The organism is Chitinibacter sp. ZOR0017 (genome assembly GCF_000799095.1).
Lineage (GTDB): Bacteria > Pseudomonadota > Gammaproteobacteria > Burkholderiales > Chitinibacteraceae > Chitinibacter > Chitinibacter tainanensis.
On sequence record NZ_JTLG01000009.1, the window covers coordinates 1 to 56773 of the forward strand.

A 56773-nucleotide genomic window follows, 5' to 3' on the forward strand; every position below is an offset into this window, starting at 1 on the left:
CAGCCCAGCCCAGCCCAGCCCAGCCCAGCCCAGCCCAGTCCAGTCCAGTCCAGTCCAGTCCAGTCCAGTCCAGTTCAGGCTAGCGCTTGCGCCAAATCAGCCCGCAAATCGCGCGTATCCTCAATCCCTACCGATAAGCGCACCAAGTGATCGCCGACCCCCAGTGTTTGTCGCTCTGCCGGGCTCAGATTGGCGTGCGTTTGGAGCGCTGGTACGGTTATCAGGCTCTCCACCCCTCCCAGACTCTCGGCAAAACTGATCCACTGCAAACGTTCTATCAAGCGGCGAACAGCCGCTTCATCGGGCAAACTAAAACTGATCAGCACACCAAACCCGCTGGCGAACTGGGTAATGGCCCGATGGGCGGGGTCGCCGGCCAAACCCGGGTAGCGCAGCTGGCTTACCTGGGGCTGCTCGGCTAACCATTGCGCCAGAGCGAGCGCATTGCGCTCCTGCTGCGCCAGACGCAAAGCCAGGGTTTTGATGCCACGGACTACTAGCCAGGCATCTTGCGGCCCCAGCGTTGCGCCGATGGCATTTTGCAAATAGCCCAACTCAGCCGCCAAGGCGGCATCGCGCACGGCCACCACCCCGGCAATGGTGTCGTTATGCCCACTCAGGCTTTTGGATGCCGAGTGCAACACAATATCAGCCCCATGGCATAAGGGCTGAAACCAGAGCGGGCTCAGCAGCGTGTTATCCACGATCAACCGCAATTGCTGCTGTTGGGCCAGCGCGCTGATGGCGGCAAAATCGGGCGCATCCAGACAGGGATTCGATAAAGACTCCAGCAAAATCGCCTTGGTATTGGGCTGGATGGCCGCGGCGAATGCCGCCGCGTCATGCAGCGGCACATAGCTAATCTGTAAGCCAAAACGGGCAAACACCTGATCGAGCAAGCGATAGGTGCCGCCATAACAGCCCGCACTGACCACCAAATGATCGCCGGCCGAAAACAGCGCCAGCACGGTCGATAAGGCGGCCAAACCGCTGGCAAAAGCAAAGCCATGGCTCCCCCCTTCCAACTCAGCGATGGTGTGCTCCAGGGCCTGCCGGGTTGGATTGCCCGAGCGGCTGTAATCAAACCCTGTACTCTGGCCTAGGGCCGGATGCGCAAAGGTCGCGGTTTGATAGATGGGGGTACTGATCGAACCACTATGGGTATCGGTCTGCAAGCCAGCTCTGGCAAGCTGTGTAGCAATATACATAGGTTATCCCTTAATCACGCACAGCAATCCGCCCGTAGCGTTCGCCGCACCATTGCAAGCTGGCGCACAAAGCCCAATACACCAGACCAATAAATAGAAAAATCTCTAAAGCGTACACCTGCTCACGGCTATTGACCTGATTAGCCACAAAGGTAAAGTCAGCCACGCCGACGATATACGCCAGCGAGGTATCTTTAACTAAGGTGACCCATTGATTAAGCCACGAGGGGCGAATAATGCGCAGCGCCTGCGGCAGCACAATCCAGCGCAAGATTTGCCCGCGGCGCATCCCGCTCGCCTGCGCGGCTTCCCACTGCCCGCGTGGCACGGCATGCAAGCCCGCTTGGACGGCATAGGCCAGATAGGCGCCCGAGACCAAGCCCAGCGCCACGATCACGGTCCAGGTGCCGGGCACATCCAAGCCAAACACAATCGGCAACAAAAAATAGCACCAGAACATCAGCAACAACACCGGGATGGCGCGCAAAAATTCACAGCACCAGCGCAACAGCGCCCCACCCCAGCCGGCCCACAACGCCAAACCGCCGGCCAGCCCCAGAATGGTGGCCAGCGCCCCGCCCCCCAAGGCCAGCAAACAGGTTTGCACCAGCCCTCCCAAAGGGCCATGCGGCCAGGCGCCTATCAGGAAAAATAACCAATTATCGGTGATCACCGGCCAATTCATCGCTTCGCCTCCAGTCGGGGCTGGGCCCAGCGCTGTGTGAGTAAATTCAACAGCACATACAGCAGCGTGGCCACCGCAAAGGCCTGAAACGTGAGTAAAGTCTGGGCATCCACCTGACGGGAACGATAGGATAATTCCATCACCCCTATCGCCATGGTCAGTGAGGTATTTTTGATGGTGTTCAGGCCCTGCCCCAGAAGCGGGATGCGAGCAATCAGCCAGGCTTGCGGCAAAATGATCCAGCGTAAGACCTGCCAAGGTCGCAGGCCATGGGCTTGTGCCGCCTCCCACTGGCCACGGGGCACGGCATTGAGCCCCGAGCGCACGTCTTCGGCCATATAGGCCATGGCATATAGGCTTAATGACCACCACGCTGCCAAAAACTCAAATGAGGGCCAACCCAGACTTAAGTCCTGCCATTGCCAGAGCACATGGGGGGAATTAAGCCAGATTTTGGCGGCCTCCGGCAGCATCCCGCCCACCGCGAAATACCAAAACAGTACTTGTACCAAAAGCGGCGTATTTCGCAGCGCATTATGCGGCAGCGCCAGCCACGGCCAATGCCCTTGCTGCCGGGCAATACCCAGCAGCACCCCCAAGATTAATCCAGTCAGAATGATCGCTGCAGACAGCGTGATGGTCAGCACCAGCCCCTGCAAGAGCCAGCCTAGCTGCTCACTACCCAATAATCCTTGTCCAAGCCATGCTGGCATCACTTTCTCCCCAATACAGGCGGATCGCCCGTGGTGAAAATAAACCGGCCAGACTGATCGAGTCTGGCCGGTCGGCAAATCGCGGGGGCTGCAGGCATCCGCTCCCCGCTTCACCCGCCCTGCTACGCCTTATGCGCTGCACTTGGCGATGGGGCGGATGACAGGGTGCGGGCCTTGATTAGCCGCCCCAGCGCTGAGCTTGCAGGCTTAAGTTGGATCGCCGATTTTGAAGTCGCGTGGCAATGGCGCTTTGGTTTTGGGGCCAAACCAGCGGTCATAAATCTGTTTGGCCTGACCGGTTTTTTCCAGCTCTTGCAAAGTGGCATTCACAAATTGCGCCAACCGCTCTTCGCCGCGTGGCAGGCCAATACCTTGATATTCACGCGTGAGGGCGAAAGGGGAAATTTCGTATTTGGCTTTATCGGGGGCATTGGCTAGCAGCGCCAGCAGCTTGGCGTCATCCTGCGTAATCGCCTGCACATTGCCGTTGCGCAAGGCGGTAAATGCCAGCGGGGTGTCATCGTAGGCCACCACTGGTGTTTGCGGGTATTTCTCGCGCAGCAGCGCTTCCTGCGTCGTGCCCTTATCCACGCCGACACGCAAGGCTTTGATGTCATCGGGCTTTTTCAGCACCCCTTTTTTGGCAATGAATTTTTGGCCGGTGGCAAAGTACGGCACGCTAAATTCCACCTGTTTGCGCCGCTCTTCGGTGATGGTGAAATTTGCGGCCACCAGATCGACTTTATTCGCGGTCAACAGTGGAATACGATTGGCCGGATTAGTGGCTTGCAGCTCGAGCTTCACGCCAAGCTTTTTCGCCAAGGCTTGCGCCACATCGACATCCAAACCAGCCAGCTGGCGAGTTTGCGGGTCAACAAAGCCAAACGGCGGGTTGCTATCGAATGCGGCAACACGCAACACACCGGCTTTTTTAATCTCATCGAGCTTGTCGGCCCAGACTGCGCCAGAGAACAAGGCGAGGGATACAGCTAAAGCAATCGTTTTTTTCATCGTAGGGTCTCTCCCGAAGGTGTTCAGTCACGGCCTGAGATGTTTGCCCACTGCCGCGGCAGACGTGAATCGCTGCTGACTGCATCTTCCCCTAGTTTTGATATTCCAATAAATAATATTTTGTGATTTTTATATAACCAAAGATAAATATCCAATGCTCACGATGCTGCGAAGCACGCAGACTCTGGTGCAATCTGCTGCGCAGGCAACAGCGCGAACGAATATTCCAATTTGATCTATAAGAATATTTATTAATTATTTTTAGAAATATACAACCAGCCGTATAGTCGCTCTCAAGCCATACAGAACAACAACGCCTGGAGAGTATATGTCCACTGTAGTCTTGCTGGCAGGCAGCCCGAGCCAGCCCTCGAAATCCACCGCCTTACTGCAGCGCGCCGCCAAACTGCTGCGCAGTCAAGGGGTAAAGGTTATTCAGTACGGCGTGCATGACTTTCCAGCCGAAGATCTGATTAACGCCCGCTGGAATAGCCCGGCCATTAGCGAATTTAAAGCCGTCATTGCCGACAGCGATGGCTTGATTATCAGCACGCCCGTGTACAAAGCGGCGTACAGCGGCGTGATCAAAGCCATTCTTGATCTGCTGCCTGAGCGGGCACTCGAAGGCAAAGCGGCGCTGGCTTTGGCCACCGGGGGCAGCCCCGGGCATCTGTTGGCGGTGGAATACGCCTTGCAGCCGGTGCTATCGGCACTGAAAGCCCGCCATATTGTCGGCGGGGTTTATGCCACCGACAAGGATTTTACGAGCCAAGAGCCGACTGGTTACCAAATCGCTCCCGAAATCGACGAGCGCCTCGCCTTGGCCATCGGCCATTTCCTGGCGCACTTGAGTAATCCTGGTCGGGTCCAGCTCGATCCGGCCCAGCTGGCCGCCCGCATCCAGCAGGCCAGCATCAGTATCTGATTCATTAATGTTTCGCAGCCACTTTCTTTACCTTTCCTGAGGAGCAATACCATGAGCATCAAATCAATCAATGTACGTAACCAATTTCGCGGCACCATCAAAGAGATCATCGAAGGGCCAGTGTTATCAGAAGTGGATGTACTCACCCCATCAGGTGTGGTCACTTCGGTCATCACCACCCGCTCACTCAAAGAGCTGGATCTGAAACCGGGCCGTGAAGTGATTGCCTTTGTGAAATCCACCGAAGTGTCGATTGCCACATTGTAAGCACTTGCGCTGGGCATACCCGCCCAGCGTATATTCATCAAGCCATTATTCAATAGTGTCTTGATGAATATACCCATAAGCCACCACCAGGAGATCGCCATGCCCGATAACTCGACGACCGTGCTGACCTTTCCCGATCAGGAACAAAGTCCGCTCAGCATTCGGGCCAAAGCCTTGGTATTTGCCGACCCGGAATCCCAGCAATTGCTGCATGAAGTAGAGCGGGTCGCACCATCCGAAGCGCCAATTCTCATTCACGGTGAAACCGGTACGGGTAAAGAACTGGTCGCCCGCCATGTGCACCGGATCAGTGGCCGCAAAGGCCCATTTGTCGCGGTGAATTGCGGCGCAATTAGCGAAACCCTGGCTGAAGCCGAGCTATTCGGTCACGAGGCTGGCGCCTACACCGGTGCGGTAGGCAGCAAAACCGGCTGGTTCGAGGCGGCCAATGGGGGCACCCTGTTTCTGGATGAAATTGGCGATTTACCGCTGGCCTTGCAGGTAAAACTGTTGCGCGTGATTCAGGAACGCGAGGTGGTACGGGTTGGCGCCCGCAAACCGACCCCCATTAATGTACGATTGGTTGCGGCCACCAATGTGGACTTGGCACAGGCGGTGAATGCCGGGCATTTCCGTCAGGATTTACTCTATCGGCTTAATGTGGTGAGTATCAATATTCCAGCCTTACGCCAGCGCCGGGCCGATATTCAGCCGCTGGCCGAGCACTTTTTGGGTATTTATGCCCACAAGCTGGGTTATGGTGCACCCGCCCTCACCCCTGGCAGCGTGCAGGCGCTACAAAGCTACAGCTGGCCGGGCAATATTCGCGAGCTGGAAAATGTGATGCATTACGCGCTGCTGGTCTCCAGCGGCCGAGAAATCCGCCCCGAACACCTCAAACTCAACGCCATCACCAGCCATGGGCAAGAAACCGCAGGCAGTGGCGACCCGCTGCAAATTATTCGCCAGCAACTGCATAAATTATTTCAGGCTGAGCAGCCTGAGCTCTTTGAGCAAGTCGAAGATCTACTGGTTCGTTCTGCGTACGAATACACCCGCTACAACCAGGTGCGTACCGCCGAACTTCTCGGGCTCACCCGTAATGTGTTGCGCACCTTGCTCAAAAGGCATGGTTTGCTGAACGACCCGCACCATACCACCACCACCACCACGACTGGACGAGAAATAGCATGGAATATCGTAAATTAGGCCGTACCACACTGGATGTCAGCGTGATTGGCCTGGGCACCATGACCTGGGGCGAACAAAATACCGAAGCTCAGGCCCATGAACAGATTGATTTTGCACTGGCTGAAGGCGTTAATCTGCTCGACGCAGCCGAAATGTATCCGGTGCCGCCCAAGCCGGAAACCCAGGGCCGCACTGAAAGCTATATCGGTAGCTGGTTTAAAAAAACCGGCCGCCGGCATGAAGTAGTACTGGCCACCAAGGCCGCTGGGCCCGTTCGCCAGGCGCATCAGCCCAATCACCTGCGTAATGGCCAAACCCATTTCACCCGCGAAAGCCTGACCGCGGCACTGGATGCCAGCCTGACCCGCCTGCAAACCGATTACATCGATCTATACCAGCTGCATTGGCCCGACCGCAGCACTAACACTTTTGGCCGTTTGGCCTACCCATGGATCGACGATGAATACACGGTGAGCATTGAAGAAACGCTGTCGGTGCTAGCTGATTTTGTTAAAGCCGGTAAAGTGCGGCATATCGGGGTGTCGAATGAAACGCCGTGGGGTGTGTCGCGCTTTTTAGCGGCTCATGACCAACTGGGCTTGCCACGCATCGCCAGCATTCAGAACCCCTACAGCTTACTCAACCGCACCTTTGAAATCGGCCTAGCGGAATTTAGCCACCGTGAACAAGTCGGCCTGCTGGCGTATTCGCCACTCGGTTTTGGCGTGTTAAGTGGCAAATACCTGCATGGGGCGCGACCGGCAGGTTCCCGCTTGGCCCTGTATGAGCGCTTTAGCCGCTACAACAATCCGCAAGCGCAAGCAGCTACCGAGCAATACGTCGCCTTGGCACAAGCGCATGGCCTGAGCCCAGCTCAACTGGCACTGGCCTTCGTCAATAGCCGGCCTTTTGTCAGCAGTAATTTGATCGGGGCCACCAATCTTGAACAGCTAGCCGAAAACATCGCTAGTATTCGCGTGACCCTCAGCCCTGAGGTGATCGCTGCGATTGATGCTATTCAGGCGCAAATTAGCAACCCTGCGCCGTAATCCCTACCCCCTGGGCCACCAGGGGGGCTCACCGATACCTGCCATGCCCACTGAACTGCCTTCACTGCGCCACCATCGTCCTTTTCAAGCATTTTGGCTCTCCCGCACCTTAACTGCGGCGGCCTTTCAGATTCTGGCTGTGGCCACGGCCTGGCAGATGTATAGCCTGACCGGCAGCGCCCTCGATTTGGGGCTGGTTGGCTTACTGGAATTTGCCCCGCGAATTTTATTCCTGCTACAAATTGGCCAAGTGGCCGACCGTTATGATCGGCGGCTTATTGCGGCTACCACGAAAGCCGCACAAGCGCTGGCGGCCTTGCTGCTGTGTGTGCTGACGCTCCATGGCGGCTTAAGCCGCGAGCTTTTGTTCGGGCTGGCCTTCTGGCTGGGCACGGCAAGGGCTTTTGAAATGCCAGCCATGCAAGCCTTGCTACCGAATGTGGTACCGCAAGCCCTGTTACCTGCCGCAATCGCGGCTTCAGCATCGGCCATGCAAGCCGCCACCATTGTCGCACCGGCGGCAGGGGGCTTACTTTTCGCCGCCGATCCGGCCGCCACCTATGCACTGAGTGGACTCTGCATGGCTTTGGGCTGCGCCCTGATGTTTGTGATCAAGAAACCGCCACGCAGCGAGCGGCAAAGCGTCAAAGGCTGGGAAAATCTCCTCGCGGGACTGCATTACATTCGCGCCCGCCGCGATTTACTCGGGGCAATCTCGCTCGATTTGTTTGCGGTGCTACTGGGTGGTGCTACCGCCTTATTACCAGTGTTTGCCAGCGATATCTTGCACACCGGCCCCTGGGGCCTGGGCTTGCTGCGCTCGGCACCGGCAGTGGGGGCCATCGGCATGTCGATTGTGCTGGCGTATTACCCCTTACGTCGCCGCGTGGGCCAGCTGATGTTTGCCGCCGTGATCCTGTTTGGCCTGGCCACGATCGTGTTTGGGCTCTCCTCTTCGCTGTGGCTTTCCTTGCTGGCCCTGGTGGTCTTGGGCGCCGCCGATATGATCAGCATGGTGGTTCGCGGCGCGCTGGTGCAGCTAGAAACGCCGGATGACATGCGCGGGCGGGTCAGTGCCATTAATGGGCTCTTTATCGGTGCATCCAATCAGCTGGGCGAATTCGAATCCGGCCTCACCGCCCATTGGTTTGGCCCGCAAGCTGCAGTCGTGTTGGGCGGTCTGGGTACTTTGCTCGTGGCTGTACTGTGGATCCGCTGGTTTCCCGGCCTTTATCAGCGCCAAACTCTCAGCTCGCAGCCTGAATCACAAGGAAAAACATGAAAAAAACCATCGTGATTGTCGGTGGCGCCGGCGGTATCGGCAGTGCCACAGTACGGCTATTTGTGCGCCAGCATTATCAAGTGGTCATCGTAGATCGCGACCCTGAACAAGGCCGCTTGCTGCAGCAGCGCTACGCAGGGGCGGTCGAGTTTATCGCTTGCGACATTCAGAATCAGGCCAGCATTGCCAGTCTGGTGCTGGATTTAACGCGGCGTTACGGTGCAATCAGCCATCTAATCACCCTGGCGGGGCGGGCCCTGCCCGAGGAATTTCTGCCGCTTGCCGAGATTCCGGCCGATAAGCTACTCGATTCACTGGATCTGAATCTGGGTAGCCAGCTGTTATTGGTACAGCAGCTGCTGCCACTGCTGCGGGCTTCGACACACCCTAATCGCGCGATCACCTTTGTGTCCTCGATTAACGGGCTAAAAGCCTATGGCCGGGTGGCCTATAGCGCGGCCAAAGCGGGCTTAAGTGGCCTCACCCAGAGCCTGGCGCTTGAGCTCGGCCCGGAAGACATCCGCGTGAACTCGGTAGCCCCGGGCACGGTGCTCACGCCGTTGGCGCTGAGCGAGCCCAAAGATTTTAGCGCGTTAAAAGCGGGAAGCTTGCTGAACCGCCTGGCCACCGCGGATGAAATTGCCCAGGTTTTGTTTGCGCTGAGCGAGAGCCTAACTTGCCTCACCGCGCAGACGCTGATTGCCGACTGCGGGCAAAGCGCCAAAGGCTATCGCTAAAATACCCCCTTGCCGTATATCCTTCAAAATCATAATTATCAATAACCACAGGGCAATACCTTTCGGGATTGCCCTGCCAGGCTGCTGAAAAGTAGCTGACCAATAGGCTGCAAGTCTCGGCCAAGCCGAGCCTAGGAAATAAGGATTTCAATCTGCCGCCTTAATGTTCTATTCCCACCCCTCCCATCCCCTCCTTGAGGGGAGCCGCGCTTCGCGCGTGGGGTTTCTCATCAATCTGACGGGGCAATACCTTCGGTATTGCCCTGTTTATTTGAATAAAATCTAATCTAATTAAGCCGCTTGCTCACCCTCGTCCGCTTGGTATCGGCTACTAGGGATCGGTAGGCCTAGATTGCCACGCAGCGTCGATGCTTCATATTCAGTGCGGAACAGGCCACGTTTTTGCAGAATCGGGATCACCAAATCAGCAAAATCGACCAGGCCACCTGGATAAGTCGGCGCCAACAAGTTGAAACCGTCGGCTGCGCCGCCCACGAACCACTCTTCCAGCTGATCGGCAATACTCTCTGGCGTGCCATGAATCACGCGATGCCCACGGGCCCCGGCTACCCATTCATACAAGCCGCGGATGGTGAGATTTTCGCGTGCCGCCAAGTCCAGCAATAGCCGCTGGCGGCTCTTGTTGTTGTTGGTTTCTGGTAAATCTTGCGGTACGGGCCCATCCAGATCGTAATCGCGCAGCCCCTCCAGCCCGCCTAGGCTCGCCAGCAGACTCAGACCAATCTTGGGATCAATCAATTCACGCAATTGTTCTTTCTTGGCGAGGGCTTCGGCCTCGGTGCGGCCAATCACGGGGTATACCCCTGGCAAAATCTTGATGTGATCCGGGTTGCGGCCGTATTTATTGGCTGCGCGGGCTTTCACATCCCGATAAAAAGACTGCGCGTCTTCCAGCGTTTGCCAGGCAGCAAAGATGGCCTCGGCGGTTTGCGCCGCCAGCTCGCGGCCGGGTTCGGATGCCCCTGCCTGCACCAACACCGGGTGTCCTTGCGGCGAGCGCGGCACATTCAGCGGCCCCTTCACCTTAAAGTATTCGCCCTGATGATTCAGCAGATGCAGTTTGCTCGGGTCGTAATATACCCCTGAGGCTTTGTCGTAGAGATGCGAGCCTTCATCCCAGCTATCCCACAGCCCTTTCACTACATCGACAAACTCAGCGGCGCGGCGATAGCGTTCAGCGTGGTCCGGATGCGCCTCCAGGCCAAAGTTAAATGCCGCTTCGGCATTGCCTGACGTCACCACATTCCACGCGGCCCGCCCGCCACTAATCAGATCCAAAGACGCGTATTTACGGGCGATATGCCATGGCTCGTTGTAAGTGGTCGAAGCCGTGGCCACAAAGCCAATATTCTTGGTGACGGCGGCTAGCGCGGAGTAAAGGGTGATGGGCTCAAAACCTGTGCTCAGCTCCCGGCGGCTGCGCAAATCCTGATCGCCACCGCCGCCCCAGATGCCATCGCTATCGGCGGTAAAGATGGTATCGAATTTTGCAGCTTCGGCGATCTTGGCCAGCTTTTTGAAGTGTTCAAAATCCGTTGAGCCGGCCGGATTGGTATCCGGATGACGCCAGGCCGCCGCATGGTGGCCAGAAGGTGAGAGAAATACGCCCAGTTTCAGTTGTCGTTTGTTACTCATGCTCTGCTCCCTATGGGTTGGATATGGGCTGCACAGGCAGCCATAGCCCTACTAGAGCAATGGGTATGCCAACCACAGAACAAAGACACCAAGCAATTGATTTATTTGAATATTTAATTCAAATTGCACCCTTCCCTCAGACAAGGGGCGCTTACCGTGTTGCGCCATCAACACGCTACAGCGCAGCCTGCTGAAAAGTGCACAGCGCGCCCGAACCCTATCTGCTGACTTTTAAACAATATGCTGATTACTGAGCACAAAAATCACCACGCATGCCCTCAGCAAGTGACACACCGGGCGATCACGTCACACTGTCTCAGACAAAACAAAGACTTACTGCGCAAGACTTTTCTGCGCCGACTTGGCATGCCAATTGCATTAAAGGTGATTCAGTCAGGGATGCGACTGAACTGCAGTGCTCACAAGGCGCCGCAGTATTCACACCAGCATAAGGAACAATACAAAATGACAATTCATCAACCTCAACGAACATGGCGCACGCTACTTACCACCGCGTTGTTACTGCTCAGTACGGCAGCATTGGCTGATCCCGCCAAAATTATCCGGATAGGCGCCGCTGGCACGGGCACCGGTGGTCGCCCGGTGCAAGGCGGCGGCTCCATTGGCTCGGTCAATATTCAAGGTCTGCTGGAAGAAGAGTTCAAAAAAGACGGCATTAAAGTTGAATGGAGCTTTTTCAAAGGTGCAGGCCCAGCCGTCAACGAAGCCTTAGCCAATAAATTAATCGACTTTGCCTGGGTAGGCGATCTCCCTACCCTCATCGGGAAAGCCAGTGGGCTGAAAACCAAGATTATTCTGGCCAACGGCGTACTGAGCCATACCTATTTGCTAGTGCCGGCTGACTCGACCGCGACCTCGATTGAAGACTTGAAAGGCAAGAAAATCGCCGTCTTCAAAGGCACCAAAATGCAGCTGGCCGCGAACAAAATCCTGGAACAGCGCGGGCTATCCGAGCGGGATTTCAAGACCATCAATATGGATGTAGCGACGGCCCAGGCCGCGCTGGCGACCAAAGACATTGATGGCGCCTGGCTGACACAAGGCGGCTTTCAACTGATTGATCGAGGTATCGCCAAAATCATCTATTCCACCAAAGGCCAGCCATTAAGCCAGACCAGCCAGGCCAATCTGCTGGTGACCGAAGAATTCGAGCGCGATAACCCGCAACTGGTCCAACGTTTGGTGAAGGTAGCGGTGAAGTCGGCCCACGAAATCTCATTGGATGCCAATCGAGATAAAACACTGCAAGAATGGTCGAAAGACGGCGTGCCATTCTCGTCTTGGAAAAAAGAGTATGACGGCACCTCACTCAAGCAACGCTCAAGCCCATTACTGGATGAATTTTTTGTCGCGTTTTATAAAGATGCACTGCAATCAGCGCAGAAGTACCGAATGATTCGCGGCAATATCAATTTTGATCAATGGATAGAGCCAAAGTACGTGAATCAGGCCGTGAAAGAGCTGAAACTGGAAAGCTTCTGGGTGGAGCTGGATGCCAAGGGCAACCCGAAGGCAAAACGGGGTGGCTAACAGCCGCTCAAGCTGACTCACGCACGGGAGTGCCTTAGCCAAAACTAAAGGCACCCTCTTAGTTGGGTATTTGGGGGGATGGGCTGGCTCATGCCCTCATCCGCCCGCTTGATCACAGACGCTGCTGCTGGCACAGCAAAACGCCGACTTTCATTCTGTACCACAGTCCCGCCACGCCCGAGGCGAATCTCCCCCCGAAAGTGACCGTGCCATTCCGATGGCTTAGGCGTAAAATAGCGACCATCGCACACTAGTCCAATACGCACGCTTTTTTCTTTCAAAATCGCGCAGCAAATAGGACGAGTCTTAAAAATAGACCGTGCAAACGTAAACCAGACCGTAGACATGCCGCAGACTAATACACAAGCAGATCAAACCAATCCGTCATTTAATTCAGGGCTTACCCCTCCTCGCCGCTTTGCGATTGCCCCGATGCTCGACTGGACCGATCGCTTTTACCGGCGCTTTGCCCGCGAGCTATCGCAGCAATCCTGGCTGTATACCGAAATGGTGAATACCGGGGCGATTTTGCATGGAGACCAGAGCCGGCATTTGCGCTTTGATCCGTGCGAGCAGCCGATTGCCCTGCAGCTGGGGGGCAGCGAGCCGGCCGATCTGGCCCGGTGCGCCAAGATTGCGCAAGACTGGGGCTATGATGAGGTGAATTTGAATGTCGGCTGTCCGAGCGAGCGGGTGCAATCCGGCTCATTTGGCGCCTGCCTGATGCTGGAGCCCCAGCTGGTGGCCGATGGCGTGAAGGCGATGCGCGATGCCTGCAGCATTGATGTCACGATCAAGCACCGCATCGGCATTGATCAGATTGAAGACTACGCCTTTGTGCGGGATTTTATTGGTGAGATAGCGGCGGCTGGCTGCAGCACCTTTATCGTGCATGCACGCAATGCCATTTTAAAAGGCCTTAGCCCCAAGGAAAACCGTGAAATCCCGCCGCTGAAATACGATTATGTCTATCAGCTCAAACGGGATTTCCCGGCGCTGGAAATCCTGATTAATGGCGGCATTACCACCATGGCGGAGTGTCAGACACATCTACAGCATGTGGATGGCGTGATGGTGGGCCGCGAGGCGTATCACAATCCGTGGCTGCTGACCGAGGTGGATGTCCAATTGTACGGCGCGCCGGCCCGACAGGGTAGTCGTGCCGAAGCCATGCAAGCGCTGCGCCCATTTGTGGAGGCGGAGCTGGCCAGTGGCACCCCGCTGCGCTTTATTGCCCGGCATATTTTAGGGTTGTATCAGGGACAGTATGGCGCGCGGCAGTGGCGTCGCATGCTGTCTGATGCCACACTACTGAAAAATGCTGACTGGTCGCTGATTGAGCGTGCAATCCAGGAGATTGAGGCGAGCCAGGCCCGGCGCGAAACCACTGAATAAGGAAAAACCACCCATGCTACGTCGTTGTGCTGCTATTTTGTGTTGCGCCCTGGCCCTACCGGCGGTTGCGGATGACATTATGCTGATCGGCACCATGGGTAATAAAGGCGTGTTTCAAATCAATGGCCAGCGCAAAACCCTCAGTAGCGGGCAGGAAAGCGGGGCTTTTAAAGTGATCCGCATTGAAGGCGAATCTGCGGTCGTGGCCAGCAATGGCCAGCAACGCACTTTGCAGCTGGGCCAGGGCTATGTGGCCAGCAGCGCCAATCCCACCGACAATCAGGGCGGCACCTTGGTACTGCAACCCGATCAGCTCGGGCATTACAGTACCGAGCTCACCATCAATCGTGTGACTTTGCCCGGGGTGATTGATACCGGCGCCACGCATTTATCGCTGAGCCGCAATCAGGCTGCGCAAATGAAAATCAGCACCCAAGGCGCCCTAACCGGCCGCTCGCAAACCGCCAATGGCATTGTCGGGGCGTGGATGGTGCGGGTACCGCAACTGCAAATGGGTAAAATCACCGTTTATGACGTGCAACTGGTGGTGCGTGATGTAGACGATAATGGCCCGATCCTGATTGGCACCAGCCTGCTCAATCGCTTTCAGATGAAGCGTGAACAAGATCTGATGATACTGAGCAAAAAAGCCTACTAACCCCAGGTATATACTCCTAGCCCTTTACAGATTTAGCTTTACAAGCCATACCCCATGAAGAAAATTGTGCTCGCCAGCAATAACGCCGGCAAACTGAAAGAATTTGGCCACTTGCTTGCGCCACTTGCGCTGGAAATCGTGCCCCAAGGGGCGCTCAATGTACCGGAATGTGCCGAGCCTTTTGGCACATTTGTCGAGAACGCCCTCGCCAAAGCCCGCCATGCCGCGGCGCTCACCGGCTTGCCGGCGCTGGCGGATGACTCGGGCCTCTGTGTCGCCGCACTGGGCGGCGCGCCGGGCGTACTTTCCGCCCGTTACGCCGGCGAGCCCAAATCCGATAGCCGCAATAATGAAAAACTACTGACCGCCATGGCCGGCCAAGCCGATCGCCGTGCTTGGTATTACGCCGCACTGGTGCTGGTGCGCAGCGCCGATGACCCGCAACCGCTGATTGCCGATGGCGTGTGCCTTGGCGAAATTGGCCATGCGCTGGCTGGGGAGGGTGGGTTTGGGTATGATCCGCTGTTTGTCCTGCCGCAATGGGGCAAAACTGTGGCGCAAATCAGCGCCGAAGAAAAAAGCCAGATCTCGCATCGCGCCAAAGCCTTGCAGATATTACTGGCCAAACTGCAGGAAACCGGATTATGAGCCGCCCCGCCGACGATGAAAGCCGCTGGGCTCGCTGGTGTCGAGATGACGGCTCAGTGGTTTCGTGCACCGAAAAAGTCAAAGTGATGAATGAAAATCTCGACGAGCTGGCGCAAATGGCGCAAGACCTGTTCGAGGATGGCCTGCTGATGGAAGTCTCGGCCGAACAAATGAAAACTGTGCTGCACCAGCTGGTGGAAGCGCTGCACAACCCCTATCAATCCTGAGCTATCTCGCAAGGAATACCATGTTAAAACCCACCCTGCTCGCCCTCGCCCTGACTTTGCCTGCATTGAGCATGGCTGCTAGCAAACCGAGCAAAGCCGCTGCCTCAAAAGCTTCAGCCAGCGCGGAAGTCGACAACCCATTTACGGCCGAGCGCAATCAGGCGGCGGGCAACCTGAGCACAGCCATTGTGATCGTGCAAAAAATGGGCCTGGAATGCAAAGGCAAAGGCGGTTTGAGCGAAGAAAAAATCAAAACCGCCCAGCAAAAATGGCTGAAAACCAACCGCGACTATCTGATGATGCACGCCGACTATATGAATGGCTATTTGGGCAGCATCAAACAAATTCAGGGTGAAGAAGCCGCCCGCAGTGCCGTTGAAGACATGCGCAAGCTCTTCAACACGCAAGCCAATGAAGCCATCAAAGCATCGATGGAAAAAAATGGCCAAGACACTGCCTGCACGCGTTACTACGAGGCGATGGATGCCGGCAAAATGGACATCAAATCCAACCATCCCGACTACAAAGTGCTGAAAGGCATGCTCGAATACTCGCAGAAAAACGCGCCGAAAAAGTAAGCCATGCAGTCGATTTCCCTCAGCCAGCTGCGTAGCTCCGGCCTAACCGCGCTGCCGCCACTGGCCTTGTATATCCACTTTCCGTGGTGCATTAAAAAATGTCCGTACTGCGATTTCAATTCGCATGCGGTCAAAACCGGCCACAGTGAAAGCGGCCTGCCTGAGGCGCAGTATATCGCCGCGCTCTTGGCCGATCTGGAAAGCAATCTGCCTCAAATCTGGGGCCGCCCGGTCAGTAGTATTTTCATGGGCGGCGGCACGCCAAGCTTATTTTCAGCCGCCAGCATGGCCCAGCTACTGGATGGCATTCGCGCACGGGTCAAGCTGCACCCCGATGCCGAAATCACGCTCGAAGCCAATCCAGGCACCTTCGAGGCCGAGAAATTCGCCGGCTACGCGGCGGCCGGCATCAATCGCCTCTCGATCGGCATTCAGAGCTTTAATGATCAGCATCTGCAAGCGCTCGGTCGGGTACATAGCGCGGGTGAAGCACTGCGCGCCATCGACATCGCCCAGCGGCACTTTAGCAATTTCAACCTGGATATCATGTACGCGCTGCCGCAGCAGACGCTAGCGCAAGCGCAGGCCGATATCCGCCATGCGATTGCCTGTGGCTCCACACACTTGTCGGCCTATCACCTCACGCTGGAGCCCAACACGCTGTTTCATCGCTATCCACCCGCCCTGCCCGATGACGATCTAGCGGCCGATATGCAGGAAATGATCGAAGCCGAGCTGGCTGGCGCCGGCTTTGGCCACTACGAAACCAGCGCGTTTTTCAAACAATCGCCCCAGCATGACTATCGCAGCCGGCATAATCTCAATTACTGGCAATTTGGCGATTATCTGGGCATTGGCGCCGGTGCGCACGGCAAGATCAGTTTTCACGATAAAATCATTCGGCAAACCCGCTTTAAGCAGCCCAGCGAATATCTCACGGCCATGGCCAGTGGTAGCGCAATCCAAAGCGAAACCGAAGTCGATCCGGCCGAATTGCCGTTTGAATTCATGTTGAATCTGCTGCGTCTCACCGAAGGTTTTCCGCTGGCGCTGTTTACCGAGCGCACCGGGCTGCCGCAGCAGCGGATTATTTATCAAATCGAGCAAGCCTGTGCCGAAGGTCTACTCAGCCGCGATCTGCACTGGGTGAAGCCCACCGCGCAGGGGCAGCGGTTTTTGAATGTTTTGATTGAACGTTTTTTACCCGAAGCATAAATAGGTATATCGCTACAAGCCAACTATCAAAAGGCCTGTGGCCATATACCCATCAGGATAAAGTATGGAATGGCCTGTTGCGGCGCTCAGCGCTGCAGAAAAATACACCTTGCTCACCGATTGTGTGGTGCCCCGCCCGATTGCCTGGGTCACCACGCGCGCCAGCGCGGGCGAGATCAATATCGCCCCGTTTTCGTATTTCAATATCGTGAGCACCGAGCCGATGATTGTCTCGCTCAGTGTCAATCGGCGCCTCGGCCCCGATGGCCGCAGCGAGCAAAAAGACACCGCGCTACATTTAAGCCAAGGTGGCGATTGCGTGATTCATATCCCGTCGCACGATCACGCGCCAGCGGTGCACGCCACGGGCTCAAGCACACCGCCATCGCAAGAACAAATCGACAGTCTCGGCCTGCAATTTGCGCCCGCCCAAACCGTCAAAGCGCCGCGCATCGATGATTGCGCCGTGGCGCTGGAAGGTCGGCTATTGCAAGCCATTGCCGTGGCCGACCGGCAGCAAACGGTGGTCAGCGATCTGCTGCTGATCGAAATCAGCCACATCTACGCCGCCGATGATGTGCTGCACAATGGCCGCGTCCATCCCGAGCCCTATGCCATTAACGCCAACAAACGCCCGTAAACTTCATCACTAAGGAAGCACCATGAGCAAAGAAATCATCCATTCAGATCACGCCCCCAAAGCCGTTGGCACTTATTCGCAAGCGGTTAAAGTCGGCAACACCGTTTACCTGTCTGGCCAGATTGGTCTTGATCCAGTATCGGGCGAGCTGGCCGACGGTTTTGAAGCGCAAGCGCATCGCGTATTCCAAAATCTGCGCGCGGTGTGCCAGGCGGCCGGTGGCGACTTATCGGACATCGTGAAACTGGGCGTATTTGTGGTTGATCTGGCCAACTTTGCCAAGCTCAATGAAATTATGGGCGAATACTTCAGCCAGCCTTTCCCGGCTCGCGCCGCCGTGCAAGCCGCCGCCCTGCCTAAAGGCGCGCTGGTCGAAGCCGATGCGGTACTGGTGCTGGCTTAATATACCTGCCACCGTATCTATCGCTAGCGCATGTCTAGTTTGCGCTAGCAACTCATACCCCTAGCTGCGGAGTCGATCATGGCTTTTCAAAACCCCAGTGATAATGAAATTCGCCGTATTTTGCAAAACACTCGCCGCATTGCCGTGGTGGGTTTATCCGATAAGCCCACTCGCGCCAGCCATGGCGTGGCCCGCCTGATGCAGCAATGGGGTTTTCAGATTATTCCGGTCACACCCAAGCCGGCCGCCGAAATCCTCGGCGAGCCAGTGTATGCCGATCTGGCCAGCGTGCCGGGCGAGATTGATCTCGTGGATGTGTTTCGCCGCAGCGAAGAAGCCGGTGCAGTGGTCGATCAGGCGATTGCGCGCGGCGCAAAAGCCATCTGGCTGCAGCTGGATATCATCGATGAAGCTGCCGCGGCGCGCGCGCAAGCGGCTGGTATTCCCATCGTGATGGATCGCTGCTTGATGGTGGAATACGGCCGGCTGTTTGGCGAAAACAACTGATTGACCCCTTGCTAGCTCGCCAACATGGCCCAAATTGTCGCGACCAGCACGCATCGCCCAAGCGAAACTTGCCGTGCCTTAGCCAGCGCATTAGCCTAGTGCGATGACCTTGGCTTGCTGGGCTTTCGAGCCAGCCGCCAACAGTATTTCTGGGGCGGGCGAAAAATAATTCGTTTTACCCCGCCCGCCAGCCCTGCTGCAATAAGGGCTATTTTTATATTCGGATGACATCAATGCAGCTGCACTTCAGCAAAATGCACGGCCTGGGCAATGACTTTATGGTGATTGATGGCGTGCGCCAAAATGTTCAACTGAGCAGCGCGCAAATCGGTCAGCTAGGCCATCGCAATTTCGGGATTGGTTTTGACCAGCTCTTGCTGGTGGAGCGCAGCGCAACCCCTGGCATTGATTTTCGCTATCGGATCTTCAATTGCGATGGCTCGGAAGTGGAGCAATGCGGCAATGGCTCGCGCTGTTTTGCCCGTTTTGTCTACGACCAAGGCCTCACTGACAAAACCGAAATCGCCGTTGAAACCGCCAAGGGCGTGATATACCCGCAATTGGCCGCTGATGGCCAGGTCACCGTGAATATGGGCGTGCCCCGCTTTGCCCCGGCCGAGATTCCATTTCAAGCCCCCAATGAAGCCATTATCGACCCACTGATCGTGGCCGATGTGGTGCGCGATATTTCGGTGGTGTCGATGGGCAACCCGCATGCGGTGCAGGTGGTGGAAGATGTCGACACCGCGCCGGTGGCCGAGCATGGCCCGCTGATCGAAAACCATCCGCGTTTTCCGCAAAAAGTGAATGCCGGCTTTATGCAGATTCTGAGCCGCGACGAAATTCGCTTGCGGGTGTTTGAGCGCGCGGCCGGTGAAACCCTGGCCTGTGGCACTGGCGCTTGCGCCGCTGTGGTAGCAGGCATTCGCCGCGGCCTTTTGAATGACACTGTGCTGGTGCATACCCGGGGTGGCGATTTAAGCATCCGCTGGGCTGGCGCTGGCGAACCGGTCTGGATGACCGGCCCCGCTGTGACGGTATTTACCGGCACGATCGAGATTTAACCCCGCAGACAGGATACCGCAATGCAAGCTGCCGATATTGTTCAATGGTTAAAGCAGAATCCCGAATTTTTCGATGAATTCGCCGATGATCTGGCGCAAATTTATGTGCCCCACAATCACGGCGGGCATGCGGTATCGCTGGCCGAGCGCCAATTACTGACCCTGCGCGACCGCAATCGCCAGCTGGAAGGCCGTTTGAGCGAGCTCTTGCAATTTGGCGTGGAAAACGACCAGATTTCCGATAAATTGCACCAGCTCACCGTTGATTTGATGAAGGCTGCCGATCTGCGCGGCATTCTCGGCACGTTGGAATACCACTTAAAAGAGCGCTTCAACGTGCCCTGCATGGCGCTACGCCTGTGGCTGCCGGCCGACGGCCATCAGTTGATGGAGTTTTCACCCGTGGGCGAAGCGATCCACACACTGGCCAGCAATCTGGTCTCGCCCTATTGCGGCCCCTATGTCACCGATGAAGTGCTGGATTGGTTTGAGATCGGCGCGGGCGAATTAAAATCGTTTGCGCAGTTTGCACTCAAAACCGGCGAGCGCCCATTTGGCATCTTGGTTTTGGCCAGCCAAGATAGCGAGCGTTTCTACCCCGATATGGGCACGCTGTATTTGCAGCGCCTGTCCGAATTGGTGTCGGCGGCCATTCGCCGCGTTATTCCGGATCATGCGAGCGCCTGAGTTCCTCCCCGACCCGCAGCTGGCCGAGACCTTACCGGCCAGCAGTCGGGCAAGTTTTGAGCATTTCATCCGCTATCTGGTGGGTGAAAAAATGGCCAGCCCGCACACGCTGAGCGCTTATCAGCGCGATCTGAACACACTGGCACGGCTGGCGGGCGAGCGTGAACTCACAAGCCTGAATGCCCTCACCCTGCGCGGTTTTGTGCGCGCCTTAAGCCAGCAAGGCCTGTCTGGGCGCAGCATCGCCCGCACGCTGTCGGCCTGGCGAACGTTTTTTCAGCTGATGGTGCGGGATTTTCATTGGCCCACCAATCCACTCAGCGGGATCAAAGCCCCCAAAAGCGGCAAGAAACTGCCCGAAGTTTTGAATGTGGACGATGTGGTGGGGCTGCTCGATCACCTCCCCGACGACAATGCGCTGGATTCGCGCGATAAAGCGATGTTTGAGCTCGCCTATTCCGCAGGCCTGCGGGTCAGCGAAATTGTGGGCCTGCAACTGCCCTTGCTGGACTTGGCTCACGGCATGGCCACGATTCACGGTAAAGGCAATAAAACCCGGCTGGTGCCGATTGGGCAAGAGGCGCAGCAAGCCCTGCGGCAATGGTTATTGCGCCGACCTGAGTTGGTGCGCGGCAGCACGCAGGCGGTGTTTGTCAGCCAGAATGGCGCCGCGCTCACCACCCGCGCCGTGCAGCTACGGCTGCGCCACTGGCAGCAAACCCTCGGCATTGCCGAGCCCCTGTATCCGCATAAACTACGCCACAGCTGTGCCACGCATCTGCTGCAATCTTCGGGCGATTTGCGGGCGGTGCAGGAGTTGCTGGGTCACGCCAGCATCGCCACCACCCAGGTGTATACCCATCTCGACTTTCAGCATCTGGCGCAGGTGTATGACGCTGCGCACCCGCGGGCGCGCAAACGCGAATCAGACAAAGATGAAGCGGAGTCGCAACAAAATCAAGACATACATAGGCAGGTATAGGGCCATAAAGCTCAGCCAATAATGCCCCTATGGCAATACCCCGCCCATGCGTTCAACGCGCCGCGGCATAGCAACCATCAGATCGCCCCAAACCGCTACGCGCTCTGCCCCAGCTCACCAGTAAATTCGAACAGATCATAGCCGTTTTGCTGCTCCACCAGTTTGGCCGAGCGCACATGCTGCTCACCGGCCGGTAGGGCCACCGTGTAATCGCGCAGCGGGATATATTCCCCTTTCGGCGTAGCGATGCGCGGGCCTTGTTTTAAGGCCGGAATCGCCGGCAGCAGCAAGGCGGGGAAAAACGCCTGCGCGGCGGCGGTGCTCTGCCGCATCAACAGCGGCTGGGCCTTGGCACTCATCACTTGCAGCCCCATTTCCATCGCGCCGGTGGGGTGTTGCTGCAACCAGCGCACCGAGGCGATCATCCAGTTGCGCTCATCGCTGACCGACAGCGCCACCAGATCACCGGGCAATACATGCTCGCGCGGCAAATCATTGGCCAAAATGCCGTAACCGCCCGGGCTTTCATTCACCACCTGCCACTCGGTGAGTAATAAATCCTCATGCCCGAGCGCTGCGCTGCGCCCCGGTGGCATCAGTTGCTGCCCGCCATTGAGGCGAATCACCGCCCGCTGCAAGCCAAACGCCACCCGCACCTTGGCCGCGGTGGGGATACGCTGATACAAGCGGTGCGGCACGATGCTCCATTGCCGGATCACCCGGCGCAAGATTTCCAGCCACATCAGCACTTTGCTGCGATCTTTGGCCATCGGTGCTTTGGCTTCCACCGAATGCTCAGCCTTATGCAAGCGCTTGGCGAGCTCGATGGTATCAAACAACACCGCCTGGCCCAGATACGGCTCTAGCGAGCGATTGCCAACGTAATACGGCGCTTTATCGCTATTGAGCTCGATTAAAAAATAGCCTGCGCTGGAGCTAAGCTTACCCAGCGGCTGAAAGTGCGCATACGGCGCATAACTTTCGATAATCTCGATGACCTTATCAAACTCAGGCCCGGCAAAGCGGTGCGGATCGGCCAGCGCCAGCAGCACCAGCTGCTTATACAGCGTCGCCAGCGGGCGGCTGGTTTTGTCTTTAGGGTTGTCGTTTTTGGGCTCATCGAGGATTTTATGCTCGACCCCATAGCGAAACAGCTGATGCGCTTCTTGCCACAAGCCCGGTGGCAAAGGCTGATACAGCCGGGCCGACACCTGCGCCACCCGCCAAAAACTATACAAGGTGGCCTGAATCAGCGTGGGCGGGATTTTATTGTGGCTGGTAAAGAGACCCAGAATTTTCTCATCGAGCTTATCCTGCATGGCGATTTTCCAGCCGGTGGCCATCGCCAGCCAGACATTGCGCGCCAGCTGCGCCGCCGTGCGGGCGCTTTCGTGCATTGGCAGCGCGGGCGAGGCATAGGCCAGCTCAAAGCCACCGGTGAGCATTTCCAGCGAATTTTGATATTGATTTAAGAGCTGAATACGCGCTTCAGGCTCCAGCTTCACCTGATTGAGCACGGTGAGCGCATCCAGCAGCATGCGGCCGGCTTCGATCACATTGCCGGTGGGCAAGGCGATCAGCCACTCCTTCACTTGCTTCGGGTCGGTCTGCACCGTGGCAGCCAGGCTCGGATCAATGGCAGGCACCGCAAATTTCAAGATCGCATCCTCTAGCTGGCCAAACTCTCATCCAGGGCCCGCAAAGTAGCGCCCAGCAATAGGCGCGCGTCTTCCGGCTGGATAATGTAGGGTGGCATAAAATAAACGGTATTTCCAACCGGCCGCAGCAACACGCCGTGGGCCAGCGCACACTGGAAGAAGCGACTGGCAAAGCCGGCTGGCGCGTCCAGCACATCAAAGGCCCAAATCATGCCGCGCTGGCGCCAATGCCGTACGCGCGGATGCGCCGCCAGCGGTGCAAAGATTTGATTCAGCTCATGGCTTAGCGCCCGGTTGCGCGCAATCACCTGATCGGTGCGAAAAATCTCCAGCGTAGCCAGCGCCGCGGCGCAGGCCAGCGCATTGCCGGTGTAGGAATGCGAATGCAAAAAGCCGCGCGCGGCCTCATCGCTATAAAAAGCCTGATAAATCGCGTCCCGACACAGCACCACTGCCAGCGGCAAATAGCCACCGGTAATGCCTTTGGATAAACACATCAAATCCGGCTGGATACCGGCCTGCTCGCAGGCAAACATGCTGCCGGTGCGGCCAAAGCCCACCGCAATTTCGTCGGCGATCAGCAAGACTTGATACTGATCGCAGAGTATACGCGCCTGAGCTAGATATTCCGCGGCATACATGGCCATACCCACCGCACCTTGCACCAGCGGCTCGATAATCAGTGCGGCGATCTCATGGCTATGCTCCGCCAGCACACGGGCCAGATCGGCCAGTGCGCGCTGGGTGTAATCCGCAGCGCTTTCGCCTGGGGCAGCCAGCCGCGGATCCGGGCTTTGCACGCAGAAATTTTCCCGCACCAATGGGGCATAAGCGGTGCGGAAAATCGGCACATCGGTTACCGACAAGGCGCCCAGCGTTTCGCCGTGATAGCTGTCCGCCAGATACACAAAGCGGCTTTTTTGCGGCAGGCCTAAATTGCGCCAGTAATGCGCAGCCATTTTCAGCGCGATTTCGGTGGCCGAGGCGCCGTCCGAGCCATAAAACGCATGCCCCAAGCCGGTGAGCGCGCCCAGCTGCTCGGATAATTCCACCACGGGCGCGTGGGTAAAGCCGGCCAGCATCACATGCTCGAGCTGCTCCATTTGCGCGCTAATCGCGGCTTTAATGCGCGGTTCGTTATGGCCAAACAGATTCACCCACCAGCTCGACACGCCATCCAGCAGGCGATGGCCATCGTAATCGGTCAGCCACAAGCCATCGGCGCGGGCGATCGGCACCAGCGGCAGGCTTTCATGCCGTTTCATCTGGGTACATGGATGCCACACGGCGGCGAGGCTACGGGCTAATAAAGATTGATTGTTGTGCATTTTTTCCATATCAGCATTTTCGCATAAAGCGCTGTCAATCGGGCATTCTACGGGCTATCAGCTATAGTCACTGCCAACAGAAATACCGACAATTCGTCTTCAATTCTCATTATCGAGCCACCATGCCTGATTTTCGCAGCGATACCGTCACCGAACCGACGCCAGCCATGCGGCTGGCCATGAGCCAGGCGGCGGTGGGCGACGATGTGTATGGCGACGATGCCACGGTACAAATACTGGAACAAGCCGCGGCCGCCAAGCTGGGCAAGGCCGCGGTCCTGTTCGTGCCCACGGGTACATTTGGCAATCAGCTGGCCATCGCCACGCATTGCCAACGGGGCGACGAGCTGATCGCCGACGAAGGCAGCCATATTGTCTGGCACGAAGCCGGCGCCAGCGCCTATATCGCCGGCGTGCAGCTGCGGGCGATTGCAAGCAGCGATGGCGCCCCTAGCGCCGACGACATCGCGCGACGCATCCGTCATGGGCAAGATATCCATGAGCCCAAAACCGGGCTGATTTGCCTGGAGAACGCGCATTCCAATGGCCGGGTGATCCCGTTGGCGCGGATGCAGGAGATCTGGGCGTTGGCACAGGCTGAGGGCATTCCGCTTCACATTGATGGCGCGCGCATTTTTAATGCCGCCACCCATCTGGGCGTGCCGGTGACCGCACTAACCCAGTATTGCGACACGGTGATGTGTTGCCTCAGTAAAGGCCTCGCGGCCCCCATCGGCTCGATCTTGGCCGGCTCAAACGAATTCATCGCCCGCGCGCGGCGCCTGCGCAAATTGCTGGGCGGCGGCTGGCGCCAAGCCGGCGTGCTGGCGGCACCGGGGCTGATTGCCTTAAATGAGATGAGCGCCCGGCTGGATGAAGACCACCGTCGTGCGCAAGTGCTGGCCGTGGCCCTGCAAGGCATTGATGGCATCGAGATTGATCCTGCGCAGGTAGAAATCAATCTGGTCTGGTTTCGCATCACCCGCCCACTGGATGTCGCCGCGCTGATGCAAGCCCTGGCCGCGCACGGCATTAAGGCCAATCCACCCGAGCACGGGCTGATGCGGCTGGCTACCCACTGGCAAATCAGTGATGCCGACATTGCCGCCGTGGTGGCCGTGCTACGCGCGCAGCTGGCGGCGGCAAACTAATACCCTTGTAAGCAGCACTATGCCTGCTGAATAATCGAGACACTGGCAGCTAAAAAGGCAACCTTGTGATTGTTTTAGAAAATCTGAGTAAAGCGTACCGCGTTAATGGCCGTGAGATTCCGGCCTTAAAGCGCATCGACCTCACCATCGCCGCGGGCGAAATCTTTGGCATTATTGGTCATTCCGGCGCGGGTAAATCCACCCTGATCCGCCTGATCAATCAGCTGGAGCGCCCTAGCGGTGGCCGCGTGCTGATTGATGAAGTGGATATGACCGAGCTTTCCAGCGATGGGCTGCGCAAAGCCCGGCAGAAAATCGGCATGATTTTCCAGCATTTCAATCTGCTGATGAGCAAAACGGTGGCGCAGAATATCGCCTTCCCGCTCGAAGTGGCCGGCGCCGAGCCCGCCAGCATCGCGCCGCGGGTAAATGAGCTCTTGGCGCTGGTGGGGCTCACCGAGCACGCCAACAAGTACCCATCGCAACTTTCTGGCGGGCAAAAGCAACGCGTGGGCATCGCCCGTGCGCTGGCCAACAACCCCAAGCTGCTGCTGTGCGATGAGGCCACCAGCGCGCTCGACCCGCAAACCACCGCCTCGGTGCTGCAGCTTTTGCTGGAAATCAATCAAAAGCTGCAGCTCACCATTGTGCTGATCACCCACGAAATGAACGTGATCCGCACGATTTGCGATCGGGTGGCGGTGATTGATGGTGGCGAGATCGTCGAAATGGGCCCGGTGAGCCGCGTCTTTTTACACCCGCAGCACCCCACCACCCGCCGCTTTGTCTACGAGAGCGAGCACATCGACGAAAACCACGAAGCCGATGATTTTGCTCACGTGCCCGGTAAAATTGTGCGCCTCACCTATCTGGGCGAAGCCACCTACCAGTCGCACCTGAGCAGCCTAGCGCGTGAATACGAGGTGGATTTCTCGATTCTGGCCGGCCGTATCGAGCGGATCAAGCACACGCCCTGCGGGCAGCTCACCCTGGCCCTGCAGGGCCCTAAAGTGGCTCTGATGCTGCAACAGCTAGCCCACGAAGGGATTGAAATCGAGGAATTACGCGCATGATCAACGAACTCTTTGCCAATATCGACTGGGCCGACATCGGCACCGCCACGCTCGATACGCTTAGCATGCTGGGTGGCTCGCTGCTATTTACCCTGGTGCTAGGTCTGCCACTGGGTATTTTGCTGTTTCTGACCGGTAAACGGCAGCTGCTGGAGCAGCCGCTGGTGTACAACCTGCTGTCGCTTCTGGTGAATGTACTGCGCTCGGTACCTTTTGTGATTTTGCTGATCATCATGATCCCGTTTACGGTGCTGATTACCGGCACGTCGCTCGGGGTGGCCGGGGCGATTCCACCGCTGGTGGTGGGTGCTACGCCATTTTTTGCCCGCTTGGTAGAAACCGCGCTGCGCGAAGTGGATCGCGGCATTATCGAAGCCACCCAAGCCATGGGCGCCACGACCGGGCAGATTGTGATGAAAGCACTGCTGCCCGAAGCCATGCCCGGCATTCTGGCCGCGATTACCGTTACCGCGATTACCTTGGTGTCGTATGCCGCGATGTCGGGCGTGATTGGCGGCGGCGGTTTGGGCGATCTGGCGATTCGCTTTGGCTATCAGCGCTTCCAGACCGATGTCATGGTCGTGACCGTGGTGCTGCTGCTGATTCTGGTGCAGATTTTGCAAATGGTGGGCGATAAACTGGTCCAGCATTTCAGCCGCCGCTAAGGCGCGGGCGCTGAGTACAAAAGCATATATTTATAACCAAACAGTATTTTCGGCCACACCAGCGGACTGATAAGCTAAACGCCATGTACCCATCTGGGTATCTGCTGCAAAGCTATCACTCCAAAAGAGTTGAACCCTATACCCCTCCCAAAAGGAATCGACATGAAAAAGCTGCTCACCCTGGTTACCGTTGCCGCCGCCTTTGCTGGCACCACAGCCCTGGCCGGTGAAAAACTGAGCATCGGCGCCACGGCCGTACCGCACGCCGAGTTGCTGGAATTCGTAAAACCCACCTTGGCCAAACAAGGCGTGGATCTGGATATCAAGGTCTTCACCGACTACGTACAACCAAACGTACAAGTGGCAGAGAAAAAACTGGATGCCAATTTCTTCCAGCATCAGCCTTACCTGACCGAATTTAACAAAGGCAAAGGCACCAGCCTCGTGAGCGTAGCCGGCGTGCATGTCGAGCCATTTGGCGCGTATTCAAGCAAAGTGAAAAAACTGGCCGATCTGAAAGAAGGCGCCACCGTGGCGATTCCCAACGACGCCACCAATGGCGGCCGCGCCCTCTTGCTGCTGGATAAAGCCGGCGTGATCAAACTGAAAGACAACAAAAACATCCTGGCTACCAGCAAAGACATCGTGGGCAACCCGAAAAAACTGAAATTCAAAGAGCTGGAAGCCGCCACACTGCCACGCATTCTGAATCAAGTTGATCTGGCGCTGATCAATACCAACTATGCGCTGGAAGCCAAGCTGAACCCAAGCAAAGACGCACTGGTAATCGAAGGTAAAGAATCGCCATACGTGAATATCCTGGTGACTCGCACTGATAACAAAGACGCCGCTGCCGTGAAAAAACTGGCCGCCGCTTTGAAATCACCAGAAGTGAAGAAGTTCATCGAAGAAAAGTATAAAGGCGCGGTAGTATCTGCGTTCTAACACTCTGTGTTAACCGCCTCGCCTCGCGCGAGGCGGCGCCTAAATTCACTGGACATGAGTACAGGCAAACCCCATGAAAACCCCGCTGTAATGGCGGGGTTTTCTTTTTGCCGCTTTGAATAATCGGGATTGTGCCGACAGTGGCGAGCGCCAACCCCCAGCATGAATCACTCGCAGGTAAAAGCTGGGCGAATTAGCCACCAACAAACTCGGATTAATGCTCACGCGCAACTACTAGATTAAACTAGAGGGCTGGTTGGTTTCGGCCATGAGCCGCCATCAAGCATGTTTGGTGAACAAGGCCAAGAATGGGATGGCGACTGCACAACTAGCGAACTTCAAACGAGGATAAAAGCATGAAACGACTCCTGATTGTTTTAGGCTGCTTCTTTTTGCTGCTCGGCCTATTTCATGAATCATTACCTATTGATTTAGCTAGGGGAATTTGGAGTATTTTCAGCTCCAACTCTCGACCAATCTATTTCAGAATCATACCAACCGAACAAGTTGATTACACGCAAGTTTTATTACTAAGTATTGGTGCGCTATTGGTGTTGGCCGGACTACTTCGCCGTTCATTCAAATAAATGAAAATCTCTGGATTAGGCTTAACGAGAGGCTGCAGTCGGCCAGAAGCGGACTTTTGAGATAATTTGTAAAGACTCAATGCGAAGACAAGCTTATATCCGGACTTTATTTAGATTTTAATTTTCAGAGAAGGCAATGAAATTGAAGGCAAGCAATGAAATAAAGACGGTTATGCTATCCATGATGCTGTTGTTGACAAGTACAACAGCTCTAGCAGAGAAGTGGTTTCTATTTCAAGAAACTCAAGTTTCTAAGATTTACTTGGATTCTGATTCAATTCGACGTTCTAACAATAAAGCCACCGTCAAGCAGCGCCAAGATTTTTTTGAGGTTAAAAAATCTTTAGTATCTCAGCCCCCATATAAATATGTCGCAGCTATTTCCACAATTGAATTTGACTGTGACAAGGAGTTAAAACGAACTCTCGATGAGGTAATCATAACAACAAAGGGTGAGAAAAAAACACCCGAGTTTGAAGTATCCGGCAGCATGCCAATTATTGGGCCATTCATGCAGGCAACAATGGAACACGTGTGTCAAAAGTCAACCACCCCAAAACCTTAAATAATCAATCACGCTGTATCATCGGCGTAGCTATTTAACTTCTGTGCATGCATGACTTATCGTTGTTATATTTGAATTGGAATTTCAGAATGTCTGCATTGGGTCGATTTCTGCCACTCCAGCTTTCACAGAGCGCGCTAATATCAACCAGTCAACCCAAACAACAAGATGGCCCACGGACCAACTGCAACCCGGGGTGGCATCCCCGCCGGGGCTTAATGCGGTGGATGCGCGGGTAATTTGAACTGGCGGCGTAGCCAGCGGATGGGGGCGCCCACCACCGGCAATTTTTGCAGCAGCTCTTCGGCCGCATCCCAGTAATCACGATGCAGGCGCAATAAACCATCAGCGCCAAAAACCAGATGCGAGCTGCCGCTTACCGCATACAGCTGCCCTTTCAGGCTAAATTCGAATACCCACGTCACAAAGGCCTGACGGCCATCCACCAATTGCTCGCCGATGATAAAGCGCGGCCCTTCAGTGGTGGCAAACATATGCTGGAAAATCGCCTCAATGCCCGCATGCCCCACCACTTCGTTAAATGGATCTTTAAACCGCGCCTGCGGCTGATAAAACTCGGCCACGCGTGCGAGCGTGGCAGGGGTCAGGCTGGCATACCACGCCAGCACCGCGGCCAACTGGGCGCGGGTTTGCTCGGTGCTGCAGGCTGGGGCGAGCTCGGTCTGGATTAGCATCGCTTAGCGTGCTCCTTCATCGTGGCGCAAAACGGATTGACTGGGGGCCTTATGCGGGGGCTGATAAGGCATACCCGGCAGGGCATTGCCCACAAAGCGTTGCAAAATATAAAACCGCAGCCGATACGGCAGGATACGTGCGAATTTTAGCCACCAGGTAAAGCGCTGCGGAAAATGAATTTCAAACGCCCCGCGCGCCACCCCGCGCCAAATCGCGCTGGCCGCCTGCGCCGGGGTTTGCAGCGCGGGCATCACAAACTGATTTTTGGCCGTTAGCCCGGTTTGCACAAAGCCGGGATTGATTAAATACACATTCAGCCCGTGCGGCGCCAAATCACAGTACAGGATTTCGGCCAGATTGATCAAGGCGGCTTTGCTGGGGCCATACACGCTGGCGTTCGGCAGCCCGATCAGGCCAGCCACGCTGGCGATCAGCCCGATACCGCCCTGCCGGCGCGCCAGCATGTCGGGCAACACAGTCTGCAGCGCGTGATAGACGCTAGCCAGATTTAGCTGCAAGGTGGCCTCGGCGCGCGCGGCATCCACTTCCCACACCCGCTCGGGGCGATAATCTGCGGCGCAAAACAGCACCAAATCGGGCGGGCCAAACTGCGCCAACAGTTGCGCATAGGCGGGCGCCCAAGCCGCCGCATCTGTCACATCCAGCGGCAACACCAGCGCGGCCGGGTGCTGGGCGGCCACTTGCTGCAGCGCGCTTTCGCGCCGGGCGCTGAGCGCCACCCGCGCCCCAGCGGCCAGCGCTTGCTCGGCCAGCGCCGCGCCAATGCCGCTGGACGCCCCGATCAGCCAGATGACTTGCCCAGCCAGGCTGGGCAGCGGTCGGTTTAATGGTCGCCACATGGTCTACTCCTTCTTGCGAAAGAACAGCGTGACCTCCCCAAGCTCAATGCCAAACTTGGACATGCTGGCCCGGTTGATCATGGTTTTCTCGTCAATCAGAAACATCCAGTCATCAAATTGCATGTGATAGGTTTTGCCATCGACCGGCAGGCGCAGCGTGTAGCGCCAATTGAGGGCATTGCCGGCCACCTCGCCCAGCGCTTCGCCTTCGACATCGGCGGCGGTGCCGCGCCAACGGCCATCGCTGCCTTGGCGCAAAGTCCACACCCGCTGCTGTGTGCTGCCATCGTCGTACACAAAGCGCTCATCCAGCACCAGCGCGCCTTGCTGATACGTGCCGGTAATGTCGACTTTAAAGCGCTTCACCACTTTGCCGCCGCGTTGTTGGAACATGCCCCAGGCCTCGGTCTGGCCACTGAAATAGCGCACCAGATCCAGCTCAGGCTTAGCCGCCTGATATTCGTGCACCTTGGGTGCCGCGCAGGCCGTCAGCAGGCCACATACACCCGCCAATAGCGTGGCGGTAATCGATTTACGCATGATGAGACTCCAGACGTTCAGGCGCAGGATAGCGCCGCAATAAGCACAGGGCTGCCAGCTTGAATAGGCATGGCAAACCGGCGTAAACCCAAGCCAGCGCTGGCCCAGCAGGCTGGCCGGGCTGATAATCGAGCAGCGCCAGCAGCGGCAGCGCCAAGCCTGAAACCGCCAGCGCCAGCTTGCCGAGCAAAGTCCACAGCCCAAAGTAGCCGGCGGCCGCCTCGCCGGGCCGAATGCAGCCGGCCAGCAATACCGGTGGCAAAGCCAGATCGGCGCCCAGCGCCAAACCAGCCAAAATGCAGATCAGTAAATACGCTTGGCTATCCCCGGCGCCCAACAGGCTGGCACCGCAAAACGCCAGCAAAGCCAGCAACATGCCCAAGCGCCAAGTGCACAGCGTGCCCAGCCGGGCCGCGAGGCGCACCCACAGCGGCAGGCCAATTGCCGCCGCCAGAAAATACGCACCCAGAAACAGCCCGATCTGCGTGCCAGCCTGCAACCGGTCTTGAATGAAAAACGGCGCCAAAGTGGCGGGTATGGCCACCGATACGGCGTTAATCCAATACGGCCAGCACAGCCGCACAAAAGGGCGATTACCGCGCCATTGCTGCCAGCTTTCACGCCAGCTGGGCTGAGTGACCGCCGCCCGCTGCCACGCCGGCGCCCAGCGCTGCAATAGCCCCACCCCAAGTAGCAGGGCCAGCACAAAAAAACCGCAATACCACCACAGGCCATTGCTGCGTTCCGCCGCGGGCTGTGCCAGCCAATAGGCCGGTACCACGCTGGCCACCACCACGCCAGCCAGCCCTAACCCTTCGCGCCAACCTGCCGCCCCGAGCAAGAGCCCACCGGCCGCTGGCGCGGCTGTGCCAACATTCTGTGACTTGTCATCATTTTTAGCCGCGCTTGCTGCCGTAGGCTGGGCCTCGGGCATGGGCGAATGAACACTGCCCGCAAGCCGCGCCCCCCAGGCCAGGTAGGCAATATTGAGCATACTGTGGGCGGTATAGGCCAGCACGAGCATCACTCCAAGCCATAGCAGCAGATACCCCCCCTTCACTGGCGGCAACCACAAACCACTAAAACCCAGCGCCAGCAAAATGGCACCCAGCCAAAACCAGCGCCGCAAACCCGCACCCTGCAAGCGATCAATCCAGCGCCCCAACCACGGGTCTTGCACGGTATCGACCAGCCGCGCTAAAAACAGCACCCAGCCCGTACCGGCCAAAGCCAAGCCCAGCTGCGTGCTGTAATAGGCCGGAATCTGCACATACACCGGCAAAGCCGCCATCGCCAATGGCAGGCCCAGCGCCCCATACGCGGCTAAAGCCAGCTGGGATTGGCTGCCCGCCGGGCTAGCGGCCTGCGCTGGCGCGGTGCGCTCGGTAGTCATGGCGCCGCCCCCAGCAGTTTGGCGCGCAAACCCTGATCTTTGGTACGCGGATCGAGCCAGATGGCAAAGAAAGCCTCGGCAAATTGCGGATCGCGAATCTCGGCTAGCTGGCGCTCGGCACTGTAAAACGTGCAGCCCACACCGGGGCGGAACACCCCGATCAGCTGCTGGCCGGGCTCGACATCGGTAAATGCCCGCTGCATCAGCCCTTCCCAGCGCTGGCGAGTGGCCTCGTCATAGCGCGGGCCCAGCAAGCGGGCGATTTCATCGCTGCTGGTGCTGACAAACTGCGCGCGACTGATGCTGCGGTGATAGGTGAGCTCGAGCGCGAACGGCACGCCGCTGGCCCAGGCCGCCGGCAAACGCGGGCTTTCGCTCCACAGCCGCGCGGTGTAAATGCGCAGCCCCAGCCAGTGCAAATCGCCACTACCCACCACTTTGGCCTGCGGCAAATCGGCGCGCCAGACATTCGCCAAGGCAGGTATCGGCTGCCAGCCAAATCCCCAGAAGGCCATGATGGCAATACCCCGGGCGAGTTTACTTTTGCAAACAGAATTGAACGACATCGGTGCGCCCCTCGTCGAAACCCGCTTCGCAATAGCACAGGTAAAGTCGCCAGATGCGGATAAACGCCTCGTCAAAGCCTTGCCCACGCACGGCCTCGAGCGCAGCTTCAAAGCCCTGCCGCCAGCGGCGCAGGGTTTCGGCATAATCAGGGCCAAAGCGATATTGCTCGGCGGTACTCAGGCCAGCCTTGGCCGCTTGGGCCACAAAACCGCTTGGGCTCGGCAACATGCCGCCGGGGAAAATGTATTGCTGGATAAAATCGGTGCCGCTGCGATAGCGCTCGAAATAGGCCTCATCAATGGTGATGGACTGCACCAGCGCCTTACCGCCCGGTTTCAAGCGTTCGGCCACCGTGCTGAAATAACGGGGCCAATAGGCTTCGCCCACCGCCTCGAACATCTCGATCGACACAATCGCATCGTATTGGCCCGTGAGATCGCGGTAATCGCAGATTTCCAAGGCCACCAGATCATTGAGCCGCGCCGCATCGATGCGGGCTTGCGCCACAGCCAGCTGCGAGGGCGAAATGGTGATGCCATGCACGGCAATGCCTTGTCGGCCGGCTTGCTCGGCAAAGCCGCCCCAGCCGCAACCGATTTCCAGCACCCGATCGCCGGCTTTTAAGCCCAGCACATCGATAATGCGCTGATATTTCGCCACCTGCGCCGCCTGCAGGCTTTGCTGCAGGTCGCCGGCAAACACCGCGCTGGAATAAGTCCAACTCGGGTCCAGCCACAAGCGGTAAAAATCATTGCCGATGTCGTAATGGGCATGAATGTTTTTCTGGCTCCCGCGGCGAGTATTGGCGCGCAGCAGGTGTTTGAGGCGATACCACAGCTTACCCAGCCAGCCGCCAAACAGCATTTGCTCCAGCACCGCCTCGTTGCGGATCGCCAACCGCAGCAGCGAAGTCAGGTCGGGGCTATCAATCCAGCCAGCCTGATAGCTTTCAGCAAAACCAATATCACCAGCCTGTAAAATCCGCTGGCAGGCGCGCCAATCGCTAATCTGCAAAAACGCGCTGGGCGGCTCATGCAGATTACCGAAAGTCAGGTAATCACCCTCGGGGGTTTGCAGCTGCAAATGGCCCTGCTGCAAGCGGCCCAGTAGCGATAAAAACACCCGCGCGGCCGCCGGCATGGCAGCACTGCGCTGGGCAGTTGAGGCGAGAGTTCGGGTTTGGCTCATGCTTGTGTCTCCTGCTCGATCACGGCCGGCAAGGGGGCGCCTTGCACGCTCAGCGCCGGCACAGGGCTGGCCGGCTGCCGGTAAAACGGCACTTTTTTCCACCATAATTTGAGGGCTTGCCAATGAATACGGCCTATCACGCCCAGCGTAAGCAAGGGCTGAGCCAGCAGGGCCTGCGCCAGATTGCGCGCGGTCAGCGGCTGGCGATGGCCGCCAATCGCGGTTTTCAACAGCAAGCCGTGTTCATCGTGATAATCAATCGCCATCAGGCTGGTCTGCGCGGTTTCGCGCACTCTGAATTCGTAATGGCCAGTCACCGCACAAAACGGCGACACATGCATTAATTTGCGGGCATACAGCGGGGTATCGGCCCCAATCGCTTTTCCATCTTGGCCTAGCAAGAGATACCTATGGGTATCGCCAAAGGTATTGTTTACCTCGGCCAACACCGCCACCAGCGCGCCGCTGCGGTCATGGCAATACCAGAAACTCACCGGGTTAAACACAAACCCCAGCACGCGGGGGAAGGTTTGCAGCCAGATTTCGCCATCGGCGCTGATCTGCTGCGCTGCCAGTAATTGCCGCGCCCAGTGCGCCAGATCGCTGCCATCGCGCGGGCCGTAGTCACGGGTGCGCAGGCACACCGGCCGCCAGCGATCGATACCCAGCCAGGCATTGCCGGCATCGCTAAGCCGATCAAGATTCAGGCGCAGGCAAAACACCGGATATACAAAGCGGTTGCGACTGGGGCGCAGGCGATCATGCATCACCTGCCCGCGCAGCAAATAGGCGGCGGGCTGCATTAGCTTAACCTCGCCCAGTCGGGCGCCAGGCCAAAATCGGCCACCACGCGCAGCGCGGATTTCAAGCCGTCTTCGTGAAAACCATAGCCGGTCCAGGCGCCGGCAAACCAGGCCCGATCCTGCCCCTGAATAGTGGCGAGCGCTTGCTGGGCATTGATTGCCGCTTGGTCAAACACCGGATGCTCGTACTCAAAGCGCGCTAGGGTTTGTTCGGGCGCCGGCTCGGTAAACGGATTGAGCGTCACCACCACCGCCTGCTGGCACGGTAGGCGCTGCAGTTGATTCAAGAGATAGCTCACGCACACTGGGCGCTCATCACCCACTTGGGCGCCACCGAGGTAATTCCACGCCGACCAGACTTTTGGCCGCCGCGGCAGCTGGCGCACATCGGTGTGCAAATATGCGGTATTGGGCTGATAGCGCACGGCGCTAAGCACCGCGCGCTCGGTCGGGCTGGCATCGGCCAGCATGGCCAGCGTTTGTGGCGCATGCGTGGCAAACACCACCGCATCAAAATATTCAGTGCCGGCGGCGCTGGTAATGGCCACGCCATCGGGCGTGCGCTGCACTTGGCTCACCGGGCTATTGAGCCGCACATCGCTTAATGTACCGGCGATTTTGCGCACATACTCGCGCCCGCCGCCGGCCACGGTGAACCACTGCGGGCGGTTATTCACTTGCAGTAGCGCGTGGTTGAGGCAAAAGCGTAGGAAAGTCGCCGCAGGGAAAGTCAGAATATCATTGGGCGAACTCGACCAGATGGCCGCTGCCATCGGCAGCAAGTACTGATCACGAAACGCCGCGCCATAGCCATCTAGCTGCAATAGTTCGCCTAAATTCAGCCCTTCTTGGCTGGCGCGTTGCAGATTATCTACCGCGGCGGCATTAAAACGCAGAATATCGCGCAACATGCCCAAAAAGCTCGGTTTAAGTAGATTGCTACGCTGGGCAAACACGGTATCGAGATTGGTACCCGCCCATTCCAGCGCGCCATCGTTCAGCGACACGCCAAACGACATATCGGTGGCGTAATGCTCGACGTTCAGCTCGGCAAACAGCGCTAAGAGATTGGGATAAGTGCGCTCGTTGAAGACCAGAAAACCGGTATCGACCGGAAAAGTGTGGCCTTCTAGCGTCACTTCTACCGTGTTGGTATGGCCGCCCAGATAGTGGCCGGCCTCAAAAAGGGTGACCTGATGTTCACGTTGCAGGAAGTAGGCACTGGCCAGACCGCTGATGCCGGCCCCGATCACTGCAATTTTTTGTGGCTGATTGGCCATGATTCACACCGTTTATCGTTTTGCGGGATGTAAAAATGCGCTTGCTGGTGATAACATTACTACCAGTTCGAAATAAAATCTACTACTCAGTAGCAAAATACACAGATGAGTATCCTCAGCAAACTCAGTTTTAAAGATCAAGCCTTCAAATTGCGCGAAAACGCGATCCTGGATGCGACCACCGACATCCTGAAAGACAAAGGCTATGACCTGATGACGATGGACGATGTGGCCAATGCGGTCGGCATCTCCAAGCCCAGCCTGTATAAGCACTTCAAATCCAAAGAAGAGCTGATTGGCGAGGCCATGATCCGCCTGATTGATGGCGCCATCGATTTTCTCGACCAGCTGGATCGCAATCTCAGCCCCATCGAGCAGATCAGCGCCATGCTGGAATGGGCACTGCGAGTGCGGCTGGAAGGCGGCATGCCCTTCCTGCCCAGCACCAGCGCCCATGTACGCGATATGCTCACCCGTAATTTGAAATACGTGGCACGCATCCTGAAGCTCAATCACCAGCTGGAAAAACTGGTCAGCAAGGCGCAAAAAGCCGGCGACCTGAACCCCGACCTGCCCAGCGACGTGATTTTGTTTAGCTATTACTCGCGTACGTGCGATCCGGCGGTGGAATTTTTGCAGCGCTACAGCAAGCTCGATAACGAAGCCATCATCCAGCATATGCTCAAAGTGTGTTTTGCCGGCCTGGGCGGCCCCAACCACGCCTATTAAAGCGCTAGCTCACGGCCGGCGCGGCGAGTGCGCAAATTAATTGTTCAGACAGGTTAGAACGGTTATAAAGCGCTTAGCGAACTCTGGAACCCGCCATGCTGCGCCGCCTGTCGTTTTTCTCTCTGTTTTTTCTGCTTGCCGTCCTGTTGGTCACCGATCTGGCCGGGCTGCAACTCACGCGCCGGCTGGATTGGCAGCTGGGCGACTGGCTGCTGCGCCAGCATAGCGCCACCCGCGCGGCCAGCAGCGACGTGGTGATTGTCGACATCGACCAGAAAAGTCTGGAAGAGATGAACGAAGTGGCCGGCAAATGGCCATGGCCGCGCTCGGTACACGCCGAGCTGATCGACTATCTGGCGGCGCAACAGCCAGCTGCGATTGTGTTCGACATCATGTTCAATGAGCCGGACACGTTTGGCACCGAATCCGATGCGCTCTTACGCGATACCGCCAGCCAGTATCCCAATCTATACTTTGCCCAGACTCGGCTAGAAGACGGTACCCCCCAGCTGTTAGCCAAACTGCCTGCCAGCGTGGGCCTGCGCCGCACGGCCCAGGCCGCCAGCGATGCCGCTGCCGTTTTACTGCTACCCACGGTGCTGGCGCCCGAGGCCTGGCGCGGTGGGCTGATTAATTTTGCCGCCGATGACGACGGCATTGGCCGACATTATCTGTTTTATGACGCAGTGGCTGGCTGGCAGCTGCCATCACTCCCCTATCGGCTGGCACTGGATCAACACTGGCTGGCGCCCGAGCAGCCACTGCCCACCCGCTTTCGGCTTAATTGGCAACAAGCGCATCCGCACATCAGCTACAGCAGCCTGTACCAAGCCGCCAATAGCGCCAACAACCCACGCCCCGCCAATGAATTTCGCGGCAAAATTGTGCTGATCGGCACCGCGGCACCGGGCTTGCAGGATTTGCGCCCGACGCCACTGAGCCAAAGTTACCCGGGGGTCGAAATATTGGCCACCGCGATCGACAATCTGCGCCATGGCGACTGGCTGCGCGATAGCCCACGCTGGCCGCTGATTGGGGCGGGCCTTCTTATCATGGGTATACTGCTGTACGGCTTTCATATCAAGACCAACACGCTAATACTGGGTGGCGGTATGTTGGCCATCACGCTCTTTGCCATCCTACTGAGTCGCTGGGCCTTAAGTCGGCAGCTCTATCTGCCGGTAGCCGGCCCGCTGGTGTGGAGTTGGACTTATTTCTGGTTGGCAGCCCTGATGGCGTATCTGGCCGAAAAAGCCAGCCGTGAACAGGCCATTGCGATGTTTTCGCGTTTTCTGGATTCCCGTGTGGTGGGCGAGCTGATTGCCAATGGGCAAATCAATGTGGGCCAGAAAGCCCAGTCGCGCGAAGTGAGCGTGCTGTTTTCGGATATTCGTGGCTTTACCACGCTATCGGAAAGCCAATCGCCCGAGTTTATGGTCGAGCTGCTCAACCGCTACTTCTCGCGCCAGGTGGCGGTGATTTTCAAGCACGGCGGCACGCTGGATAAATTTATTGGCGATGCCATCATGGCTTTCTGGGGTGCGCCGGTGGATGACCCGCGCCATGCCGAGCGAGCCATTGCCGCCGCGCTAGATATGTCGCGTGAACTGGATATATTCAAGCAGGAACTGGCCGCGCAAGGCGCGCAATTTGATGTCGAGGCCTTTGATATTGGCATCGGCATTCATACCGGCCCAGCGGTGGTGGGCTTTATCGGCGCCGATAGCCGGCTGGATTACACCGCGATTGGCGACACTGTGAATCTCGCCTCGCGCATTGAAGGCCTCACCAAAGGCGTGAGCCGGATTCTGGTTTCCAATGACACACAGATCGCCTGCACGGCCAGCGGCAGTCAGGTGTATGATTTTATTAATCAGGGCACGCACAGTGTGAAGGGCCGCGAGCAAGCGGTCACCCTTTTTAAACCGCAGGTGAAAGCATGAAAACCATCCTTTATTCTTTATTGCTGGTTAGTGCGCTGGCCGCTGCCGAATCGGGCACAGTGATCCGCAAAACCGATTTACGTGACAAGCCCTTTCTAGATGCCAAAGTGCTGGCCCCCGTGGCGACCGACACGCAGGTGGATATTCGCGGCCGCAAAGGCGCCTGGATGGAAGTGCGCCTGCCCAATGGCCAGCAAGGCTGGATCAAGCTTTTGAATGTGCGTACCAGCAGCGGGCAAACAAGCTCCAGCGCCGCCCTATCCAATGTGTTGCGTACCGGCTCATCGGGTAAAACCGTCACCACCGGCGTGAAAGGCCTGACCGCCGAACAAATCAATAATGCCTCGCCTAACCCGGCCGAAGTGGACCGGATGAACGGCTATTCGGTATCAGGCAATGAGGCAAAAATCCAGGCTTTGAACTATGGTCTGAAAGCCATGGGCGTAACCCCCATCACTCCTAGTAATGGCAACAACACTGAAGAGCAGCAAAACCCGAATATGCGGAGGCGCTAAATCATGCCTAGGCCCGTTTTCTCTCCTGACCTGACTACGCTGTGTAAACCGATGCTGGCGCTCCTGATGGCCGCGAGTATGGGCAGTGCACAGGCCATTGATCTGAATAAACTCTTGAGTGGCGAAAACCTCAATACTGCGATCAATATCCTGAGTAATGCCGGGGATGCGGCCAAGGCCAGCTCTGGCAATCTGGGGCCCGAGCAGGAAGATGCATTGGGCCGCAGCGTAATGGCCAATCTGCTCGGCGCCGCGCCACTGGTGCGCGATAGCGCCTTGCAGCGCTATGTGAATCAGGTGGGGCGCTGGGTGGCACTGCAATCAGATATGCCCAATCTGAACTGGCGCTTTGGGGTGATTGATAGCCCGAATATCAATAGTTTTGCCGCGGCGGGGGGCTATATTCTGATTACCCGCGGGCTGTGGGATAGGCTGGAAAACGAAGCGGAGCTCGCCAATGTACTGGCGCATGAAATCATCCACGTAACCCGCAAACACCAAATTAAAGCCATCGCCAGCAGCAAAACCCAGCTGGCCAGCAGCCAGCTTATTTCGCTGATAGCCGATTACAACAGCAATAAATCCTACTCCAAAGTGGGGGAAAAGCTCGGCAAAGCCGGCTCCGAGATTTTCGTGCGCGGCCTGGATAAAAACGATGAATTCGAAGCCGACCAGCTGGGTATGCAGCTAGCGGCCAAGGCCGGCTACAACCCGTACGCCATGGTCAGCGTCTTGCAGCTACTGGGGCGGGTTAATCCGGCCGATAGCACGGTGGCGCTGATGTTTAGCACCCACCCCTCGCCGCAAGATCGGCTCAATAGCATCGATAGCGCGATTGGCGATAAGCTTGAGCCATGGGCTGAAGGTGTCGAAAACACTGCGCGCTTCAATCAGGTAAAACGCTAGGGCAAAAGGCTGATTTTTACCGGCCGCGCCACGCTGCGCGGCCGTATAATCAGGGCATCATCTGACCAGCAACCGGATTGCCCCATGCAACAGGATCAACTGATTAGCACCTGCCAGCAACGTCGCGCCAACTTGGCCAGCCAATTGGCGCCCGGCGTGGTGATTATCCCGACCACTCAGGAAATCGCCCGCAACGCCGACACCTGTTTTCCTTTCCGTTTTGATTCCAGTTTTTACTATCTAACCGGCTTTACTGAGCCCGATGCCGTGCTGGTGCTGGTGATCGGTGAAGCGCGCACCGAGCAGATTTTATTTTGCCGTCCGAAAGACATCGAGCGCGAAATCTGGGATGGCTATCGTTACGGCCCCGCTGCGGCGGCCGATACCTTTGGTTTTGATGCGGCCTATTCGATCGATGAGCTCGATCGCAAAATGCTCGACATCCTATCCAACCAGCCGCGCATCTACTACCCGCTGGGCAAGGAAATGCGCTGGGATCACCGAATTAACCGCTGGCTCAATGAAGTGCGCGCACTGGTGCGCACCGGCGTTACTGCGCCAGATAGCCTGATTGATGTGCGGGGCGTGGTGGATGAAATGCGCCTGCACAAAGACGAATTCGAGATCGGTATTTTACGCGCTGCGGGCCAGATCAACGCCCAGGCGCATATCCGCGCCATGCAGTTCACCCAGCCGGGCCAGTATGAATACCAAGTCGAAGCTGAAATTTTGCATGATTACTATCGCCAAGGCAGCCGTTTCCCGGCCTATGGCAGCATTGTGGCGGGTGGCGCCAATGCCTGCGTGCTGCATTATGGCGAAAACAATGCCCGCCTGAATGCCGGCGAATTATTGCTGATCGATGCCGGTTGCGAGCTACACGGCTATGCCAGCGATATTACCCGCACCTTCCCCATCAGCGGGCGCTTTAGCCCCGAGCAACGGGCGGTGTATGACATCACCCTCGCCGCGCAGGAAGCCGCGTTGGCGCATTGCCGCCCGGGCGACACCTGGAATGCGCCGCATGATGCGGCAACCCGCGTGCTGGCGCAGGGCATGCTGGATTTGGGCTTTCTCACCGGCAGCCTCGATGAAGTGCTTGAAACCGGCAGCTACCGGCAGTTTTACATGCACCGCACTGGCCACTGGATGGGGCTGGATGTGCATGATGTTGGCAGCTACAAACTCGATGGCCAATGGCGCTCGCTGCAGCCAGGCATGGTGCTGACGGTAGAGCCTGGCTTTTATATCCGCCCGGCCGACAATGTGCCGGCAGCATTCCACAATATCGGCATCCGGATCGAAGATGATGTGCTGATCACCGCCAACGGCTATGAAAATCTGACCGCCGATTGCCCGAAAACCGCCAGCGACATCGAGGCCATCATGGCCGCCGGCCGTTAATGGCTAAGCGCTAGCCCATCAGCCTAGCCGGCCCCGCTGCGGGGCTGGCCGGCAAACTGGTACACTGCTGTTCTTGTCTGCTTTTTGGCGCGCCGCGCCGCACGGTTGAATCGATGCAAAATCGCACTTTGCCTGCCCATGTCGAAATATTGATTGTTGGTGGTGGCCCGGTGGGCGCCCTACTGCTGCAATTACTGCGGCAAAGCGGCCATGATGTCTGGCTTTGCGAAGCGCGCGCCAGCGTCGGCCCCGATCCTCGGGCGCTGGCCATTGCACAGGCCAGCATCACCGCGCTGCAAGAGGCCGGTCTGTGGTCGGCCAGCCTGCCCGCTACGCCCATTACCCATGTGCATGTCTCGCAAGCGGGCACCTTAGGGCGCACGGTGCTGGCGGCAGAGGAACTGGGCCTCGCTCAGCTCGGGATGACCGTCCCCTATCAAGCGCTGGCCCAACATGCGCTCGATACCTTGCAGCGCGAGTCGGCGCCTATCCTCACCGAAGCCAAGGTAACCCGCATTCGCCAGCTGGCGCGCTATGCGCAAGTCGAGATCGACACCCCCAGCGGCGCACACGCGCTGACATGCCGGCTGCTGGTGCTGGCCGATGGTGGGCAATTGCTCAGCCAGTTGCATGATGTGCAGCAAACGGTGAAATCCTATCAGCAACATGCGGTGCTAGCCCGACTCACGCCCAAGCATCCTCATGGGGGTATGGCCTACGAGCGCTTTGCCGATGATGGCCCGCTAGCATTACTCCCCAACGGTATCGATTACACCTTGGTCTGGACGCAAAGCCCTAGCGCAGCGGCGGCGCGCCTGGCCATGCCGGATGCGGATTTTCTGGTGGCCGTTAGCGAGCGCTTTAGCGACCGGATTAGCGGCTTTAGCGCGGTGCATGAGCGTGCCAGCTGGCCGCTGGCGCTGAAAACCCTCAACTCGGTCGTTGGCCAGCGGGTGGTCTTGATCGGCAATGCGGCGCAAACGCTGCATCCGGTGGCGGGACAAGGCCTGAATCTGGGTCTGCGCGACGCAAGTACTCTGGCTCAGTTATTGGCCAATACGCCCAAATCCGAGCTGGGAGAGCCAGCGCTACTGCAGCGCTATCGCCAGCTACGCCAGCGTGATGCTGGCCTGGTAACGCATTTTACCGACAGCCTGATTAGCCTGTTTGATACCGCCAGCCCACCGCTCAAGCACGCCCGCTCGCTCGGTTTGCTGGCCATTGATCAGCTGGGCTGGCTGCGTAAAGGTTTTGCCAAACGAATGGTGTATGGTGCGCGCTAAACCCTGCCCAATGAAGCCCGCCTTGTGACGACCCTTGCCCTGCTGTTCCCGATTATTGCGCCGGTACTGTTGATCGCGCTGTTTGGCTGGGGCTATGCCCGCTGGCGGCCGATTGATATGAGCGCCACAAATCGGCTGAATGTAGAGCTGCTCTCGCCGCTCTTGGTGTTTAGCGCGATGACGCAAAAACACGCATCTTTTACCGATTATGGCCCGCTACTGCTGGCGGTTTTAGTGGTGACATTAGGTTCGGGCGCGGTGGCATGGCTGGTGGCGCGCCAGCTGGGCTACGCCCGCGCGGCCTTTAGTGCCCCGCAGATGTTTACCAACACGGGCAATATCGGCCTGCCACTGTGGCTATTTGCCTTTGGCGAGGCACTTTTTCCAGCCGCGATTGCGGTGTTTGTGCTCCTGAATCTGCTGCATTTCACGCTCGGCATTAAACTCTTTAACCGACGAGCACCGCTACTCAGTGTGCTACAAACCCCGATGATCTGGGCCTTAGTCGCTGGCTTGGCCGTGCAGGCCAGTGGCTATCTCTTGCCGGAATGGCTGGCCAAAGCCATCAAGATGCTGGGCGAAGTGGCAATTCCGCTGATGCTGTTTGCACTGGGGGTCCGAATGGCGCAATTTAAAGTCACCCGCTGGCGCGCGGGGCTGCTGGGCGGGCTGTTGTGCCCCGTGGTGGGTTTACTGCTGGCCTGGCCCTTAAGCCAGCTACTGCCCGCAGGCCAAGCCGGGATTTTACTGCTGTATGGCGCGCTGCCGCCGGCGGTGCTCAATTACCTATTTGCCGAGCAATACCAGCAAGACCCCGAGCTGGTGGCGGCGCTGGTGGTCGCCGGCACTTTGCTTAGCCTGATGTTTATTCCACTTGGGCTATGGCTGGGGCTGCCGCACTAATTGAGCAAAACGGGCATAAATTAGCCCTGCACCGACTCCACTTCTTCCGCCCGCAAATGCATACCTTGTAAACGACGCATCAGATTTTCCATCTGCACGGCCGTAAGTGGCCGCGAATAATAATATCCCTGCATCGAATCACAGCCGGCTTCGCGCAGGGCTTGCATTTGCGCTACCGTTTCAACCCCTTCAGCCACCACACTGAGGCCGAGTTTTTTGGCCATCGCAATAATCGTTTGCGCAATCGCCGTGTCATCCTGATCGGCGGGAATCCCTTCAACAAAGGAGCGATCGATTTTCAGGATATCCAGTGGCAGGTTTTTCAGCTGCGAAAGCGAAGAATAACCGGTGCCAAAGTCATCGATCGCCAGGCTCACGCCCATCATTTTCAGCGCATCCATAATCTGCACCGCTTCATTGAGGCGACGCATAATCAGGCTTTCGGTGACTTCTAATTCCAGCAAATATGGCGGAAAGCCAGTATCGGCCAGCACCGTGGCCACCTGATCCACCAGCACCCCGGGCTTAAACTGCCGCACCGACAGATTCACCGCCATCTTGGGCACCATAATGCCGGCCTGGCGCCAGCTCTCGGCGGTGAGGCAGGCCTGGCGCAAAACCCAATGTCCGATCGGGATAATCATGCCGGTTTCTTCAGCCAGCGGAATAAACTCGGCCGGCGAAATCCAGCCCAATTCCGGATGCTGCCAGCGCAGCAGGCATTCCATGCCGCTGAGCTGGCCAGTGGCCAGATTCATTTGCGGCTGAAACACCAGACTAAATTGCTGGCGCTCCAGCGCGAAACGCAGCGCCGATTGCAGCGAAAACTGCTGGCTACTTTCGCGATTCATTTCCTGCGCATAAAACTGCAGCGCGTTTTTGCCCAGATCTTTGGCGCGGTACATGGCCAGATCGGCATTGCGCATCAGCTGCATGGCATGCGAGCCATCGTTGGGATACATGCTGATGCCAATCGAGCCAGTGACAAAAAGCTCCTGCCCGTGCAGATGATAGCTTTCGGCCAGGGCCTGCAAAATACGCTCGGCCACTTGGGCGGCCTGATTCACCTGATGAATATTTTCCAGCACCACGGTAAATTCATCGCCGCCCAGGCGAGCGATGATGTCATCCTGCTTTAAATGCTGGCGCAGGCGCTGCGCCACAATCCGCAGGAGCTGATCGCCCACATCGTGGCCCAACGTATCATTAATGGATTTAAACCGATCCAGATCGATAAACAGCAGCGCCAAGCCACGGCGCTTGGTGCTGGCGCGGGTGAGCGCTTGCGATAGCGCCTCATGAAAACCATTGCGGTTATACAGCCCAGTGAGCGAATCGTGGGTCGCCAGAAAAGTCGCCCTTTGCTCGGCCTGTTTGCGGCTGGTGTAATCGGAAAACACACCCACATAGCGCGAAAGCCGGCCTTCGTGATCGTGCACCGCGCTGATCGACAACCACGCCGGATACAGCTCGCCACTTTTGCGCTTATCCAGCATTTCGCCTTCCCAGTGACCGTGGGCGCTGAGCTGCTCAAGCAGCATGCTCTGGTATAAATTGGGGTTGCCAGGGCGAGTATCAAAAATCCGCGATGGGCGCCCCACCGCTTCACCTTCGCTATAACCGGTTATGCGGGTAAAGGCCGGATTGACGGCCAGCAGACGATGATCGGCCGAGATCATCATGATGCCTTCCGAGGCATGCTGAAAGACTTGCTTGGCCACTTTGGCTTCGGCCATCGCCAAGGCATTTTCTCGGCGTACCACCGCCAGCCAGATCCCGGTTTGCAGCGCGATCAGCAACAGAAACTGCTGCGCCACCACCAGCCCATCGCTCATCACTGCCCGCACCGGCGCACTGGCCAAAATCAGCAAGATCACCGTGATCAAGAGGCTATTGCTGATCTGCCCCAAGCGCAGCGCAGCCCACACCATCAAGGGGAAGCACAGATAGGTGAATTGCAAACTAGCTACATCAAAATTACCCAGCATCAGCATCGCGCCCGAGGCGGTGACGGTCACGACCGTGGTCGTTTCGATTAGCCAATTGGCGCGCAACAGCTTGCGATCCAGAATAAAGCTGCGATAACCGGTCACGCACAGCAAACAGGATAAGGTAAAGGCCAGCCAGCTCATGGGCGCCGAATGCGTATCCCAATACCAACCCAGGCTCGTGGCCAACAGCGTGTGCAGCAGCCAAAACAATGTAGCGCCGATCCCGCCACTACAGAGCAAGAGCTGTAAAGCATCGCTGACCGCCCAGACACTTTTCTGATAAACCGGACGCAAGGCCACCGTGATCGCCGCCACACTGGCGAGCTCAGCCAACACCAAAGGTAGATTAGGCTGCAGCGCGGCTGGCAATAATTGCGCGGCCAAAACAGCCAAACTCAGCCAGGGTATAACGCCAAAGCCCTTTTCCAGCATGGCCAGCAGCGCAATACCCACGGATAAATTCAATGGGCCATAGCTTTGCCCAGCCACCAACATGGTTTGATCGAGTAACGCGGCGCCTAAATAGCACAGAGGCCAGGCCAGAGCAGAAAGACGTTTCATTGACAGCGGCGCGTAGCAAACAGAAGCAAATACGGAACACCATCTTTGCCGGTTTTAGGTCTTTCGTCCATGCTCGGCCATAATACTGAGGATTACGCCCAACATTTTGCGTTGTGAACTACAGCACTTTGACCAAAGATCCATGAGCCAAGACTACCTGCAGTTCGCCCCGGAAGATCCTCATCAGCAGCCTGGCAGCCCGCCCTGGCAGATTCTGGTGGTCGACGACGAAGAAGATGTGCATCTGAGCACCCAGCTGGTGTTAAAAAACCTGCAGCTTTTGGGTCGCCCGATTGCGCTCTCGCACGCCTACAGCGGGCAGCAAGCCTTTGAGCTGCTGCGCCAGCGCAATGATTTTGCCGTCATCTTGCTCGATGTGGTAATGGAAGACGACTTTGCGGGGCTGGATTTAGTCGCGAAAATCCGCGGTATTTTGGGCCTGAAAGAAGTACGGATTATTTTGCGCACCGGCCAGCCGGGCTACGCCCCGGAGCCGGGAATTTTTAATCTGCACGATATCAACGATTACCGCCTGAAAACCGAGCTCACCAGCAACCGGCTCATCACCTCGATTTCCGCCGCGCTACGCAGCTATGAGCAAATCTGCACGCTGTCGAACAATCGCCGCGGGCTGGAAATGATCGTACATACCGAAATGCAGCTGATGGAATGCCGCGAATTCGGTGAGTTTTCCCGCATTATTCTGGCTAATGCCAGTGCGATTTTTGGCCGTGAATGCCAAGGACTAGTGGCACAACTGCCGACCGCGCCAGGCCAAACGGCCCTCATTGGCGCCATTAGCCCGGCGCTGGCCGGCCAGGCTGAAAGCATCTTGGCGCGCCGGCCCATCCCTAGCTCGAATCATCATTTTGATTCGCGGGAAATGTGGCTGCATTTGCAAGCGGGGCTTGATCAGGCCGTGATTTACCTGCAATTTGCCGCTGCACTCACCGAATTTGTGCACTTCGCCCAGCTGGCGAATGTGTTTGCGGCCAATACCTCGGCTTGCTATGGCCATTTGCGCCAGCTCGAACGCCTCAATTATCTGGCCTACCACGACGAGCTTACCGGCCTACCCAACCGCCATGGCCTCTTGGGGGCGCTCGAGGCGCGCAGCAGCTTGCAAGGGCAGAGCTTGGCGGTGCTAGATTTGAATCGGTTTGCCGACATCAATGATGCACTCGGTTACAGCACCGGCAATGCCCTCCTGTGCGCGGTAGCCACCCGCTTAAATCAGCATTGCGCTGCCGAATCGGTACTACTGGCTCGGCTAGCTAACGATGTATTTGCCCTTTGCGGCCCGCAAAGCCTGATTAATCAAGAGGCATTATTCGCGCTATTTAAAGCGCCGCTCCAGGTTGCGCAGCATGCACTCCCCGTGCAGATTGCGCTGGGCCTGCGCAATATTGAGCAGGAAAGCACCACCGGCGCTCAATTGCTCGAACAAGCCCATATGGCGCTCAATCAGGCCAAACATAACCCGCCACCACAATGCGCACTGTTTAACCCGCAGATGGAAGCCCAAACCCGCTGGCGGCATGAAGTGATTCAGCAACTGCGCGCGGCTTTTGCCGCCGACCAGCTGCAATTGTGGTTCCAGCCGCAACTGGATCTGGGCAGCCGGCAGATTTGCGGGGTGGAAGCTTTGCTGCGCTGGCCGGGTGAACAAGGCTTTGTGCATCCGCCGGCAGTGTTTATCCCGCTGGCCGAATATGCCGGGCTCATTATCGAGCTGGGTGATTGGGTCCTGGAGCAAGCCTGCAAGGCCTATCAGCAGCTGGCTGCATGTGGCGTGGGCCATGTGCGCATTGCGGTCAATATCAGCATGGTGCAATTTCGCAGCGGGCTGCTGCTGGAGCGCATTCAGCAGCTACTGGCGCAGTATCAAGTGCCTGCACGTGCCTTAGAGCTGGAAATCACCGAAAGCATCGCGATGGACGAGCCAGAAACCGTCCGCCAGCAATTGGCCAGTTTGCGCGCGCTGGGATTGGAAGTAGCCATCGATGATTTTGGCACTGGCTATTCATCGCTGGGGCAGCTACGCACACTGTCATTTGACCGGCTAAAAATTGATAAGAGCTTTGTTGACGATCTGGCCAGCTCGGGCAACAGCCTGTATGTGGAGATGATTATTGCGCTGGCGCGCCGGCTAAATCTGGCCACCGTGGCCGAAGGGGTTGAAACCGCCGCGCAAGCCGCACGCCTGAAAGCGCTGGGCTGCGATATCGGCCAAGGCTATTACTTTGCCAAACCAATGCCCTTGGCCGCCCTGTGTGACTGGGTGGACAGCCAAGGCGCTGCACCAGCGCACTAGCTACACAGCCCCTTAGCTGGGCTGCGCCAGCACCCGTGCTTGCAGCTCAATCGCGCCGGCACGGGCAAAATGCAAACGGATCGGTAAGGCCGCCGCATCGGCGGCAGGGATATCCTGCAGCACCAAGCGCCAATCCGGCGCGAGCGAAGAAAACTGGCCCTGTGCCGGCACCAGCACTTCATTCACCACTTGCCAATGCGGTGCATCCTGCGGCCCCACTTGCTGCTGCAGAGCGATATTTCCGGCCCAGCTGGCGCTCACCCCGAGCAAACGCTCTGGCAACTGACCCTGATTGCGCAAAGTTAGCAGTAAGCGCCCCGCGCTGGGTTGCTGCGCCAGCCGTTGTAATAAGGGCGCGCCAATGCGTAAATCGCCCCAGCTGGCGGCTGGCACATGGCTACTGGCCAGCAGCAGCGCCAGCCCGAGTTGCATTCCACGTTTCATCGACGCACCTTGTATTTATTGCTACATGACAATGGCACAGATCGGGGCCAGCCCGCAAAGTTCAAGCCGCTTGCGGTACCGCCTGCAGCGCCGCGCAAAGCAATTGCCAGAAGCGCGCCACCGAAGCAATTTCCACGCGCTCATCCGGCGAATGCGCCCCACGGATGGTCGGGCCAAACGACACCATTTCCAGCGCCGGATAGGCCTTACCAATCAAGCCGCATTCCAGCCCGGCGTGAATCACCTTCACCGCGGCGTCTTCACCCAGCGTTTGCCGGTAAACGGCTTGCAGTAAGGCCAAGGCTTGCGATTCCGGATTAGGCGCCCAGCCCGGATAGCGCCCTTCGGCTTCGCACTGAATACTGGCCAGCCGCGCCTGCGCTTCGATACTGGCTTGCAGTTCATCCAAGCCCGGATCGGTGAGCGAGCGCAGCATCAACACGGCTTCAAAGCGGCGGGCATCAATGCGCACTACGCCGAGGTTGTTCGAGGTTTCCACCACGTTCTCGATATGCGGGCTCCAGCGGCGCACGCCATGCGGCAAGGCCAGCAACATATCGGTAACCAAGCGGGTTTCAGCGGTATTCAGCGCATGCAATTCATGCGCGGCCGTCACAGGCTGCACAGCCAATTGCATATTCGGCTCAACACCGGCATAGGCCGCTTGCAAGGTCGTTTGGTGCGCGGCAATCAGGCTGGCAAAATGCCCGGCATCACAGGCCGGCAGCGCCACGCGGGCGAAGGCTTCACGGGGTAAGGCATTACGCAAGGTACCGCCACGCAACTCCACAATGCGCAAATCAAAGCGGGGTATCGCCTCAGAGAGCACGCCAGCTAATAGTTTGATGGCATTACCCCGCTCCAGATGGATATCAACCCCGGAGTGCCCACCCAACAAACCCGTGAGCGCCACATCAAACAGCAGATAGCCGGCCGGCATACTCGCGCACGAGAGCGAGCGCGATAAAGTCAGATCCACACCACCGGCACAGCCGATGTAAATCTCGCCCCAATCTTCGGTATCAAGGTTGAATAGATACTGGCCTTGCAACAGGCCGCCCTGCAGCCCTTTGGCCCCGGTCATGCCGGCTTCTTCATCAATGGTCAGCAGCACTTCCAGCGGCCCATGCGCGATATCGCGCGCCTCCAAAAGCGCCAAAGCGGCCGCAACGCCCATGCCATTGTCGGCGCCCAGCGTAGTGCCGTCGGCCTTAACCCAATCGCCCTCAATGCGCGGGTGGATCGGATCGCGCAGAAAATCATGCGCAGTGGCTTCGTTCTTTTGCGCCACCATATCCAAATGGCCTTGCAGCACTACACCCACCCGGTTTTCCCAGCCGAGGCTGGCGGGCTTGCGGATAATCAGATTACCGACCTGATCCAGCTCATGCGCGAGCCCTTGCGCGCTGGCCCACTCTTGCAAATGCTGACGCAAGGCGGCTTCATGTTTAGATGGGCGGGGAAACCGACACAGGCGGGCGAAATGTTGCCAAACGGGCTGGGGGCTGAGCTGTTCAATCGACATGCAGGACACTCAAACGTAGCTAAATGACGTAGTTATTAACCGGTGGCCTAGCATAACACTACAGCCAAGGAAAGCCCATGCAGGGATTTACTGATGCGGTTTTTCGCCATAAACCTTGGGCTAAAGCAAATCAAACGTCACATGAAACGCTTAGGATTTAGGCATTCCCCACCGCCAGCCGAGTTACGATCATGACTAAAAATCCGCCCCCTCTGCAGCAAAACCCGTATTACGAAGGCGTGCCGACTTACATGACCGAGGTCTACGACTGGGCCTATGTCGACCCAAACTGGGTGCGGGCACTGGATCGCAATCTGGTGGTGAAAACCTTGCTGTTTTTAAACGATCAGCGCCTGATGCGCCGGTATCTGGCCCAGCTTCAGCCCGGCCAGCGCGTGTGGCAATTGGCCCACGTATATGGCGATCTGGTGCAACGTGCGGCGGAAAAAGTGGGCCCGCATGGCGAATTCGTCCTGACCGATGTCACCCCGATTCAAATCGAACACGGCAGCCGCAAACTCAAAGACATGCCATGGGCCAAAGTTATCCGCAGCGATGCGGCCGACTATCAGCCCGAAGGTCGCTTTGATGTGATTTGCAGCTTTTTCCTGCTGCATGAAGTGCCCGAGCAGAAAAAGCGCGAAATCGTCGAGCACATGCTGGAGCAGCTACCCGACGATGGCAAACTGGTGTTTGTTGATTACCACAATCCTGCCCGCTGGCAGCCGATTCGCTATATTCTCAAGCTGGTGAACCACTATCTGGAGCCTTTTGCCAATGCGCTGTGGCAGCATGAGATTAGCCATTATGCCAAACAGCCTGAGCGCTACCACTGGGAGAAAGAAACGATCTTTGGTGGGGTATATCAGTGCGTAATCGTCACTAAAAAGCGCTAAGAGCTATACCCAGGCGGGGTAACATCGCCCAGCCACTAAAAGATTTGTCAGCAGACTAAAAAGCCACCGCACTGCGGTGGCTTTTTGTTTGGGGATGATTGCCAGTGCCGCTAGCTGGGCGCTTAAGTTTTAACCATCGGCATCCAGCACGTCATCGACAGCGGTATGCGGTATGACCTTCACCATCACAATACGCGGGCCATTCATTTTCTTGATCACCACATCAAAGCCGGCAAACTCGATGCGCTCACCCTCGGCCGGAATATCACCGAGCTTCCATTGCACCAGCCCGCCCACGGTTTCAGCTTCCGGATGATCAATATCCATCCCCAAAGCGCGGCCGAGTGAAAACAGCGGCAAACTGCCTTTGCCCAGCAAGGAGCCATCATCTTGCTGCATCCAGTCGTTACGGCTTTGACGGAATTCATCGCGGATCTCGCCCACTAGCGCACCCAAAAGATTATCCAGCGTGAGAAAGCCCAGCGGCGTTTCATCGTCATACGCGGCCACGGCAAAATGCGGCGCGCCAGCGCGAAAGCGGCGAAATAACTCGCTCAGCGGCAAATCGGGGCTAACGAGCTCGACCGGGCGAATATACTCGGTGAGGTCAACGACTTCCTGATCACGCAATTCGGCCAGAAACAGGTTTTTCAGGTGAATCACCCCCAAAACTTGCCCATCCTCATCAACAAAGGGATAGCGGCTAAAGCGCTGCTCGGCAATCGTTTGCAGGTTTTCAGCCAGCGTGCGGTCGGCGTGCAGCACCGCAGCCTCATGAAAGGGCCGCATGAGATCGGCGACTTTGAGCTTGCTGAAATCCAGCGATTGCGCCATCACATTCCACTCTTGCGGCGTGTTGGCATCGCTATCTTGATTGGCGCGAATAATCAGTTTGAGTTCATCGGCAGAGTAATGCACATCGTGCCCGCCGGCATTGCCCAAACCAACCACACGCAACACCCAGTTGGCGCTGCGATTGAGCAGCCAGATAGCTGGATACATCAGCCAGTAAAAGACATACAGCGGCGTCGCCGTCCACAGCGAAACCGCCTCGGGCAGGCGGATGGCCATCGATTTCGGGGCGAGCTCGCCGACCACAATGTGCAGAAAGGAAATCAGCGTAAAGGCAAAAACAAACGAGGTAGTATGCAGTAGTACCGGATTATCGATGCCCAACAGGGTAAACACGGGGGCCACCAAGCCGGCAAACGCCGGTTCGCCCACCCAGCCCAAGCCCAGCGAAGCGAGAGTAATGCCGAGCTGACAGGCCGATAAATACGCATCCAGCTGGCTATGCACTTTCAGCAGAATCTGCCCCTGCCAGCCCTGGCGGGCCATACTTTGCACCTTGGTTTGGCGCAATTTCACCAAGCCGAATTCGGCCGCTACAAAAAAACCATTCAGCAGCACCAAAAACAGGGCCAGCAAGGTCAATAAAAAATTATCCATACTCGGGCGATCGCGCCGCCCTGCACTCCTTGATTGCGATATCCCCATGATATTGGACGGCTGGCGGTGGCGACAAGCAAAAATCGGCTCTGCGCCCCTGAACAGCTGCGCCAAAGCGGCAACACTGCTGAAGATCAACGTTATTACCAACACATCCGCATCAGTGCTTGGCACCCAACTCAGCAAGCCACAGCGCCGCCCTAGCACTCAGTTAAGCGCCCCAGCGCTATCAATTAGCCCAAGATTTAGCCTCAGCTTTGGGGCGTCAAGTCGGAATATCCGCAGATACACCACCAGGTATCAGCACCAAGGCTATTAAATAGCTATCCTTGGCGAAGATACCCCTAAACCTAACCCTTGCAATACCCAAAATGGGCGCTTGTTCACACTGCCGCCGACCAAGCCCCTCCAACCGACCCACGGTCTTTGACACAACGCTGACACACACCTAAAATTGCCTGCTTTCTACCAAACAGAGTTGTAATCATGAAACTGCGCACTGTATTGCTCGCGGGTCTGCTAGGCCTGGCCTTGTCTCCAGCCCACGCTTTTGATCTGAACAAAGCCCTGAAAGTGGGCACACAAGCTCTGCAAGCGGCGACATTGAGCGATACCGATGTGAAATCACTGGCCGATCAAGCCTGCACGCAAAGCGATGCCGAAGAGAAAATCGCCGGCCCGAAAGACAAGTACAGCAAACGTCTGGACAATATTGCCAAAAAACTCGGCAATGAAATCAACGGCCAGCCAGTGAACTACAAGGTGTATATCACTCCCGATGTCAACGCTTGGGCGATGGCCAATGGCTGCATCCGCGTGTATAGCGGCCTGATGGATTTGATGACCGATGACGAGATCATCGGCGTACTGGGCCATGAAATGGGCCACGTGGCTCTGGGCCATAGCCGTAAAGCCATGCAAACGGCCTACACCGTTTCGGCGGCTAAATCAGCAGTGGGCGAATACGGCGGCACCACCGGCGCGGCGCTGAGCGGCTCAACTTTGGGTAAATTCACCGAAGCGCTGATCAATGCGCAATTCTCACAATCGCAAGAGCTGGATGCCGATAACTTCTCGTTCGATTTGCTGACCCAGAAGAAACTCAAGCGCGAGGCACTGGCCAGCGCCTTCCAAAAACTGGCCGATCTGGGCGGCGGCGATCACAGCATGCTGGATTCGCACCCCGCTTCGGCAGACCGGGTCAAAAATATCCAGACCCGCATCGCCAATAATAAATAAGCTAGGCTGAGCGCTAACGCCATGGCCCAATAAAAAACGGACGGTTTACCGTCCGTTTTTTATTGCTGCTGCGCTGCAAAGCCGCGACTAAGTCAGCTGGCTTCTATTTTGACTAATTGCTACTCTTATCCCGCTGCTTGGCCCACTTTTCAAAGGCCTGATACAGTTTTTGCCGCGTGGCCTCATCGATGCTGCCCTTGCGAAAACCGACATGCACCGGGTCTTTGATTAGCGGCGTTGGCAAGATCATGAATGGGCTGGGTGCGCGGCTCAGCTCGGGGTCATCGGCCATGACCCGCGGCAATTCGGTTTGGGCATTAGCATAAAATGCCGCATCGATCCGCCCGGCCAGCAGATTGCGCAACCGAGCCGCATGCGACTGATCGCGGATGGTGCTGATCTGGCCTTGTTTGATGGCCTGATCAACTTCCGTCCCAAAGCTCACGCCAATCAAGGCACCGACCCGTTTACCGCTTAAATCGCTAAGCTGGCTGTAGCTGAGGGGCTTTTGCTTGAGCACCACAATATCAACCCGGCTATCAAACACCACCGGTGAATAATCAAAAATCGCGGCCCGTTCCTGATTGTAGGTCAGCCCGATAATCCCACCCTGCCCCTGCTCGGCCAGCTTATACACGCGATTCCATGGCTGCATTTCATAGCGGATCTGGATGCCGGTTTCTTTTTGCACAAATTCAAATGCATCTAGAACCAGCCCTTTGGGCTTGCCGTTTTCCATCCAGCTTAGGGGCCGGTAATTATCGGAAGCGAAGATCGTCACTTCAGCCGCCCACAACTGGCTACTTAAGCACAGCGAACCAATGGCAAATAGCAGCCTACGCATGGCCGACTCCTTACAAGGCGCAGGAATATATCCCAGCTTAGGCAGGCAAGCGCCCCTCTGCGCACCGCAAATGACTAACGGTGGCGTGGATCAAGCATTGCGGTGCAAACTGGGCAGACAAATTGACTATACGCCACGATGTATTGCTCGCCAAGCCTGATTAATTTTGCCCTACAGCAAGATACCCCAGAAAATCAGGGGCGATCCAGCGCGTATTCCACGAGGGTTTCCAGTGAAACCAGCTCGAGGATCGCTTCATCGGTGGCGGCCAAATAAATCGGGGGCGCTACGCCTTGTTGCAGCGCCTCTACCCAACGCCGCGCGCATAAACACCAACGATCACCCGCTTGCAGACCGGGAAAACCCCATTCAGGTCGCGGTGTGAGCAGATCGTTGCCCATGCGCGCGGAAAAAGCGAGAAACTCGGCACTCATCTGGGCGCAAACAATATGCTGACCGCCGTCGTGCGCGCTGCCGCGACAACAGCCATCGCGAAAGTACCCCGTTAAGGGGTTGAAACTACATGGCAGCAAAGGCTGGCCAAGGACATTTAAGCTTTGCTCAGGTTGGCTCATCGCTCGCTCCATTGATCTGCAATTTCAGGCCGTCGTAGCCAACCGACATCCCCGCTGGCAAGCGTGCACTCAGGGCGTGATATTCCAGCTCATGCGTCATATGGATCATCACGGTATGCTTGGCCCCAATTCGCGTGGCCAGCGCGATGGCCTCTTCCACCGATAAATGCGTGGGGTGCGGTTTGTCGCGCAGGCAATCCAGCAATAAGAGCTCCAGGCCCTGCAGGCGCTGCAGACTCTCTGCGCTGATCGCCGAAACATCAGTGAGATAAGCCACGCCACCCAGCCGCCAGCCTAAAATGGGCCATTTGCCGTGCAAGATGGGGATCGGTTCTAGCCAGACACCACCATGTTGCAGCGGCTCCGACTCGATTTCGTGCAGGGTGAGTACCGGCTTATCCCAAAAATCATTGGGCTGCAGCAAGGTATAGGGAAAACGTTCGCGCAAATGTGTAGCCATCAGGCGGTTGGCATACACCGGCAAGGCCGCTTTTTGCAGCCAGCAAAAAGCGCGTAAGTCATCAATACCATTTAAGTGATCAGCGTGCGGATGGGTGTAAAGCACGGCATCCACATGCAAAATCTGTTCGCGCAACACTTGCTGGCGTAAATCCGGGCCGGTATCAATTAGAAATGTCTGCCCACCGGCGCGCAGCAGGGCCGAGGCGCGGGTG

57 protein-coding genes (1 of these 57 cut by a window edge) are annotated in these 56773 nt (G+C 57.2%); 35 read left to right on the forward strand and 22 right to left on the reverse strand.

Features of this window, described 5'->3' with window-relative positions; translation table 11 throughout:
• Nucleotides 1–74: 74 nt before the first annotated feature.
• The 4 genes from L991_RS02625 to L991_RS02640 form a co-directional block, all read right to left on the reverse strand.
• A complete protein-coding gene (locus L991_RS02625) occupies nt 75–1208 on the reverse strand; it encodes a PLP-dependent aspartate aminotransferase family protein (protein WP_047391937.1) in 1134 nt (377 codons plus the stop codon).
• Between the two features lie 10 nt (nt 1209–1218).
• Nucleotides 1219–1893 carry an amino acid ABC transporter permease gene (locus L991_RS02630; RefSeq protein ID WP_052190528.1) on the reverse strand — a complete coding sequence of 225 codons (675 nt, stop codon included), beginning with the start codon at nt 1891–1893 and terminating at the stop codon, nt 1219–1221.
• Complete coding sequence (locus L991_RS02635) at nt 1890–2606, reverse strand: amino acid ABC transporter permease (protein ID WP_047391941.1); 717 nt, start codon at nt 2604–2606, stop codon at nt 1890–1892. The genes L991_RS02630 and L991_RS02635 overlap by 4 nt, the downstream gene beginning before the upstream one ends.
• A gap of 207 nt (nt 2607–2813) precedes the next feature.
• On the reverse strand, nt 2814–3617 hold the full coding sequence (locus L991_RS02640) for an ABC transporter substrate-binding protein (RefSeq protein ID WP_047391944.1): 804 nt from the start codon (nt 3615–3617) through the stop codon (nt 2814–2816).
• Nucleotides 3618–3945: 328 nt separating this feature from the next.
• Here L991_RS02640 and ssuE point away from each other — a divergent pair, with 328 nt between their 5' ends.
• From ssuE to L991_RS02670, 6 genes are all read left to right on the forward strand, one after another.
• On the forward strand, nt 3946–4542 hold the full coding sequence (ssuE, locus tag L991_RS02645) for an NADPH-dependent FMN reductase (protein WP_028449471.1): 597 nt from the start codon (nt 3946–3948) through the stop codon (nt 4540–4542).
• A gap of 51 nt (nt 4543–4593) precedes the next feature.
• Nucleotides 4594–4809, forward strand: coding sequence for a molybdopterin-binding protein (locus L991_RS02650; RefSeq protein ID WP_028449472.1), 216 nt, complete (start codon nt 4594–4596; stop codon nt 4807–4809).
• 99 nt (nt 4810–4908) lie between these two features.
• A complete protein-coding gene (locus L991_RS02655; RefSeq protein ID WP_052190529.1) occupies nt 4909–6018 on the forward strand; it encodes a sigma-54-dependent Fis family transcriptional regulator in 1110 nt (369 codons plus the stop codon).
• Nucleotides 6000–7049: an NADP(H)-dependent aldo-keto reductase gene (locus tag L991_RS02660; RefSeq protein ID WP_047391949.1), complete on the forward strand. Its 1050-nt coding sequence runs from the start codon at nt 6000–6002 to the stop codon at nt 7047–7049. The genes L991_RS02655 and L991_RS02660 overlap by 19 nt, the downstream gene beginning before the upstream one ends.
• Nucleotides 7050–7092: 43 nt before the next feature.
• Nucleotides 7093–8331, forward strand: a complete 1239-nt coding sequence (locus tag L991_RS02665; protein ID WP_047391950.1) for an MFS transporter — start codon at nt 7093–7095, stop codon at nt 8329–8331.
• Nucleotides 8328–9068, forward strand: coding sequence for an SDR family NAD(P)-dependent oxidoreductase (locus L991_RS02670; RefSeq protein ID WP_052190530.1), 741 nt, complete (start codon nt 8328–8330; stop codon nt 9066–9068). The genes L991_RS02665 and L991_RS02670 overlap by 4 nt, the downstream gene beginning before the upstream one ends.
• 291 nt (nt 9069–9359) lie before the next feature.
• Here L991_RS02670 and L991_RS02675 read toward each other — a convergent pair whose 3' ends face one another.
• Nucleotides 9360–10724 carry an LLM class flavin-dependent oxidoreductase gene (locus tag L991_RS02675; RefSeq protein WP_047391953.1) on the reverse strand — a complete coding sequence of 455 codons (1365 nt, stop codon included), beginning with the start codon at nt 10722–10724 and terminating at the stop codon, nt 9360–9362.
• Nucleotides 10725–11189: 465 nt separating this feature from the next.
• On the opposite strand from L991_RS02675, the gene L991_RS02680 reads away from it, so the two are divergent.
• The 13 genes from L991_RS02680 (at nt 11190) to L991_RS02740 (ending at nt 21279) form a co-directional block, all read left to right on the forward strand.
• Nucleotides 11190–12275 (forward strand): ABC transporter substrate-binding protein, encoded by a 1086-nt coding sequence (locus tag L991_RS02680; RefSeq protein WP_047391956.1) that lies wholly within the window; start codon nt 11190–11192, stop codon nt 12273–12275.
• A 432-nt stretch (nt 12276–12707) separates the two neighbouring features.
• Nucleotides 12708–13670 (forward strand): tRNA dihydrouridine(20/20a) synthase DusA, encoded by a 963-nt coding sequence (dusA, locus tag L991_RS02685; protein WP_047392040.1) that lies wholly within the window; start codon nt 12708–12710, stop codon nt 13668–13670.
• 13 nt (nt 13671–13683) lie between these two features.
• Nucleotides 13684–14328: a TIGR02281 family clan AA aspartic protease gene (locus L991_RS02690; protein ID WP_081986452.1), complete on the forward strand. Its 645-nt coding sequence runs from the start codon at nt 13684–13686 to the stop codon at nt 14326–14328.
• A gap of 54 nt (nt 14329–14382) precedes the next feature.
• Nucleotides 14383–14976, forward strand: a complete 594-nt coding sequence (gene rdgB, locus L991_RS02695) for an RdgB/HAM1 family non-canonical purine NTP pyrophosphatase (protein WP_047391961.1) — start codon at nt 14383–14385, stop codon at nt 14974–14976.
• Nucleotides 14973–15203 (forward strand): hypothetical protein, encoded by a 231-nt coding sequence (locus tag L991_RS02700; protein ID WP_047391964.1) that lies wholly within the window; start codon nt 14973–14975, stop codon nt 15201–15203. Before rdgB ends, L991_RS02700 begins: the two co-directional genes overlap by 4 nt.
• A 20-nt stretch (nt 15204–15223) precedes the next feature.
• Nucleotides 15224–15781, forward strand: coding sequence for a hypothetical protein (locus tag L991_RS02705; protein WP_047391966.1), 558 nt, complete (start codon nt 15224–15226; stop codon nt 15779–15781).
• A gap of 3 nt (nt 15782–15784) precedes the next feature.
• Nucleotides 15785–16996 (forward strand): radical SAM family heme chaperone HemW, encoded by a 1212-nt coding sequence (hemW, locus tag L991_RS02710; protein ID WP_047391967.1) that lies wholly within the window; start codon nt 15785–15787, stop codon nt 16994–16996.
• 64 nt (nt 16997–17060) lie between these two features.
• Nucleotides 17061–17636, forward strand: a complete 576-nt coding sequence (locus L991_RS02715) for a flavin reductase family protein (RefSeq protein ID WP_047391971.1) — start codon at nt 17061–17063, stop codon at nt 17634–17636.
• 22 nt (nt 17637–17658) lie between these two features.
• Nucleotides 17659–18039: a Rid family detoxifying hydrolase gene (locus tag L991_RS02720; protein WP_028449483.1), complete on the forward strand. Its 381-nt coding sequence runs from the start codon at nt 17659–17661 to the stop codon at nt 18037–18039.
• A gap of 78 nt (nt 18040–18117) precedes the next feature.
• Nucleotides 18118–18546, forward strand: a complete 429-nt coding sequence (locus L991_RS02725) for a CoA-binding protein (RefSeq protein WP_047391974.1) — start codon at nt 18118–18120, stop codon at nt 18544–18546.
• Nucleotides 18547–18779: 233 nt separating this feature from the next.
• Nucleotides 18780–19610 (forward strand): diaminopimelate epimerase, encoded by an 831-nt coding sequence (gene dapF / locus L991_RS02730; RefSeq protein ID WP_047391977.1) that lies wholly within the window; start codon nt 18780–18782, stop codon nt 19608–19610.
• 21 nt (nt 19611–19631) lie between these two features.
• Nucleotides 19632–20297: a DUF484 family protein gene (locus L991_RS02735; protein ID WP_028449486.1), complete on the forward strand. Its 666-nt coding sequence runs from the start codon at nt 19632–19634 to the stop codon at nt 20295–20297.
• Entirely contained in the window at nt 20284–21279 is a 996-nt protein-coding gene (locus tag L991_RS02740; RefSeq protein WP_052190531.1) for a tyrosine recombinase XerC, read from the forward strand. Before L991_RS02735 ends, L991_RS02740 begins: the two co-directional genes overlap by 14 nt.
• Nucleotides 21280–21374: 95 nt before the next feature.
• Here the strand turns inward: L991_RS02740 and L991_RS02745 are convergent, their stop codons facing one another.
• Together L991_RS02745 and L991_RS02750 are read right to left on the reverse strand one after the other, a co-directional pair.
• The gene (locus tag L991_RS02745) at nt 21375–22937 is read right to left on the reverse strand and encodes a hypothetical protein (protein ID WP_047391980.1); all 1563 of its coding nucleotides are present in this window, start codon (nt 22935–22937) and stop codon (nt 21375–21377) included.
• 11 nt (nt 22938–22948) lie between these two features.
• Nucleotides 22949–24265, reverse strand: coding sequence for an adenosylmethionine--8-amino-7-oxononanoate transaminase (locus L991_RS02750; RefSeq protein ID WP_047392047.1), 1317 nt, complete (start codon nt 24263–24265; stop codon nt 22949–22951).
• A gap of 122 nt (nt 24266–24387) precedes the next feature.
• On the opposite strand from L991_RS02750, the gene ltaE reads away from it, so the two are divergent.
• From ltaE to L991_RS02775, 6 genes are all read left to right on the forward strand, one after another.
• Entirely contained in the window at nt 24388–25416 is a 1029-nt protein-coding gene (gene ltaE / locus L991_RS02755; RefSeq protein ID WP_047391983.1) for a low-specificity L-threonine aldolase, read from the forward strand.
• Nucleotides 25417–25481: 65 nt separating this feature from the next.
• The gene (locus L991_RS02760) at nt 25482–26489 is read left to right on the forward strand and encodes a methionine ABC transporter ATP-binding protein (RefSeq protein WP_028449491.1); all 1008 of its coding nucleotides are present in this window, start codon (nt 25482–25484) and stop codon (nt 26487–26489) included.
• The gene (locus L991_RS02765; RefSeq protein WP_156128960.1) at nt 26486–27154 is read left to right on the forward strand and encodes a methionine ABC transporter permease; all 669 of its coding nucleotides are present in this window, start codon (nt 26486–26488) and stop codon (nt 27152–27154) included. The genes L991_RS02760 and L991_RS02765 overlap by 4 nt, the downstream gene beginning before the upstream one ends.
• Before the next feature lie 162 nt (nt 27155–27316).
• The gene (locus L991_RS02770; RefSeq protein WP_047391984.1) at nt 27317–28099 is read left to right on the forward strand and encodes a MetQ/NlpA family ABC transporter substrate-binding protein; all 783 of its coding nucleotides are present in this window, start codon (nt 27317–27319) and stop codon (nt 28097–28099) included.
• Between the two features lie 356 nt (nt 28100–28455).
• Complete coding sequence (locus L991_RS17180) at nt 28456–28686, forward strand: hypothetical protein (protein WP_156128961.1); 231 nt, start codon at nt 28456–28458, stop codon at nt 28684–28686.
• Nucleotides 28687–28822: 136 nt separating this feature from the next.
• Complete coding sequence (locus L991_RS02775) at nt 28823–29251, forward strand: surface-adhesin E family protein (RefSeq protein ID WP_047391987.1); 429 nt, start codon at nt 28823–28825, stop codon at nt 29249–29251.
• Nucleotides 29252–29466: 215 nt separating this feature from the next.
• On the opposite strand, the gene L991_RS02780 is transcribed toward L991_RS02775, so the two are convergent.
• Genes L991_RS02780 through L991_RS02815 form a run of 8 tightly spaced genes read right to left on the reverse strand, consistent with a single transcriptional unit; the run spans nt 29467 to nt 36578 of the window.
• A complete protein-coding gene (locus L991_RS02780; protein ID WP_081986454.1) occupies nt 29467–29946 on the reverse strand; it encodes a nuclear transport factor 2 family protein in 480 nt (159 codons plus the stop codon).
• A gap of 3 nt (nt 29947–29949) precedes the next feature.
• Nucleotides 29950–30807, reverse strand: coding sequence for an SDR family NAD(P)-dependent oxidoreductase (locus L991_RS02785; protein ID WP_081986456.1), 858 nt, complete (start codon nt 30805–30807; stop codon nt 29950–29952).
• Nucleotides 30808–30810: 3 nt separating this feature from the next.
• The gene (locus tag L991_RS02790) at nt 30811–31347 is read right to left on the reverse strand and encodes a DUF3833 domain-containing protein (RefSeq protein ID WP_028449496.1); all 537 of its coding nucleotides are present in this window, start codon (nt 31345–31347) and stop codon (nt 30811–30813) included.
• Complete coding sequence (locus L991_RS02795) at nt 31340–32740, reverse strand: MFS transporter (protein WP_052190532.1); 1401 nt, start codon at nt 32738–32740, stop codon at nt 31340–31342. Before L991_RS02795 ends, L991_RS02790 begins: the two co-directional genes overlap by 8 nt.
• Nucleotides 32737–33306 (reverse strand): chalcone isomerase family protein, encoded by a 570-nt coding sequence (locus tag L991_RS02800; RefSeq protein ID WP_081986458.1) that lies wholly within the window; start codon nt 33304–33306, stop codon nt 32737–32739. Before L991_RS02800 ends, L991_RS02795 begins: the two co-directional genes overlap by 4 nt.
• The gene (locus L991_RS02805) at nt 33278–34495 is read right to left on the reverse strand and encodes a cyclopropane-fatty-acyl-phospholipid synthase family protein (RefSeq protein ID WP_047391994.1); all 1218 of its coding nucleotides are present in this window, start codon (nt 34493–34495) and stop codon (nt 33278–33280) included. The genes L991_RS02800 and L991_RS02805 overlap by 29 nt, the downstream gene beginning before the upstream one ends.
• Nucleotides 34492–35298: a DUF1365 domain-containing protein gene (locus tag L991_RS02810; RefSeq protein WP_052190533.1), complete on the reverse strand. Its 807-nt coding sequence runs from the start codon at nt 35296–35298 to the stop codon at nt 34492–34494. Before L991_RS02810 ends, L991_RS02805 begins: the two co-directional genes overlap by 4 nt.
• Nucleotides 35298–36578 carry an NAD(P)/FAD-dependent oxidoreductase gene (locus L991_RS02815; RefSeq protein ID WP_047391996.1) on the reverse strand — a complete coding sequence of 427 codons (1281 nt, stop codon included), beginning with the start codon at nt 36576–36578 and terminating at the stop codon, nt 35298–35300. Before L991_RS02815 ends, L991_RS02810 begins: the two co-directional genes overlap by 1 nt.
• Before the next feature lie 105 nt (nt 36579–36683).
• On the opposite strand from L991_RS02815, the gene L991_RS02820 reads away from it, so the two are divergent.
• From L991_RS02820 to L991_RS02850, 7 genes are all read left to right on the forward strand, one after another.
• Complete coding sequence (locus L991_RS02820; RefSeq protein ID WP_028449501.1) at nt 36684–37307, forward strand: TetR/AcrR family transcriptional regulator; 624 nt, start codon at nt 36684–36686, stop codon at nt 37305–37307.
• Between the two features lie 95 nt (nt 37308–37402).
• Entirely contained in the window at nt 37403–39250 is a 1848-nt protein-coding gene (locus L991_RS02825; RefSeq protein ID WP_047391999.1) for a CHASE2 domain-containing protein, read from the forward strand.
• Nucleotides 39247–39765: a hypothetical protein gene (locus L991_RS02830; protein WP_047392002.1), complete on the forward strand. Its 519-nt coding sequence runs from the start codon at nt 39247–39249 to the stop codon at nt 39763–39765. The genes L991_RS02825 and L991_RS02830 overlap by 4 nt, the downstream gene beginning before the upstream one ends.
• Nucleotides 39766–39768: 3 nt before the next feature.
• On the forward strand, nt 39769–40671 hold the full coding sequence (locus L991_RS02835) for a M48 family metalloprotease (protein WP_197053779.1): 903 nt from the start codon (nt 39769–39771) through the stop codon (nt 40669–40671).
• 84 nt (nt 40672–40755) lie between these two features.
• On the forward strand, nt 40756–42075 hold the full coding sequence (gene pepP / locus L991_RS02840) for a Xaa-Pro aminopeptidase (protein WP_047392006.1): 1320 nt from the start codon (nt 40756–40758) through the stop codon (nt 42073–42075).
• A 113-nt stretch (nt 42076–42188) separates the two neighbouring features.
• Nucleotides 42189–43358 (forward strand): FAD-dependent monooxygenase, encoded by a 1170-nt coding sequence (locus L991_RS02845; RefSeq protein ID WP_047392008.1) that lies wholly within the window; start codon nt 42189–42191, stop codon nt 43356–43358.
• Nucleotides 43359–43382: 24 nt separating this feature from the next.
• Nucleotides 43383–44261, forward strand: a complete 879-nt coding sequence (locus tag L991_RS02850; RefSeq protein WP_047392011.1) for an AEC family transporter — start codon at nt 43383–43385, stop codon at nt 44259–44261.
• A gap of 20 nt (nt 44262–44281) precedes the next feature.
• Here L991_RS02850 and L991_RS02855 read toward each other — a convergent pair whose 3' ends face one another.
• Nucleotides 44282–46813 carry a bifunctional diguanylate cyclase/phosphodiesterase gene (locus L991_RS02855; protein WP_052190534.1) on the reverse strand — a complete coding sequence of 844 codons (2532 nt, stop codon included), beginning with the start codon at nt 46811–46813 and terminating at the stop codon, nt 44282–44284.
• 142 nt (nt 46814–46955) lie between these two features.
• Between L991_RS02855 and L991_RS02860 the strand changes: the two genes are divergently transcribed.
• Nucleotides 46956–49127 (forward strand): bifunctional diguanylate cyclase/phosphodiesterase, encoded by a 2172-nt coding sequence (locus L991_RS02860; protein ID WP_047392013.1) that lies wholly within the window; start codon nt 46956–46958, stop codon nt 49125–49127.
• Between the two features lie 12 nt (nt 49128–49139).
• Here L991_RS02860 and L991_RS02865 read toward each other — a convergent pair whose 3' ends face one another.
• Together L991_RS02865 and L991_RS02870 are read right to left on the reverse strand one after the other, a co-directional pair.
• Nucleotides 49140–49571, reverse strand: coding sequence for a copper chaperone PCu(A)C (locus L991_RS02865; protein WP_156128962.1), 432 nt, complete (start codon nt 49569–49571; stop codon nt 49140–49142).
• A gap of 61 nt (nt 49572–49632) precedes the next feature.
• Nucleotides 49633–51096 (reverse strand): aminoacyl-histidine dipeptidase, encoded by a 1464-nt coding sequence (locus L991_RS02870; RefSeq protein ID WP_047392019.1) that lies wholly within the window; start codon nt 51094–51096, stop codon nt 49633–49635.
• 191 nt (nt 51097–51287) lie between these two features.
• Here L991_RS02870 and rquA point away from each other — a divergent pair, with 191 nt between their 5' ends.
• Nucleotides 51288–51992, forward strand: a complete 705-nt coding sequence (gene rquA, locus L991_RS02875; RefSeq protein WP_047392021.1) for a rhodoquinone biosynthesis methyltransferase RquA — start codon at nt 51288–51290, stop codon at nt 51990–51992.
• A gap of 129 nt (nt 51993–52121) precedes the next feature.
• Here rquA and L991_RS02880 read toward each other — a convergent pair whose 3' ends face one another.
• Nucleotides 52122–53441, reverse strand: coding sequence for a hemolysin family protein (locus L991_RS02880; protein ID WP_047392024.1), 1320 nt, complete (start codon nt 53439–53441; stop codon nt 52122–52124).
• Nucleotides 53442–53927: 486 nt separating this feature from the next.
• On the opposite strand from L991_RS02880, the gene L991_RS02885 reads away from it, so the two are divergent.
• Nucleotides 53928–54680 (forward strand): M48 family metallopeptidase, encoded by a 753-nt coding sequence (locus L991_RS02885; RefSeq protein WP_047392027.1) that lies wholly within the window; start codon nt 53928–53930, stop codon nt 54678–54680.
• A gap of 112 nt (nt 54681–54792) precedes the next feature.
• Here L991_RS02885 and L991_RS02890 read toward each other — a convergent pair whose 3' ends face one another.
• From L991_RS02890 to L991_RS02900, 3 genes are all read right to left on the reverse strand, one after another.
• A complete protein-coding gene (locus L991_RS02890; protein ID WP_028449513.1) occupies nt 54793–55524 on the reverse strand; it encodes an ABC transporter substrate-binding protein in 732 nt (243 codons plus the stop codon).
• A 194-nt stretch (nt 55525–55718) separates the two neighbouring features.
• Nucleotides 55719–56099: a DUF2237 family protein gene (locus L991_RS02895; protein WP_156128963.1), complete on the reverse strand. Its 381-nt coding sequence runs from the start codon at nt 56097–56099 to the stop codon at nt 55719–55721.
• Nucleotides 56086–56773, reverse strand: the 3' portion of a protein-coding gene (locus L991_RS02900) for an MBL fold metallo-hydrolase (RefSeq protein ID WP_034619199.1). It continues 122 nt past the right edge of the window; the window shows 688 of its 810 coding nt (coding positions 123–810); the start codon falls outside the window, past its right edge; it ends in the stop codon at nt 56086–56088. Before L991_RS02900 ends, L991_RS02895 begins: the two co-directional genes overlap by 14 nt.

Coding starts and splice junctions, on each gene's coding strand:
- L991_RS02625 (WP_047391937.1), bottom strand. CDS start 1,208: ATGTATATTGCTACACAGCTTGCCAGAGCTGGCTTGCAGACCGATACC.
- L991_RS02630 (WP_052190528.1), bottom strand. CDS start 1,893: ATGAATTGGCCGGTGATCACCGATAATTGGTTATTTTTCCTGATAGGC.
- L991_RS02635 (WP_047391941.1), bottom strand. CDS start 2,606: ATGCCAGCATGGCTTGGACAAGGATTATTGGGTAGTGAGCAGCTAGGC.
- L991_RS02640 (WP_047391944.1), bottom strand. CDS start 3,617: ATGAAAAAAACGATTGCTTTAGCTGTATCCCTCGCCTTGTTCTCTGGC.
- ssuE (WP_028449471.1), top strand. CDS start 3,946: ATGTCCACTGTAGTCTTGCTGGCAGGCAGCCCGAGCCAGCCCTCGAAA.
- L991_RS02650 (WP_028449472.1), top strand. CDS start 4,594: ATGAGCATCAAATCAATCAATGTACGTAACCAATTTCGCGGCACCATC.
- L991_RS02655 (WP_052190529.1), top strand. CDS start 4,909: ATGCCCGATAACTCGACGACCGTGCTGACCTTTCCCGATCAGGAACAA.
- L991_RS02660 (WP_047391949.1), top strand. CDS start 6,000: ATGGAATATCGTAAATTAGGCCGTACCACACTGGATGTCAGCGTGATT.
- L991_RS02665 (WP_047391950.1), top strand. CDS start 7,093: ATGCCCACTGAACTGCCTTCACTGCGCCACCATCGTCCTTTTCAAGCA.
- L991_RS02670 (WP_052190530.1), top strand. CDS start 8,328: ATGAAAAAAACCATCGTGATTGTCGGTGGCGCCGGCGGTATCGGCAGT.
- L991_RS02675 (WP_047391953.1), bottom strand. CDS start 10,724: ATGAGTAACAAACGACAACTGAAACTGGGCGTATTTCTCTCACCTTCT.
- L991_RS02680 (WP_047391956.1), top strand. CDS start 11,190: ATGACAATTCATCAACCTCAACGAACATGGCGCACGCTACTTACCACC.
- dusA (WP_047392040.1), top strand. CDS start 12,708: ATGCTCGACTGGACCGATCGCTTTTACCGGCGCTTTGCCCGCGAGCTA.
- L991_RS02690 (WP_081986452.1), top strand. CDS start 13,684: ATGCTACGTCGTTGTGCTGCTATTTTGTGTTGCGCCCTGGCCCTACCG.
- rdgB (WP_047391961.1), top strand. CDS start 14,383: ATGAAGAAAATTGTGCTCGCCAGCAATAACGCCGGCAAACTGAAAGAA.
- L991_RS02700 (WP_047391964.1), top strand. CDS start 14,973: ATGAGCCGCCCCGCCGACGATGAAAGCCGCTGGGCTCGCTGGTGTCGA.
- L991_RS02705 (WP_047391966.1), top strand. CDS start 15,224: ATGTTAAAACCCACCCTGCTCGCCCTCGCCCTGACTTTGCCTGCATTG.
- hemW (WP_047391967.1), top strand. CDS start 15,785: ATGCAGTCGATTTCCCTCAGCCAGCTGCGTAGCTCCGGCCTAACCGCG.
- L991_RS02715 (WP_047391971.1), top strand. CDS start 17,061: ATGGAATGGCCTGTTGCGGCGCTCAGCGCTGCAGAAAAATACACCTTG.
- L991_RS02720 (WP_028449483.1), top strand. CDS start 17,659: ATGAGCAAAGAAATCATCCATTCAGATCACGCCCCCAAAGCCGTTGGC.
- L991_RS02725 (WP_047391974.1), top strand. CDS start 18,118: ATGGCTTTTCAAAACCCCAGTGATAATGAAATTCGCCGTATTTTGCAA.
- dapF (WP_047391977.1), top strand. CDS start 18,780: ATGCAGCTGCACTTCAGCAAAATGCACGGCCTGGGCAATGACTTTATG.
- L991_RS02735 (WP_028449486.1), top strand. CDS start 19,632: ATGCAAGCTGCCGATATTGTTCAATGGTTAAAGCAGAATCCCGAATTT.
- L991_RS02740 (WP_052190531.1), top strand. CDS start 20,284: ATGCGAGCGCCTGAGTTCCTCCCCGACCCGCAGCTGGCCGAGACCTTA.
- L991_RS02750 (WP_047392047.1), bottom strand. CDS start 24,265: ATGCACAACAATCAATCTTTATTAGCCCGTAGCCTCGCCGCCGTGTGG.
- ltaE (WP_047391983.1), top strand. CDS start 24,388: ATGCCTGATTTTCGCAGCGATACCGTCACCGAACCGACGCCAGCCATG.
- L991_RS02765 (WP_156128960.1), top strand. CDS start 26,486: ATGATCAACGAACTCTTTGCCAATATCGACTGGGCCGACATCGGCACC.
- L991_RS02770 (WP_047391984.1), top strand. CDS start 27,317: ATGAAAAAGCTGCTCACCCTGGTTACCGTTGCCGCCGCCTTTGCTGGC.
- L991_RS17180 (WP_156128961.1), top strand. CDS start 28,456: ATGAAACGACTCCTGATTGTTTTAGGCTGCTTCTTTTTGCTGCTCGGC.
- L991_RS02775 (WP_047391987.1), top strand. CDS start 28,823: ATGAAATTGAAGGCAAGCAATGAAATAAAGACGGTTATGCTATCCATG.
- L991_RS02780 (WP_081986454.1), bottom strand. CDS start 29,946: ATGCTAATCCAGACCGAGCTCGCCCCAGCCTGCAGCACCGAGCAAACC.
- L991_RS02785 (WP_081986456.1), bottom strand. CDS start 30,807: ATGTGGCGACCATTAAACCGACCGCTGCCCAGCCTGGCTGGGCAAGTC.
- L991_RS02790 (WP_028449496.1), bottom strand. CDS start 31,347: ATGCGTAAATCGATTACCGCCACGCTATTGGCGGGTGTATGTGGCCTG.
- L991_RS02795 (WP_052190532.1), bottom strand. CDS start 32,740: ATGACTACCGAGCGCACCGCGCCAGCGCAGGCCGCTAGCCCGGCGGGC.
- L991_RS02800 (WP_081986458.1), bottom strand. CDS start 33,306: ATGTCGTTCAATTCTGTTTGCAAAAGTAAACTCGCCCGGGGTATTGCC.
- L991_RS02805 (WP_047391994.1), bottom strand. CDS start 34,495: ATGAGCCAAACCCGAACTCTCGCCTCAACTGCCCAGCGCAGTGCTGCC.
- L991_RS02810 (WP_052190533.1), bottom strand. CDS start 35,298: ATGCAGCCCGCCGCCTATTTGCTGCGCGGGCAGGTGATGCATGATCGC.
- L991_RS02815 (WP_047391996.1), bottom strand. CDS start 36,578: ATGGCCAATCAGCCACAAAAAATTGCAGTGATCGGGGCCGGCATCAGC.
- L991_RS02820 (WP_028449501.1), top strand. CDS start 36,684: ATGAGTATCCTCAGCAAACTCAGTTTTAAAGATCAAGCCTTCAAATTG.
- L991_RS02825 (WP_047391999.1), top strand. CDS start 37,403: ATGCTGCGCCGCCTGTCGTTTTTCTCTCTGTTTTTTCTGCTTGCCGTC.
- L991_RS02830 (WP_047392002.1), top strand. CDS start 39,247: ATGAAAACCATCCTTTATTCTTTATTGCTGGTTAGTGCGCTGGCCGCT.
- L991_RS02835 (WP_197053779.1), top strand. CDS start 39,769: ATGCCTAGGCCCGTTTTCTCTCCTGACCTGACTACGCTGTGTAAACCG.
- pepP (WP_047392006.1), top strand. CDS start 40,756: ATGCAACAGGATCAACTGATTAGCACCTGCCAGCAACGTCGCGCCAAC.
- L991_RS02845 (WP_047392008.1), top strand. CDS start 42,189: ATGCAAAATCGCACTTTGCCTGCCCATGTCGAAATATTGATTGTTGGT.
- L991_RS02855 (WP_052190534.1), bottom strand. CDS start 46,813: ATGAAACGTCTTTCTGCTCTGGCCTGGCCTCTGTGCTATTTAGGCGCC.
- L991_RS02860 (WP_047392013.1), top strand. CDS start 46,956: ATGAGCCAAGACTACCTGCAGTTCGCCCCGGAAGATCCTCATCAGCAG.
- L991_RS02865 (WP_156128962.1), bottom strand. CDS start 49,571: ATGAAACGTGGAATGCAACTCGGGCTGGCGCTGCTGCTGGCCAGTAGC.
- L991_RS02870 (WP_047392019.1), bottom strand. CDS start 51,096: ATGTCGATTGAACAGCTCAGCCCCCAGCCCGTTTGGCAACATTTCGCC.
- rquA (WP_047392021.1), top strand. CDS start 51,288: ATGACTAAAAATCCGCCCCCTCTGCAGCAAAACCCGTATTACGAAGGC.
- L991_RS02880 (WP_047392024.1), bottom strand. CDS start 53,441: ATGGATAATTTTTTATTGACCTTGCTGGCCCTGTTTTTGGTGCTGCTG.
- L991_RS02885 (WP_047392027.1), top strand. CDS start 53,928: ATGAAACTGCGCACTGTATTGCTCGCGGGTCTGCTAGGCCTGGCCTTG.
- L991_RS02890 (WP_028449513.1), bottom strand. CDS start 55,524: ATGCGTAGGCTGCTATTTGCCATTGGTTCGCTGTGCTTAAGTAGCCAG.
- L991_RS02895 (WP_156128963.1), bottom strand. CDS start 56,099: ATGAGCCAACCTGAGCAAAGCTTAAATGTCCTTGGCCAGCCTTTGCTG.